This window comes from Synechococcus sp. 63AY4M2, assembly GCF_002760475.1.
Taxonomy (GTDB): Bacteria; Cyanobacteriota; Cyanobacteriia; order Thermostichales; family Thermostichaceae; genus Thermostichus.
In genome coordinates this window covers 2832525-2875450 of record NZ_AXUX01000001.1, presented here as the reverse complement: position 1 = coordinate 2875450, position 42926 = coordinate 2832525, and the positions used below count along the sequence as shown (strand labels likewise).

Below are 42926 nucleotides of genomic sequence, written 5' to 3'. Positions count from 1 at the left end.
ACCGGCAGGGCAAATCCTGGAATAACCTCTTCACCTTCTAGAAGATCAACCGATTTCAGGAGGCGGTCAGGCTCTTGAGAGCTGCGATACACCAGGACGTAGTGCTCGCTGGGGTGAACCAGCCAAACCAGGCGGCTGCCATTTTCAAAGTACTCCACCAGCTTGTCATGAATTTCTTCAACCGTATTGCGGGGGGAAAGCACTTCAACAGCCAGATCTGGAGCGCCTTCCAAAAATCCTGTGGGCAGTTCAGCCATGCCCTGCAAGCGTTCTTTAGCAAAAAAAGAGATGTCAGGGGAGCGCCAATTTCCACTCTTCATCTTAAAAGCAGTGCTGGAATCTAAAACGATCCCCAGCTTGTTGGACAAAACGTAGGGGGTCAAAGCTGCCAATAGGAGGCTGCAGACATAACCATGGAGTGCCCCCGCGCTTCCCATATCAATTGGCTTCCCATCAACAATCTCGTAGCGATGTCCCTCCCTGGACAACGCCATGAATTCTTCGGCTGTCCAAGCTCTTTTTCCCTGAGTTGGCACAGCTCCGACGGTCATCTGCAAACTCCTTGCTGCTCCTTCGACACCGCAAGCCAAGCCCGCAGGGATCCCCCAGCGGCTTTTCCTCGAGGGGGGACGCCAAAGGCTAAAATAGCCTAGCTCATCCTACTGTACCGACGGAAAAGGCACCTTGATCGAGCGCTACACTCTGCCCGAAATGGGCCAGATTTGGTCCACTGCCCACAAGCTCCAGACCTGGCTGCAGGTGGAGCTGGCTGTCTGTGAAGCGCAAGCGGAGCTGGGGCGGATCCCGCAAGAAGCCCTGCAGGAGATCAGAGCCAAAGCCGCCTTTGACCCGGCGCGGGTTTTGGAAATTGAGGCGGAAGTGAAGCACGATGTTATTGCCTTCTTAACCAACCTCAACGAGCACGTGGGCGAGGCAGGGCGCTACATCCACCTGGGCCTGACCAGCTCGGATGTGTTGGATACCGCTCTGGCCCTGCAGCTTGTGGCCTCGGTGGAGATCTTGCAAGCCCGCCTGGCCGACCTCATCGCTGCTATCCGCGACCAAGCTCGGCAGCACCGCTACACCCTCATGATCGGCCGCACCCACGGTGTTCACGCCGAGCCGATTACCTTTGGCTTTAAGCTGGCAGGGTGGCTGGCCGAGTGCCTGCGCCATCAGGAGCGGCTGGAACGCCTGCAAGAGGTGGTGGCAGTGGGCAAGATCTCGGGGGCAGTGGGCACCTACGCCAACGTGCCTCCCCAGGTGGAGCAGTTGGCCTGCGCCCGCTTGGGGCTCAAGCCGGATACGGTCTCAACCCAGGTGATCTCGCGGGATCGCCACGCCGAGTATGTGCAAACCTTGGCTTTGATTGGCTCTTCCCTAGAGCGCTTTGCTACTGAAATCCGCCACCTGCAGCGAACAGAGGTACTGGAGGCTGAGGAGTACTTTGCCCCCGGCCAAAAGGGATCCTCTGCTATGCCCCACAAGCGCAACCCCATCAAGGCGGAACAACTGACGGGGCTGGCCCGTCTCCTGCGCGGGTATGCCGTCTCGGCCCTAGAAAACATTCCCCTTTGGCATGAGCGGGACATCTCCCACAGCTCGGTGGAGCGGGTTATCCTGCCCGATGCCTCCATTCTCTGCCACTACCTGCTGGTGAACATGGCCGACCTGGTGCGCCACCTGCAGGTTCACACCGGCAACATGGAGCGCAACCTCAACATCTATGGCGGCGTCATCTTCAGCCAGCAGGTGCTGCTGGCTTTGGTGGAGAAGGGCCTTAGCCGCGAGGAAGCCTACCGCCTGGTGCAGGAAAATGCTCACCGCGCCTGGAACCAGCCGCAGGGAGACTTTCGCGCCAATCTGCTGGCGGATCCCCGGGTGATGGCCCACCTGAGCGAGGCAGAACTGCAGGACTGCTTTGATCCCCAGCGCCACCTAACCCATTTGGACGAGATCTTTGCCCGCTTGCGCATTTGAGGGATCCCCTATGGTTTGGCAGCGGCAGCACGTCTTGGGCTTGGCGGATTTTACTCCCGAAGAATACCAGATGGTTTTGCAGACCAGCGCCAGTTTCCAGGAGGTGTTGACGCGGCGGTTGCCCAAGGTGCCCACCCTGCAGGGGAAGGTGGTGGTGACGCTGTTCTTCGAGCCTTCCACCCGCACCCGTTCCAGTTTTGAGCTGGCGGCCAAGCGCCTTTCGGCCGATGTGCTTAACTTTTCCCCTGGCACTTCTTCCTTGGGCAAGGGGGAGACGCTCTTGGATACGGCCCGCACCTTTCTGGCCATGGGATCCGATCTCTTAATCGTTCGCCATGCCCAGGCAGGAGTGCCCCAACAATTAGCTGCCGAGATCGACCGCCGTGGATCCCCTGTGGGCGTTCTCAATGCCGGGGATGGACTGCACGAACATCCCACCCAAGGTTTGCTGGATTTGTTTACCCTCTGCAGCCATCTGGATCCCCGGCGTCCCCGTCTGGAGTTGCTGCAAGGGATCAAAATTGCCATTGTCGGCGATATTCTCCACTCGCGAGTGGCCCGCTCCGATATCTATGCCTTGGTGACTGCCGGAGCTGAGGTTCACTTAGCCGGCCCTCCCACCCTATTGCCCAAAGATTTTGCCCAGTTTGTACCCGGCCATACGCTCCCTGTCCATTGGCAGCTAGAGCCTGCCCTCGAAGGGTCGCGTTTTGTCATCACCTTGCGCCTGCAGCAGGAGCGCATGGGCGAGTTCCTTCTCCCCAGCCTGCAGGAGTACCATCACTTCTTCGGCCTCACGCGGCAACGACTGCGCCTGTGCCACCCGGATGTCAAGCTTCTGCACCCCGGCCCGGTCAATCGCGGTGTGGAACTCAGCTCCGAGGTGATGGAGGATCCCGGCTTGAACCTGATTGAGCAGCAGGTCACCCACGGCGTGGCGGTGCGCATGGCCCTGCTGTACCTCATGGGGGGCGGGCGGATCCCAGCTTAGAGCCCAGATCTTTCTCTGCTCGGGGAACATGTAGAGCTGCCTCACGTCTGGAGTGTTGAAGTCCATCTCCTAGCTAATTCTCTCTGTCAAAAGTCGGAAGAAGCTCTGGCCAGAGCTTTTACCGCCCTGCTGAAATCATGTCCAAGCTTGCCGAGAGGGGAGCAACATCTTTGTATCAAATTTTACACATCTTGGATCTGGATCCAGTTTTTTTGCAGCCGTCCCAGCTCAGCTCTTATTCAAGTTATGTTTGTTGGATTGGTTGTCAAATGAGTTGTCAAACGAGATAGAAGTTCAGCAGCATAAGCCTTTTCGCGGATCCTGGGCTCCAGGATCCTGATTTTGCTGAAATCCAAACTGGCCAAGACCACCAGATGGAAAATCGAGGTTTGGAAACGAGCCAGCACACTCAAAAATATCGATTTTTCTCTTGACTTAACCCAAAGTTAACCTTTAGATATCCTTCCGTTAACTTTGAGGTTATAGAGTTGAAGATGTTGATTTGCCACAGATATTACCTATGCGAACCCTGCTTTCTGCTTTCTCCCTCACCGCTCTAACAGTAGGATTTCTAACAGCGACCTCGGCTCAAGCCCAAACCGTGCAAATCTCCGGGGCGGGCGCGACCTTTGCGGCTCCTTTGCTGCAACGTTGGTTTGACGCCTACAACCGCACCGTAGACCCCACTGTGCAAGTCAGCTATCAGTCTGTCGGTAGTGGTGCTGGCCTAGAGCAGGTGATCAATGGCACTGTGGACTTCGGCGCTTCCGAGGCGCCTTTCTCCGGTGCTCGCCTGGAAAGCTTCCGAGCTAAATACGGCTATGATCCCCTACAGTTGCCTCTGGCGGGAGGGGCCATCGAGTTTGCCTATAACCTGCCCGGCATTGAAGACGGAGAGCTCATCCTGAAGCGGAAAACCTACTGCGGCATCGTGACCGGCGAGATCACTCGCTGGGACGACATTCGCATCAAGGCCGAGAACCCAGGTATAGCAAACAAGCTGCCACCCCTGGACATCACCTGGGTACACCGCTCTGATGGTTCTGGGACTACCTTTGTGTTCACCAACCACATCAGAACTGTCTGCCCTAATTGGACAGCCGGTGCTGGTACTTCTGTCGAGTGGCCTGTTGGCATTGGAGCCCAAGGGAATGAGGGCGTAGCCGCCACCATCAAGCAGGAGCCAGGGGCAATTGGCTACGTGAACCAGTCCTATGCCAAGCTGGAAAAGATGGCCACTGCTCGCTTGGAAAACAAAGCGGGCAACATTGTTGGGTTCTCGACTGAGGCAGCTACCTCGGCGCTGGATGCTCCCATTCCTGATGACTTTGCGCTGTTGGTGCCCGACCCTGAAGGGCCAAATGACTACCCAATCGTGGGCTTGTTCTGGGTGATGCTGTACCGCGAGTATCCCGATCAGCAGAAGCTGACCAAGCTGGTGGAGGCTCTGAAGTGGACCCAGGGGCCAGAGGGTCAAGCCATCACCAAGGAGCTGGACTACATCCCTATGCCTGAGGCGGCTATCCAGCGGATCTTTGCAGAGCTGGATGCCATCACCGTTAACCCCAAGGCGGTGCGATGACTGGGTTGCAGCCTGAACTCCACTAGAGTGGAGCTGGTGGCCGGCTGAGGAGGCAGGTGAGGCTTTCTCGGTCGGCTGCTGGGGTTACCTTGCACGGTGGGATTTTTAGGAAAGATTTTGAACCGAAGATGATCATGGGAGAGAGGCTATGACTTCAGCGGCTACGGGTTATGGTTCACCGCCAAACCCGGATATCGATGTTGACATTGAGAAAAAGGCGAGCCTGTCTCGGGCTGTTGATGTGGGCTTTGTCCGCCTGACGCTGGCCTTGGCAGGGTTTGCCGGCATTATCCTCATCTGGGTGATTCTTCAAACCACCGAAGCGGCTCTGCCGGCGATTCAGCAGTTTGGCTTGGGCTTCCTGGTTACTACCCGCTGGAACCCGGTGGAAAACATCTACGGGGTGCTACCACAGATTTATGGCAGTTTGGTAACCTCTCTGGTGGCTTTGATTTTTGCCATCCCTCTGGGCATTGGCACTGCCATCTTCCTGACGGAAGGTTTTGCCCCCAAGTGGGTAACGGAGCCGATTAGCTTTGCCATTGAGCTGATCGTGGCCACTCCCAGTGTGGTGCTGGGGCTGTGGGGGATCTTTGTGCTGATTCCAGCAGTGCGGCCCATCTTTCGAGCCATTAACCAGACGCTGGGTTGGATCCCTTTCTTGGGTGGCCCGGCTCCGCGGGGGCCCAGCTTGTTGATAGTGGCTGTGGTGCTGGGGATCATGATCTCTCCCATCATCATCTCCATTACCCGCAGTACCCTTGAATCTCTGCCACGCAGCCTAAAAGAGGGGGCTTTGGCTCTGGGGGCAACCCGCTGGGAGACCATCTTAACGGTGATGATCCCTGCCGGCCTGTCGGGTATCGTCAGCTCGATCATGCTGGCGCTGGGACGGGCTTTGGGAGAGACCATGGTAGCGGCCATGCTTTCCGGCAACGCCAACCGCATCAATATCTCCCTAATGCAGCCGGGATCCACCATTACCGCCTTGATTGCTTCTCAGTTTGGGGAGGCAGGACGCTTGCAGGTTTCGGCTCTCATGTATGCCGGCGTGGTGCTGATGGTGCTGACGTTATTGGTCAACATCGTTGCCGAGATCATCATCCGCAAGTTTCAAAACTTGGAGCAGTAACTTGGGAAGCAGAAAGAAGATGAAGGAGCACTGTTATCATGTCCGACTCAGCACAGCTTGCCCCTGAGAAGGTTGACATCGACATTACTCGTGCCGCCATTGCCCCTGTCCGCAATTACACAGGCATTGTCCTAACCCTGCTGAGTGGCCTCTCTGTGGCGGTGATCATAGCTTCCCTATCTTGGGTGCTGTGGGATGTGGGCAAGGAAGGCATCCAGCGGATAAATTGGGATGTCCTCACCCAGACCCGCTACCCTGCCCCTGGCCTGGCGGAAGGGGGCTTTGGTCACGCAATTGTCGGCAATTTAATGGTGCTGGCTACGGGGGCGGCTTTGAGCTTTCCCTTCGGCATCTTGGCGGCAGTGTACTTGTCTGAATTCGGTCGCGGCACCCGCTTGGCTTATCTGGTTAAGTTTTCCTGCAATGTGCTCACGGGGGTACCGGCCATTCTCTGCGGCCTGTTTGCCTATGCTGTGGTGGTGAGGGGATCCGGCTTTTCGGCTTTCTCGGGAGGGGTGGCTTTTGGCGTGCTGATGCTGCCGATTGTCATCCGCTCCACCGAGGAGGCGTTGCTGCTGGTTTCGCCCGACATGCGCTTGGCTTCCCTTGGCCTGGGCTCAAATCGCTTTCAGACCACAATGCGCGTTGTTTTGCCGGCAGCGGCACCGGCCATCGTAACCGGGCTAATCCTGGCTTTGGCCCGAGCGGCAGGCGAGGCTGCACCTCTGCTCTTTACCGCCTTTAACAACAATTTCTGGTCTACTGATCTCTTTGGCCCGGTGGCTACCTTGCCGGTGATGGTCTACTTTTTCTCCATCATTCCCTACAGGGTGCAGCAGCAGCTGGCTTGGGCGGGCGCTTTGGTTTTGTTAGCCATTGTTTTGGCGGCCAGCTTGACCGCTCGCTTTTTGGTGTACAAGACCAGGAAATAGCCTGAGGATTCTCAACAAAGTCTTGAATCGAACTCTTCGTCGAACTCTAGCTCTTTCTGTGAGTGCTGCCATGCAAACTCAATCTCTTAACCAGACCTCTTACGTTTTCAGGACCGAGAACCTGAATGTCTACTATGGCTCCAATCTGGCTGTAAAAAATGTTACTCTGGACATCCCAGCCCGACAGATTACTGCGTTTATCGGCCCTTCCGGCTGTGGCAAAAGCACGATCCTACGTTGCTTCAACCGCACCAACGATTTGATCCCCGGTGCTCGTGTAGAGGGCAAGCTCACCTACCACGGCAAGGATCTCTACGCCAAAGAGGTCGATCCGGTGGCGGTGCGGCGGCGTATCGGCATGGTCTTCCAAAAGCCCAATCCCTTCCCCAAAAGCATTTACGACAACGTGGCCTACGGCCCGCGGGTGCTGGGGATGAAGGTAGACTTGGACGAGGTGGTGGAAACCTCGCTGAAACGGGCTGCCCTCTGGGATGAAGTCAAAGACAAGTTGAAAGAAAATGGTCAGTCGCTGTCGGGAGGGCAGCAGCAGCGCTTGTGTATTGCCCGCGCTCTGGCGGTACAGCCGGATGTGATTTTGATGGATGAGCCCTGTTCGGCACTGGATCCCATTTCCACCCGCCGTATCGAAGAGCTGATGAAGGAGCTGGAGGAGGAATATACCATCATCATCGTCACCCACAACATGCAGCAGGCCAGCCGCGTCTCGGATATGACGGCTTTCTTCAGCGTGGAGCTGGTGGGATCCAACCGTGTGGGCGAGCTGATTGAATTTGACAGAACTGAAGTCATCTTCAACAGCCCCACCAAGCAAGCCACAAGAGATTATGTGGAGGGCCGCTTCGGCTAATCGACCTGGCCGGACAGGGATCCTTCCCATACTGTTCTCTGCAAACCCTTTTGCAGGCAATTTCTGCCGATGATGGAGTCTGAAGAACCGTTGCACCCAAATACGGATACCTATGATCGTTGCCGCTCCTGACAAGCTGCAGGCTTTGCGTTCTGACTTAGAGGGTATTGAGATCATCACTGATCCGGCTCAGGTGGCCAAGTTGTCGTTGGATTTTTACCACTACAGCCCCGTGCTGAGCCGACAACTGAGCGACAAGCGGGGAGATTTGGTGGTGCGCCCCGCCGATGAGGCCGAGGTGATGCGGGTGGCAGCGGCCTGTGCCAGGCTGCGGATCCCGGTTACGGTGCGCGGTGCCGGTACCGGTAATTACGGCCAATGTATCCCGCTGGCCGGGGGTGTGATCCTGGACATGGGCAAGCTCAACCAGGTGCTTTGGGCAAAGCCGGGCTTGGCGCGGGTGCAGGCGGGGGCCAAGTTGATGGCCATCGACAAACACACCCGCGAGCTGGGCTGGGAGATCCGTATGGCCCCTTCCACCTACCGTACGGCCACTATTGGGGGGTTCATTGCCGGGGGCAGCGGCGGCATTGGCTCTGTGACCTACGGCCAATTGCTGGATCGGGGCAACATCTTGGGGCTGCGGGTGATCACAGTCGAAGAGGAGCCGCGGGCCCTGGAGCTGCGGGGAGACGACGTGTTTAAAGTCAGCCATGCCTGGGGCCTCAACGGGATCATCACAGAAGTAGAGATCCCGCTGGCGCCGGCCTACCCATGGGCAGAGCTGGTGGTGGCCTTTCCCCCTGAGGTGGGGTTTATGCCCTGCGCCCACTTTGGGCAGGCCCTGGCCGAGGCAGATGGGATCCTCAAGAAACTCATCAGCCTGCACGCCTGGCCGATCCCTCGTTACTTCGTCCCCCTGCAGGACTACTTGCCCCAGGGATCCGCCGTGGCCCTGGTGATGGTGGCCGAGCCCAGCCTGGAGCCGTTGCTGGAGCTAATTCGGGAACATGGCGGCCAGGTGGTCTACAACAAAACGGCGCAGGAGGCGGCCAAGGGGATCTCGCTGGGGGAATTTTCCTGGAACCACACCACCCTGCACTGCCGCAGCGTGGATCCCAATTTGACCTATCTACAATCGATTTTTCCGCCCGACCGGGAGCTGAAGTTGGTGCAGCACCTGTACGAGCACTTTGGCGACGAAGTGCTGATGCACCTGGAATGGATTCGCATACGCGGCCAGGTTGCCCCGGTCGGCCTGCAAATTGTGCGCTTTACCACTGAAGAACGCCTCAACGAGATCATGCGCTATCACGAGGCGCAGGGAGTCTTCATCGCCAACCCTCACACCTACATCATCGAAGAGGGGGGTCGCAAGGTGATGGATCCGCGCCAGATCCGATTCAAGGAAGAAGTGGATCCCTACGGGTTGCTTAACCCCGGCAAGATGCGCAGTTGGCAAGGGCGGGCTTCTGCTTGACAGTGCCGAGAGGTCTCTATCCTTAGGCGATCTCTGAGTTTCCTCTTCCAAAAGGAGAGGGGCTTGGCAGCCAATCTTCTGCCAAGGCCAGCTCCAAAGCATAGGGACAAGTCTCCGGAAAGGCCGAGATATCCATACCGGTTTGCTGAGCTGCATGGCGGCGTGCCCGTTGATAGCTCTTTTCCAGTTGCTCGGCCAGATATCCTCTTAAGCTGGGGCTATCTTCGAGGGCCAATTCAATTTGGGTTCGCGCATCTGTGATGGAATCCAACCAGCTATCTGAGCGGCGCTGAGGTTGATATTGCCACTTGAGCAAATGCAGGAGAAGGCGAGTTAATTGGCTGGTCATCCCTCGCCGTTCGCTCTTACCCAAATCCTCAACCTCTTCAATTAAATGGATTAGATCAATTTCTTGCCAACGTCCCTCCCGCAAGAGCTGGGTTGTTTGGGCAATCCACAAGTTAAAATCTGCAAAGTATAGGTTGCTCACGGTTCTATCCTGCCGCCTGTATGTAGTCGTTTCAGCTCCAGCCGGGACAATGCCCTCCTGCCCAACTTCTCAATCTCAGAGATCCTGGCACTCTGAATATCTCAGCCTAATCGCCGCTGACCCTGCAGTTAAGCTATCGTTCGCTGCGGGGACTACCTATCCAAGATTTTAACTACAGTAGTAATTGATGGCCAAAGCCCCTACTAAAGTGAACTGAAAAGTCAGGAGCACCAAGTAGAAAATGGCGCGGGGCCTGAACAAAGTCAGCATCAAGCCAATGGCCTTCAGGTCCACCATCGGCCCAAACACCATAAAAGCCAACAGGGATCCCGGCGTGAAGGTGGCGGCAAAGGAGAGGGCAAAAAAGGCATCCACCGTCGAGCAGATGGAGATGATCCCGGCCAGCGCCATCATGATCAGGATCGAGACCAGCGCATCTTGGCCATAATCCAGCACAAACGAACGCGGGATCACCGTCTGCACGAAGGCCGCTACTGCCGAGCCCAGGATGAGCACGGATCCCAGCTCGCGAATCTCTCTAGCCCAGGTTTGCAGCAGCAGCAATCCCTTTTGCCGCCAAGAGAGAGCAGGGGCAGCGGCCAGCGCCGCCCGATACACCTCTTCAGCCCTCTGCAGAGTGGCCAGGGATCCGCCAGAGGCCCCTTGAGCAGGGCTCTGGGATCCAATCCAGAAGGTGCCCCCCTGCAACAACGGCGAGCGGGAGGTGCTTTTCAGAGCTGCCTCTTGGCAGCGGTTGCGCTGCAGCTCTCGCCAAACCGCCGGTTGCAACAAAGGCTCCAGATCTTTTTGCACGCTGAAGAGCAAGCCGATGGCCACCGCAATGCCAAAAGAAAAAAGAACCCGGTAGGCCACCAGCTCCGGCATGTTGCGAAAGGCAATCCACGTGGAAAAGATCACCACCGGGTTAAACACCGGCGCTGCCAACAAAAAAGCCACCGCCACATGGGGTGGGATCCCCTTGATCACCAGTTGCCGGGCCACCGGCAGGTTGCCGCACTCGCACACCGGAAAAAAGAACCCCAAAGCACCGCCAGCCACCGCGCTGCCGATTTTGCCTTTGGGCAGGAAGCGGGCCAACTGGGATCCCTCGACAAACACCGCCATCAGCCCCGAAAGGAACACCCCCAAGAGCAAAAAGGGCATGGCCTGCACCACGATGCTCAAAAAGAGGGTGAACCCATCGCGCCAGAGAGGAGAATCCAAAAGGCTCAACGCACCACCTCACACCAATTTGGGCTCTATTGAGTTGGGATCCCGGCCCAGCGCCCTGTCAAACCGCCCTCAACTCCGCTCCTCGATGGGGATGTAGCGCTGCTGGCGTTCACCTGTGTACACCTGGGTGGGTCGGAAAAGCCGATTATCGGACAACTGCTCCCGCCAATGGGCCAGCCAACCCGCCGCTCGGGCAATGGCAAACACCGGTGTAAACAAATCTTCTGGGATCCCCAGCTTGGCGTAGACCAACCCTGAGTAGAAGTCCACATTCGGGTAGATCCCCTTCGGCCCCAGCAACTCCTCGCACACCCGCTCCACTTCCAGGGCGATGTCGTAGTACTTGTCGTGGCCGTAGCGCTCGAACAGCTCCTCTGCCAGCCGCTGCAGGATGGTGGCCCGCGGATCCTTCACCTTATAAACCCGGTGACCCATGCCCATGATGCGCTCTTTTTTGGCCAGCTTCTCTTCGATAAACGAGCGCACATTTTCCACCGAGCCGATTTGTCGCAACAGCCTCATCACCTGTTGGTTGGCCCCGCCGTGCAACAGCCCCGAAAGGGTACCCACCGCCGTGGCCAGGCTGCTATAGGGGCTGGCCAGGGTAGAGGCGCTCACCAGCAGGGCAAAAGTAGAGGCATTGACTGTGTGTTCGGCGTGCAAGATCAGGCAGGTATCGAAGATGCGGGCCAGCCAGGGATCCGGCTTCTTGCCGGAGAGCATGTAGAGGAAATTGGCGGCATGATCCAGGCTGTCGTCGGGGGGGATGGGATCGTTGCCCTGGCGCATCTGGTGAAACATCGCCACCATCGTCGGCAGCTTGGCGAGCAGACGGGTAACCGTGCCGAACACGTAGTCGGGATCCGCCTCTCGCACCGGATAGAACATCCCCAGACTGGCAACACAGGTTTGCAGGGCATCCATGGGGTGGCCCGACTCGGGAAACGACTTGATCATGTCGCGGATGCGGTATTTCACCCGCCGATGGCTGCGGACGGCCTGATCGAAGTTGTCCAGCTCGGCTTGCGTCGGCAGCTTGCCGAAGATCAGCAGATAGGCCGTCTCCAGAAAGGTGCTCTGGGCCGTCAGTTCCTCGATGGGAATGCCCCGATACTCCAGGATCCCTGCCTGGCCATCGACAAAACTAATGTTAGAGCGCGTGGCCGGAACGCCTTCTAGCCCCGGCCTGTATTCGCCATCCGCCATAGTCGGATCCCTGAAATGAGCCCCCCAAGGAGAGAACAGGGGCGTCACTACATTCGCTACATTAAAGCAGATCTGGATCTCTGAAGCCAGATCCCGCCTTTGCCTACCCTGAGAAGGGCTTTGGCAACCCATATCAGCCAGGGTGAGAAAGACCCTGCTCCGGTATCAGGTTTGCCTCGGAGCACCTCGCCAGTTAATGTACGGGATCCCGACCGGAGAGTCGCCAGCGGTTGAGGCGAGAGAAGGTCTCCGGGTTCAAATAGAAATCAATGCCCCGCCTGCTCGGCAGCCGCTTGGGCTGGATGCGCCGGATCTGCTCTTGAGCCTGCTGCACTTCTGCCCACAGTTGTTCTGCCGAGAGCCATTCTGCGTTGTAGCCGCCGATCACCCACTGCTGGACGCGATCTGAGGTGGCCACCCGTACCCGATAAGCCTTTGCCTGCAACTGAGCACAGAGCCGTTCGATGCAGGCGTCGGCAGTTTCCCCGTAAGCAGTGTAGAAAATCTCGATGCCGGAGGGAGAACGCTCCTGTCGGGCAGGAGTGGGCTGGGTATAGGCGTCGTACACCACAGTCGCCCGGTAGCCGCGGAAAGCCACGTAGCTGGCCAAAGATTCCACCAAGCGCAGACGCGCCAAGTCCAGCAGGGAGCGACGTGCCAACTTCTTTAGGGTGGGCCAAGCTCCGATGATGTTGTAGCCGTCAACCAATAAAACTGTGGGGGAGGAAGCTGTCATGCATAGTGGTGGATCCCTTGCCCAGGATCGCACCAATTTGTATCAGTTTGCACCCTTATCCTAATCCTTATCAAAGAGCGCCGTAAAGACCCTTTTGAGGCTGGCCCACTCACAGTCTTGGGCTTGCAAGTGAACCAGGAGAGGAAGACTGCCTCAAAGACGCCCCCCAGGGGTTGCAAGTCCTCAAGGAAAGCAGTCGTAAGGGGTCTGCCTCAGGCCCAAAGCTTTTTTCTACGCGACTTCCCTTGAGCGGTTGGGTGTTACTTTTCGCCTGAGTTCGCCCGCAGGTTTGTCGAGAAGACCATTTTTACCGCACCCGAGCTAGCAAGTTAAGATGTGTTACGAGATCCGTCGGGACTTCTATGGGCGCAATACCGTCAACAGCAGCAGTAACCAAACCAGTGGCAACCCAGCCTCGACCGGCTTCGGCAGCGGCGGGGGCTGAGGTTACCCTGTCGCAGCCAGCCCTGCGCTACGATCCGGAGCAATTGGCCGAGCAATACCGGGGGCGCTGGGATCTGGTGCTGGGGCGTCTATTCCAGTTGATCACCCCCTTTTTGGGTCTGTTGGCCTGGGTGTTTTGGGATCGCTGGCGAGGGGTGGAGCTGAAAAATCGGCCCAAGCACGCGGCGCGGCTGCGGGAGATCCTCACGGAATTGGGGCCGACAGCTATCAAAATTGGCCAGGCTCTCTCCACCCGTCCTGACCTGGTCTCGCCTCTTTTTTTAGAAGAACTGGCCAAGCTTCAGGATGAGCTGCCCCCCTTCGACAATGCCACCGCCTTTGCCCTTATCCAGTCGGAGATCGGCCAATCGGTAGAGCAGATCTTTCGCGAGATCGGCCCGGAACCGGTTGCCGCTGCCAGCCTGGGGCAGGTTTACCAGGCCTATCTGCACACAGGGGAGAAAGTCGCCGTCAAGGTGCAGCGGCCCGATTTGATCGGGCGCATCTCCCTGGACATGTACATCATCCGCAGCCTGGCCGCCTGGGCCAAGCGCACCTTCCGCCGCATCCGCAGCGACTTGGTGGGCATTGTGGATGAGTTTGCCGGGCGGCTTTACGAGGAGATGGACTACACCCAAGAGGGCCGCAACGCTGAGCGCTTCCTGGAGCTGTACCGCCACCCCTCCATCTACGCCCCGAAAATCTATTGGCAGTACACCCGCACCAAGGTGCTGACGATGGAGTGGATCGACGGCATCAAGCTGACCCAACTCGACAAAATTGCCGCTGCAGGGCTAGATGGACGGCACCTGATCGAGATTGGGGTTAACTGCTCCCTTAAGCAGCTTTTGGAGCATGGCTTTTTCCATGCTGACCCCCATCCGGGCAACCTCTTGGCCATGCACGACGGGCGGCTGGCCTACATCGACTTTGGCATGATGAGCACCATCCAGCCCCACCAGCGCTACGGCCTGATCAAGGCCATCGTCCACTTGGTGAACCGGGATTTTGTTGCCTTGGCGCAGGACTACGTGGATCTGGAGTTCCTGGATCCCGATACGGATCTCACCCCCATCATTCCCGCTTTGGAAGCTGTCTTTGCCGAGGCCCTGGGCAGCTCCGTGGCCGAGCTGAACTTCAAAAGCATCACGGATAAGCTCTCGGGGGTGATGTACGATTTTCCCTTCCGCGTGCCTGCCTACTACGCCCTGATCATCCGCTCTTTGCTCACCCTGGAGGGGATCGCCATCAGTTTGGATCCCAATTTTAAGGTGTTGAGCGTGGCCTATCCCTATGTGGCCCAGCGGCTGCTCACCGACCCGGCTCCAGAGCTACGCGCCGCCCTGCGGGAGCTGCTGTTTAACCAGGGGCAATTCCGCTGGAACCGCCTGGAGAACCTGCTGCGCAACGCCGCCAACAGCGAAGACTTTGACCTGCAGGGATCCCTGGAAAAGGCCGTCGATTTTATCTTTTCCGAGCGGGGGGCTTTCTTGCGGGAGCGGCTGGTGGATGTGCTGTTCTCCAGCTCGGGGAACGGCACCTCAGACGGCTTGGCTCATTTGCAACGTCTGTGGGAACTCCTCAGCCGCAACCCGACCTTTCAGCCGCTGCAGCTTCTGCCCATCGTCGCCAAGATAGCCACCAAGCCGGAAGCCCAGCAACTGGGCCGGCAATTGGCCTCCCGCTGGTTGCAACGCTCGGCAGCCCGGCTTATCCGCGACCTATTGTTGTCGGAGGATGAGAAAAAGCCCGTAAACGGGCACAACGGGAGCCCTGGGCCGATGAAAGCTGCAAAACCTGCTGCTGCCTGACCTTCCCCTTGCGCTGAACAGACCAGAACCTTTCTGCTCTGCGGGGCAACAAGACCAGCCTCCGGGAAAAAGCTTTGGGTTGCCCCGCGAGTGTCGGCCACTAACTAAGAAGAGCAAGCCGGGAAAATCCCAACGACATCCTTATGTTGAGAGAAGCAGGCAGAAGGAACTTTCCCGGCTGAACCCAATGGCGCAGTCTCTTCAGCGTAGTTCAGGTCTGCCCCGACGAGAGTCTACCTCTCCTAGCTGGCGCTCTCGTCTTTGGGGCTGACGGCATTGAGGGCTAGCGTCATCCACTCAGAAAATTCATCGCGGCGGAAAACCTGGGGGCAGGAGCGCGGGCCAAAACGCAGCAGGCTGGGCATGCCGTACTCCTTGAGGCGGTTCTGCAGCCAGGTGCCAACGCCGGTTTTGCCGTCGTTGGGCATTTCGGTTTGGAAGTCGCTGTACATCAGCAACAACTGGCTGCGAGATTGGAGCACAGCATTCTCTTGGATCAACTTCGGCAGGGAGAGGCTGGCGGCTGGATTGGCCCCTTTGATCCCTTTGGCCGATTCACGGCGACGGCTGCGGGAACGGGAGTTGGCATTTTCGCGGTTCTTACGGGCTTTCGGTTCAATGGTCATAGAATCTCCTAGACGACTGAGTGGTTCCCCAAAAGGGGTAAAAGCCGGAACTCGCAGGCTGAGGACAGAGCCCGCCGCGGAAGGTAGCTCGATGAGTCCAATGTTGGGGCAATCGCTGAGAAGAGGAACACACGCTCTCAGTTAAGCGAAGGGAGAACTGCGCCAGCTTGCCACAAAAGCTCGAGGTTCCTTGCCTGCAGCAGCAATCTACAGCGCGTCGAGTTCCTGGCCGCCCATCCGAGACTTGTCTTCGTCTTTCCTGGCGGAGGTTAGTTTGGTTACCACAGATCCGCAGGGTAAAGAAGCCCGGATGCTACCTTTTATATTGGCCTAAAACTGAACCGATGAACACTCTCTGGTCGAGCACAAATTTAGGTCTGAAGGTTTTGTCGCCCGTTGCGGATCACCCGCAGAGACTCCAACAGCCGCAGCTCTAGGTCTTGCAAAACCTGATCCACGTAATGATGGGCCTCCCGTTGTAGGCGCTCCGACTCCTGCAGCGTCTGTCGCCGCACCTCCTCGCTCTGTTGGTAGGTTTGTCGCAGCAACTGTTCTGCCTGCGCTTGAGCCTGGCGTAGGATGGTCGATTCGCTGACGAGCTGCTCGGCGCGGCGCTGGGCCACGGCCACGATCTCCTGGGCGTAACGATGGGCCTCGGCCAAAATCTGATCCCGCTGGCGCAGCACCTCCTCGGCTTCCTCCAAGGCTGTGGGCAGGTTGAGGCGGATGAAGTCCAACTGCTCCAGGATCTTCTCTTCGTCGATAAGGGTGCGAGACCAGAACAGACGAGGACTGCTGAGAATGGCTGCCTCCAGTTGATCCAAAGCCTCCTGGACGCGCATCAGCGCCAGGGTCTGTTCCCCAAGCAGGTCACCGGCGCGATTGAGGGCATCGGGGGGCAATTCTCGCATCAGGCCAGAGAGTGGGTGGCTGGGCTGAGCTAAGCAGGCAGGATAACGCCTACCATATCAGGTTCTCGCGGTTCTGAGCCTGGGCGGCTTCCCCCTGGTTCCTATCCCTCTTCAGCCGGGGGGACAGAAACCGGTCTCTGTGGCAAACTGAGGGGAAGTTGTTGGATTGCGATCTGCCCATGCCACAGCCGCAGCCTCCTCGTCGACTGGAAGATCAATTTGTGGAGAATGTCTCCCGCTACCCTACCTACTTCATTACCGTCTTGCTGGGGGGGATCTGGGCTGGCTTACAGCCTTTTGTTAACCTGTACCGCAAAAGTCCGACCTCGGCAGCCCTGGTTGTGCTGGGATCCCTGCTGTTGCTGCTGTTTGTCTATTTCACCCTGCGAGGCATGACAGGGCACACTCTCCTGCCGGCGTGGATGTTGCGTTGAGGGCAGGGGGGATGGACGAAGCGATAGAGTGGACGCCAGAAGCAGAGGCGCGCCTTAAAGAAATCCCCTTCTTTGTGCGTCCGGCTGCCCGTAAGAAGATTGAACAGTTTGCCCGCGAAGCCGGGATCCAGAAGATCACAGTGGCAGTTTACGAGCAGGCCAAGCAAAAGTTTGGCTCTTGAGGGATCCCCCCTGCTGGCCATAGCAGGGAGATTGGGTTTGCCGCTAGCTTGGTAGAGGTGTTCTCCTCTGTTTTTTGCAACTCATGGCAGATTGGATCCTGTTGGCACTGGTGGGTTCTGCAACCTACCTGCTGCTGCAAAAAAGTGTGGCCCGCCTCTCCAAGGTGCCCTGGCGGATCCTGTGGCTGGTGATGATGATGCCCCCTTTGATCTGGGTGCTGGGGCGTCAGGTGTTTCAGTACGAAATGCCCCCCCTGCTCATGTTGGGGCTGTTTCTGGCTTCCTATTTTACCAGCATGACTTTGGTACGCCGGGGGCGCCTCCGACCTCCAACGGCAGGCTCTCAACCGGGGGCGGAAAACACCTCGCCGGTTGCGGGATCGGATCGCGAGTCTTTGCTTGAAGCAGAGGAAGAAAAGGAGGACAGTGCTGCAGATCTGGCCTCGGCGACTCTTGTCCACACCCCCATCTCGGAGGTGCCGCGAGAAAAGCTCAACCACTGCTTCCCCTGGAATGTTTTTTATTTGCAAAGCGTGGAGTACCGTCCCCAGGCCATCATCTGCCGCGGCAATTTGCGGGCGGATCCCACGGAAGCCTATGAGCGGGTGCAGCGCAATGTAGAAAACACTTTTGGCAAACGCTTCTTGGTGGTGCTGCAGGAGGGGTTTGCCGGCAAGCCTTTTTTTGCCTTGGTGCCCAACCCGGCGGCACGGCGCTCCCTAACCCGTCAGCAGGAGTGGCCTCTGCTGGCGCTGGGGCTGCTGCTGTTTACCTTTTGGACGACTCTCACTGCCGGGGCCCAGGCGGCTGGGGTCGGCCCTGACCGGCTGCTGCATCTCCCGTCTCTGCTGAAGGGGTTGCCCTACGCAGTTGGGATCCTGGCCATTCTGGGATCCCATGAAGGGATCCGCTACTGGGTGGCCCGCCGCCACGGCATCAAAACCTCGCTCCCCTATTTCATCCCGGTGCCCTTTGTGTTGGGAACTTTCGGGGCTTTCATCGAGCTGAAAGAGCCGGTGCCCAACCGCAAGGTGTTGTTTGATATTGCCATTGCCGGGCCGCTGGCGGGCAGCCTGGTTGCTTTGGCGATGTTGCTGCTGGGGCTGTCCTTTTCGGCGCCTGGGGATCCGCCGGCGGTGCCGGAGGGGCAGCCCACCCCAATTAGCTTCCATCGCATCGACCCACGCCTCTCGGTGCTGCTGGCGATCTTGGCGCGTATGGTGCTGGGGGATCAGTTGCAGCCGGGGCAGGTGATCGATCTGCACCCGCTGGCCTTTGCCGGCTGGCTGGGCCTGGTGGTGATCGCGTTTAACCTGGTGCCGGTGGGCCAACTGGATGGGGGGCACATTGTCCACGCGGTGTACGGGCAGCAGATGGGAGCCAATGTGGGCCGGGTAGCTCGCTGGCTGGTGCTGCTGTTGGCTTTGACGGTGCAGCCCTGGCTACTCTTGTGGGCGCTGCTGCTGTTTGTCATCTCCAGCGCCGACGAGCCGGCCCTCAACGACGTCACGGAGCTGGACGAGGGGCGGGATCTGCTGGGGCTGGGGATGCTGACGCTGCTGGTGCTGATCCTGCTGCCGGTGCCACCCTTTTTGCAAAGCTGGCTGGCCTTGGCCTAGTTCGGGATAGGATCCAAACCACGTCAACCAGCTCAGCCCAAGCCATGCAAGCGGGTTTAATTGTCCAAAAGTACGGCGGCACCTCCGTCGGCTCCATCGAGCGCATCCAAGCCGTGGCCCAGCGGGTGGCCCACACGGTGGATCGGGGGCAGCGGGTGGTGGTGGTGGTCTCGGCCATGGGGGACGAAACCGACCGCCTCGTGGAGCTGGGGGAGCAGATCTTGCAGGGATCCCCGACCACGCCGGCCGAGTGGCGGGAGTGGGACATGCTCCTTTCCACGGGCGAGCAGGTAAGCATTGCCCTGCTGGCCTTGGCGCTGCAGCGCTTGGGCTATCCTGCCGTTTCGCTGACGGCGGCTCAGGTAGGGATTGTTACCACCCGGGATCACGGGCGGGCCCGCATTCTGCACATCCACACCGACCGCCTTTGGCAACACCTAGAGCGGGGAGAGGTGGTGGTGGTGGCCGGCTTTCAGGGCATCACCAGCCTAACTGAGCTGGAGATCACCACCCTGGGGCGGGGGGGATCGGACACCACAGCGGTGGCCTTGGCAGTGGCCCTGGGAGCCGAGCTGTGTGAGATCTACACCGATGTGCCGGGGATCTTTACCACCGACCCGCGCAAGGTACCCGAGGCCAGGCTGTTGCCGGAGATTACCGCCGACGAGATGCTGGAGCTGGCCAGCCTGGGGGCGCAGGTGCTCCACCCCCGCTCGGTGGAGATTGCCCGCAACTACGGCGTCAAGCTGCGGGTGCGCTCCAGCCTGGAACCGTTGCAGGCGGGATCCGAGGGCACCCTCATTCTTGCTCCCCCTCCCCGTCCTCGCCCCGCCGACAGCAGCATTGAGCTGGGCCAGGCAGTGGATACGGTGGAGCTGGATCGGGATCAGGCCAAGTTGGTGCTGGTGGGAGTGCCGGATCGCCCGGGCATTGCCGCGCAACTGTTCCAGGAAATTGCGGCAGCCGGGATCAATGTCGATTTAATCCTGCAGTCGCTCCACCTCAGTGCAGCCGAGGGATCCCCTATCAACGACATTGCTTTTACCGTCAGCCGGGCGCAGGCGGCCCAGGCGGCAGCCGTGGCGCGGCAGGTGGGCCAGGAGCTGGGGTGTAGGGAAGTCATCGTCGATGAGGCGGTGGCCAAAGTCAGCATTGCCGGGGTGGGGATGATGGGCCGCCCGGGCATTGCCGCCCAGATGTTCCAGGTGCTGGCAGAAGCTGGGATCAATCTCCAAATGATCTCCATGTCGGAGATCAAGGTGAGCTGTGTGGTGGCTGACGAGCGGGCCGGGGAGGCCGCCCTGGCGCTGGGGGAAGCGTTCCAGGTGATCCCCCATTTGCATCGGGTCAAGGCAGCCCCTTGCGGGGATCCCCGCCCAAGCGACCACCCGGTGCGCGGCGTTGCCCTGGATTTGAAGCAGTCGCGGCTGGGCCTGCGCAAGGTGCCGGATCGGCCGGGGACGGCTGCCCATCTGTTTGGACGCCTGGCCGCTGCCGGTATCATCGTCGACACCATCATCCAAAGCCAGCGGGGCTACCACAACGGGATCCCCAGCACCGACATCGCCTTTACGGTGCCTCAGGATCAGGCCAGGGCGGCTGAGGCCGTGTGCCGGCAGGTGGCCGAGGAGCTGCAGGCGGCGGAGGTCGAGACCGACCACGACATTGCCAAAGTCAGCATCGTCGGTGCCGGGATGGAAACATATCCCGGCGTGGCTGCCCGTTTGTTCAAGGCTCTGGCCGACGCCGGGATCAACATTGAGATGATCGGCACCTCAGAGATTAAGGTGAGCTGCGTGGTGCGGCGGGAGCAGGGGGTGCGTGCCCTCCAGGCCGCCCACCGTGCCTTCGGGCTGGATCGACCCTAGTCCACCTTGGCCGCTAGCAAGAGAGGAAAGTGGTGGGCGTTGGGGGCGTGCATGGCCTGGATCCCCAGATTGGCGCGGTTGATCAAATCGGCGTAGGTGGGGATGAACCGGCCTTGGCTGTCCAGGAGGGACTGGTTAAAGTTAAAGCCATTGAGGTTAAAGGCCATGAGGCCGATGCCGATTGCCGCCGCCCAGATCCCTAAGGTAGGCAGGGCCGCCATCCAGAAGTGGACAGAGCGGCTGTTGCGCCAGCCAAGGCTGGGGATCCCCAACCGCCCCAAGAAGGCGTAGTGGCCGGCCAGGAAGTTGTAGGTGACCTCCTGCTGGCCAAAGCGGTAGCCGGCATTGACTGACTCCTCTTCTGAAGTCTCCCGGATCAGGCTAGAGGTTACCAGGGAGCCGTGGAGAGAAGCCAGTAGGGCGCCGCCGAACACCCCCGCCACTGCCAGTTGGTGCAGCGGGTGCATGAGGATGTTGTGTTCCGCCTGGAAGGCCAGCATGAAGTGGAAGGTGCCGGCAATGCCCAGCGGCAGCCCCTCCGAAAAGCTGCCCTGGCCGATGGGATAGACCAAGAGCACCGCCGTCGCAGCCGCCGCTGGGGCGGAGAAAGCCACCGCAATCCAGGGGCGCATGCCCAGCCGGTAGCTCAGCTCCCACTGCCGGCCCAAATAGCACCAGATGCCGATTAAAAAGTGGAGCACGATGAGCTGGTAGGGGCCGCCGTTGTAGAGCCACTCCTCCAAAGAGGCAGCTTCCCAGATGGGGTAGAAGTGCAAGGCGATGGCGGCTGAGGTGGGCACCACCGCCGCAGAAATGAGGTTATTGCCCCCCAACAAAGAGCCGATCACCGGCTCGCGGATCCCGTCCACATCCACCGGCGGAGCGGCAATAAAAGCGATAACAAAACAGAAGACCGCCGCCAACAACGTCGGGATCATCAATACGCCAAACCAGCCGATGTAAAGCCGATTTTCGGTGCTAGTGATCCATTGGCAAAAACTTTCCCAGCTCCATAGCCGCCGTGCGGCAGCGGAGCGCCGAACAACCACACTCATAGGCCAACTCCTAGAAAATTTGAGGAGAGCTTTCTCCCACTTGCTCTTAGCAAAGTGACCTCAGGAAGTTACTCAGCCTTGCCCTGAGGATTCTTCTCCTTCCACGCTAGACAGTCTCAAGAAAACTGCCAAGGATACCTAACGTCTGCAGCCAAAATGTGAAATAAATTGATTTATCGATACAAACATGCAGATTAGTATTGCAGTTTATATTCCACCCCTTTTCCCAGGCCTCAAGAGCCAGTTTTTGCAGTCGAGAACTTCAGGATTTCTTAAGGTGGAGGTCTTAAGGATTTCTTCAGAAAAGCAACCCCGGCAGGCTCCTATCGCCCAATTTCGGCGTGAAACTCCTGCAGGGACTTCACCCCCAGGGATCCTGACTGCAGAGCGCGGATGGCGGCGGCGGTAGCCCTGGCTCCAGCCAGAGTAGTGACCAAAGGGATCTTGTAGGCCAGGGCGGTGCGGCGGATCTTCTGCGCATCCTGTTGGGCTTCGCCGCCAGAAGGGGTGTTGACGATGAGCTGAATCTGGCGGTTTTTGATGGCGTCGATGACGTGGGGCCGGCCCTCGTGCAGCTTGAGCACCTTCTCGACCGGGATCCCGTGCTCGGCCAGCACTTTTTGGGTGCCGGCAGTGGCCAGCAGGCGAAAGCCCAGCTGGACAAACTCTTGGGCCACCGGGATCACCGCCTGCTTGTCGCGGTCGCTGACGCTGATGAACACCGTGCCCTCTAGGGGCAGGTCCTGGCCGGCAGCCAGTTGCGCTTTGGCAAAGGCGCGGCCAAAGTCGGTGTCAATGCCCATCACCTCCCCAGTAGAGCGCATCTCCGGCCCCAGCAGCGTGTCGGTGCCGGGGAACTTGTGAAACGGCAGCACCACTTCCTTAACAGCCACGTAGGGCGGGATCACCTCCTGGGTAAAGCCCAGCTCTGCCAGGGTTTTGCCGCTCATCACCTGGGCAGCGTAGGCGGCCAGGGGGTGGCCAATGGCTTTGCTGACAAACGGCACGGTGCGGGAAGCGCGCGGGTTGGCTTCCAGAACGTAAACCTGCTCTTTCTGGACGGCGTATTGGACGTTAATGAGCCCCACCACCTTGAGAGCTTGGGCCAACTTCACCGTCCAGTCGCGGATCACCTGCAGCACAGCAGGGCTGAGAGTGCGGCTGGGCAAGACACAGGCGGAGTCGCCCGAGTGGATCCCGGCCTGCTCGATGTGCTCCAGGATCCCGCCAATGGTTACAGCCCCGGTGTGGTCGGCAATGGCATCCACATCCACCTCCACCGCGTCTTCCAGAAACTGGTCCACCAGCACGGGACGGTCGGGATCCACCGCCACGGCTAGCTGCATGTAGCGCCGCAGGTCTTGATCCGAGTAGACAATCTCCATGGCCCGCCCCCCCAGCACATAGCTGGGCCGCACCACCACCGGGTAGCCGATGCGGCGGGCAATCTCCAGGCTTTCTTCCACGCTGCGGGCAATGCCGTGGGCCGGCTGGCGGATCCCCAATTCCTGGAGCAGGCGCCCAAAGCGGCCGCGATCCTCGGCTATGTCGATGGAGTCAGGAGAGGTGCCCCAGATGGGGGCCTGGGCTGCTGCCAGCCCCTGGGCCAGCTTCAGGGGGGTTTGGCCGCCAAACTGCACGATTAGGCCCAGCGGCTGCTCCGCTTCCACCAGGTTCATCACTTCCTCATGGGTCAGGGGCTCGAAGTAGAGGCGATCGGCGGTGTCGTAGTCGGTGGAAACGGTTTCTGGGTTGGAATTGACCATGAGGGTCTCATACCCCAGGCGGCTGAGGGCATAGGCGGCGTGGCAGCAGCAGTAGTCGAATTCGATCCCTTGGCCGATGCGGTTGGGGCCGCCCCCCAGAATCATCACCTTTGGCTTGGTGGTGGGAAAGATCTCGGATTCGCTCTCGTAGGTGGAGTACTGGTAGGGGGTAGCGGCCTCGAACTCGGCGGCGCAGGTGTCCACCGTCTTGTAGGTGGGGATCACCCCCAAGCTCTGGCGACGGGCCCGCACCTGGGCTTCCCTGGAGCCGGTCAGGTGGGCGATCTGCCGGTCGCTGAAGCCCATTTGCTTAAGGTGGCGCAGATCCTCAGCCGTCAGGGATCCCAATTCCCGCCCCTTGAGGACCTGCTCCACCTCCACCAGCTCCTGCAGCTTGTCGATAAACCAGGGATCGATGTGGGTAAGCTGAGCAATTTCCTGAACGGAAAAGCCCATGAGCAGAGCCGTGCGGATGGTCAAGAGGCGCAAGGGGTTGGGGGTGCGCAGGTTGGCCCGCACCTCCTCTGGGGTTGGGAAGACTTCCGGCCTGTCGCTGCCAAAGCCGGGGCGGTCGATCTCCAGGGATCGCAAGGCCTTCTGGATGGACTCCTGGAAGGTGCGGCCAATGGCCATCGCCTCCCCCACCGACTTCATCTGGGTTGTCAAAACGGGCTCTGCCCCAGGAAACTTTTCAAAGGCAAAGCGGGGGATCTTGGTGACCACATAGTCAAGGGTGGGCTCGAAGCTGGCCGGGGTTTTGCGGGTGATGTCGTTGGGGAGCTCCGGCAGCGTGTAGCCTACGGCCAGCTTGGCGGCGATCTTGGCAATGGGAAACCCAGTGGCCTTGCTGGCCAAAGCAGAAGAGCGGGAAACCCGCGGGTTCATCTCGATCACCCGCACCTCGCCGTTGGCGGGGTTGACGGCAAACTGCACGTTGGATCCCCCGGTTTCCACCCCAATCTCGCGCATGATGGCGATGGCGTAGTCGCGCAGCCGCTGGTACTCCTTGTCGGTGAGGGTCTGCGCCGGGGCCACGGTGATGGAGTCGCCAGTGTGAACCCCCATGGGGTCGATGTTTTCAATCGAGCAGATGATCACCACGTTGTCCGCCAGATCCCGCATCACCTCCAACTCAAACTCCTTCCAGCCGATCACCGACTCCTCCACCAGGATCTGAGAGACCGGGCTGGCCTCCAGGCCGGCGGCGCAGATCTCTTCAAATTCTTCTTGGTTGTAGGCCACCCCTCCCCCTGTGCCCCCCAGGGTATAGGCGGGGCGGATGATGAGGGGATAGCCGATCTCGTGAGCGATCTGCTTGGCTTCGGCCAGGCTGCGGGCCAGCCCCGAGCGCGGCACCGCCAGGCCAAGCCGCTGCATCGCCTGCTTAAACAGCTCCCGATCCTCGGCTTTTTCGATGGCCTCCCGCTTGGCCCCGATCAGCTCCACCCCGTACTGGTCCAAGATCCCGCGCCGGGCCAGCTCCACCGCTACATTGAGGGCCGTCTGTCCCCCCATGGTGGGCAGCAGGGCATCGGGGCGCTCCCGCTCGATGATCTGGGCCACGAAGTCCGCCGTCACCGGCTCGATGTAGACGCGATCCGCCATACTGGGATCCGTCATGATGGTGGCCGGGTTGGAGTTGACCAAGATCACCTCGTAGCCCTCTTCTCGCAGGGCTTTGCAGGCTTGGGTGCCGGAGTAGTCGAACTCGCAGGCTTGGCCAATGACGATCGGCCCCGCTCCGATGAGCAAGATCTTGTGAATGTCGGTACGGCGCGGCATAGGGATCCCAGGGGTGGCAGGGTCAGCCTTCTATTGTAGAGGTCGCCTGCAGGTCAAGTTGCTCAACGGACAGGGAAACGTCCTGCTGTCAACGCTATCTTTGCGGCAAAGCCATCCATGGATCTGCCGATCGAGGAGACGCTCTACGGCCACTCCAATTGTTCGCAACGTTGATGGGGCCATTGTCAAAGTTCTGAAAGAAAGGGCTAGGCCTGACGGTGGGAGTGCAGAAGCCGAACATCGCAAAATCCTCAAGCAAGTCTTACTCCAACTTGCAAAAAAGTCCTTTGCCAAGTGCTCGGATCGATCCCAAACATTGGTGAAGATTCGGACTTCGAGCGGATGCAAGAAGATAACACCGCCCACGATGTATTGGCTTGACACGAGCGTTATCAACCCGTTCGAGCCTTCATAACAAGCCGCGGTAGCGAATAAAAATTAAAATCGCCGCCCAGGATCCCAGCGCCACCTTGATGGCCACCAAAATGTTGAGGATTGGGATCCAGCCGCCGCTAAAAAGTGCCCCCAGCTCGCCCTTGGGTAGTTCCCAACCGGCCAGGGCGATTACAGCCACCCCGATAAACGTCACCACCGACAGCTTCTCCCACATCGCGGCTTGCCACCGCTTGTAGATGGCCTCCATCCAGGTCGAAGAGGCGGTGATCGCCACCAAGCCAATCGCCGTTCCTCCCGCCACGCCGGCAGCAAACCCCCCGCCCGGCGTCAGGTGACCCCGAATGGCCAGCTCCACCCCAATCAGAGCGGAGATGGTGGCCCCCACCCGCGCCAACACAATTGAGGGAATATCGGTAAACTGAGCTACATTGGCCGTCGGTCGCTCATCCGCCAGCAGGTACTGCGCGCCCAGAATGGCCGTAGAAAACACGACGACTTCAAAGACGGTGTCGTAAAGGCGGTTGCGCAGGATCAAGCCCGTCACCGTATTGGGCACGCCGCTTTCTCCGGCCAGAACCGCCACAGGCTCAAAGGCAGGAGAAACAGCTCCCGCGTCGGCAACCATGAGCTGCAAGGCTGCCAGCAGCGCCGCCACCCCGTACAACCACCTCATGGCAGGAGGACCTCAGAAAGCAGGGCTTGTTGCGTCAAGATGGCCTGCAGGCGGGGCACGCGCGTTACCAAGCGATACTCTGCCACCTCCTCATCGGGCTCAAGGGCAATGGTGTGCACCTCCCGGCTGTGAAGGGCAGCCAACAACGCCTCTGCACTTCCATAGACGGCCAACTCCAGACGCATGTGGTACTGCTGTAGCCCTTGGCGCATCTGCTGTAACAACTGCTGTGCTGCTGAGGTCCTGGCCGCCAACAGAGGACTGTCTTCGAGAACGCCCAAGCGCATACTCAACGAGGAACGCACCGCGATGGCATAGAGCGTAATGGACAGCATGGTGCCCACCAGCGCCTCAGTAAGCGCCACATCCGCCGCCCCAAACAAGGCATAGATCAGAGCAGCGATGGATCCCAGAATGCCGCGCATCACCAAGGCATGATAGGGATTGGTCTGGGTCACCACCAAGGCAGCCGTCAAGGGCAACAGCAGGGCGATCACCAGCAACAAAGTCTCTTCCATCCTGTCCTCCTATAGGGACTTGCGCTGCGAGCAAAAGGCCAGCACATAGCCCAAGATGGTGTTCCAAATGGCCAAGGAAATCAGGGCCAACACCAGCAGAGGCCACTCCCTTGGGATCCGCAGCAACAGCCCCAGCATGATGCTCATGGATCCCAGCGTGTCCGACACCGAAAGGCCGTGCAGCTTAAACAAAATCGAGCGATCCCCAAGGAGCGGCGCTGTTCCCCACAGCCAAAACAGCACCCCGATCCCAAACAGAAGATAGCTGAGAGCCTCCACCAAAACTTCCATGTTGATTCCCCTTAAAGCATTTCCAAGCGCTTGAGCACGTGGGCCAGCAGCATTAGGGCTGCATTGCCCACCGACAAAATCAAGACCCCCACAATCCCGATCATCCAGTCATCCCGCACCACAGATACCACCAAAACCAGGATGGCCGTCTTGGTCGATAAGCTGGCAAAAGCCAGCATCGTCTGCCAAATATCCTCCTTCAGCCAGGCGGCATACAGCGGCAGGCATAGGGTCAAAGTCAGCAGAAACAGCAGTAGATTCACGCCTCCTCCCGCGGCTTGAGCAGATGCACCTCGTAGGTGCCTTGGGCATCGCAATTGAGCACAATGGTTTTGGGCGTAAAAGTAATCAAAAAGATGTCGAGAAACACTAGTCCCGCCGAACGATTGGGGAGAGTTTGTTTGTATACAACCTCCTCTACGGTGTGGGGTCTGAGGATCATCTCAAAGGCCTCCCAGTAAGCTTTCGGAACGGCGAAAACGATCTCCCTGAGCACCCGCCCCCAATCCCGCCACCGCACCGGCGCAGAGGCCTGCCGAGGCAGCAGCAGCGTCGCCGCCACCCCGATGGCCACATTGTCCCAACTCAGATTACCCGTCAGCAAAAACCAAATCAAAAGCCGCAGGCCAATTTCCAGCAAGCCCAACTCAGGGTAGCGCCACATGGTTCACTCCACTTAGCAGAATCCAGGCCAGCACCAACACCACGCTCAAGCCGCCCACCACTGCCTCTAGCCCTTCATCCAGACGCCATCCCTTCACAGGAATTCGCTCCCAAAACCAGCCCAGCGGGATCCCGAGGCCCAAGCTAAGGAACGCCTTGATGAGATTATCGACGTCATAGGCCGCTGGCAGCCAGAACCAGAGCAAGCCCCCGCCCCAAAGGACTAGGGCCACCTTGTCTGGCCAACCGGCTGCCGGGGTAGTGTCCCCGTTTGTTTGAGAAGGAAAAGCTCGCAGCACCCGCACGGCTATGCAGGTGGTGCCGACAGTAACCCCCACCAGCAGCCACTCGTGCCAGGGATCCAGAGCTGACAAGCTAAGGGCCTTGGCTGCATAGCCCAAAGTGCCGGGCACCCCCGCCAGCGAGGCCGTCCCCAAGATCAGCAGCGACCAGCGCCAGCGATTGGTTATCGCAGCCCCGACAAACAACAAGGGCTTCGCCAGCCCATGGGCCAGGCCGTACAAACCCGCCCACTGGGGTGCAGCGATGACAAATCCCATCTGCGACACCGAGCTCCAGGCCAAAAGGCGCTGGGGCGTGCTGGCCATCAAAGCCAGAAGGATCCCAAAGACCGCCGCGCCTGCGCTGAAGTAGGGCAGCCCCTGCGCCAAGACGGGCGAGAACTCGCTGCAGCGCACAAGGGCCATGGCGCCTGCTTTTGTAGTAAAACCGCTGAGCACCGCCGCAATGACAGGATCGGCAGTGGCGTAGGTGAGGGGCAGCCACAGGCCGGCGACGAAGACTGCCCCCTTGGCCAGAAGGCCAACGGCAATCAAGGCAAGAGCCGTGGGGTCGGCCAGGGCCAAGCCGCTCATCGCCAGGGATCCGGTGCGCACATAGACCAGCATGGATCCCACCAGGTAGAGGAGCATGGCCACATTGCTCATGAACAGGTAGCGCAGCCCCACCCAGAGCTGACGGTCGCGAGAGCGGTGCGGGGCGCTTTCCCCCAGGATCGGCTGGGACTCTGCTCGGCGACTGTAGGTGAGCAGCAAAAACACGCCGATGCTGAGCACCTCCAGGGCCACATAGACGCTGATCAGGTCAGCGCTGATGACGACGGCGTTGGCGCTGCCGTGGACGATCAGCAACTGCATGGCCAGAAAGCGGCTGCCCACAAAGCGCCGATCCAAATACAGGGCCACCCCAAGGGTGACCAGGCCATGGGCCAGGAGCATGGCCGCGGCGTTGCCATCGATCCGCAACGTCACCCCGAAGTGATCCAGCAACTGGAGCTCCAACGGCGCAGCAGTTGCCCCTGGCAGGCCTCCCTGCTGCACTGCGTAGGCTATCGTCAGTCCAGCCATGATGACCAGGCTGGGACGGGTCAAAGCCGGCAGCAAGTAGGTGGCAAAGGCCAGCCAAAAGGGCAGTGCCACCCAGACCAACGTCAGTTCGGTCGTCAGCTCAGTCATCAGCTACCGCCTGCTCAATACTCTCCACTTCCAAGGTGGGATGATCGCGGGACAGCTTCATCACCCCCACCAACATCAGGGCTTGTACCGACAGGCCGATGACGATGGCCGTGAGGATGATTCCTTGCGGAACCGGGTCGGCATAGTCCACCTGGCGCCAGGGCTTGTAGATGGGAGTGAACACGCCGGTGCGGGCGGCCCAAATGACAAAAAAGGCGATGACCCCGGTGCTCATCACATCCATGGCCAAGATTTTCATGATCAGATTGCGCTTGACCACCACTCCCCAAAAGCCCAGCAGGATCGTAAGGATAATTGCAGCGTGTGCCATGGGTACCTTGCCGTTTGAGCCTCGATGGTGATTTTCCATTCAGCTAGAAGCCGCAGGAGCCCTGCTCCGTACCCCCCTATATCCCCCCCGTATACGGGGGGACTGGGGGGCCGGGGGCCGGGCCGGTCAGTGACGGGAGAAATGCGGTCTGTTGATGTACCATCACAGCATGACTCAAGTCCTGACCATCTCCTGCAAGCTCAAGGTATCTAATTCCCAAGCCGCCAAGCTGGATGCGACTCTGGACGCCTTTGTGCAGGCCTTGAACTGGGTCAACCAAAACACGCCGGAGAAGATCCTCAACGCCCTTAAGCTCCAATCTCTGGGTTACCGCGACATCCGTGCCCGCTTTGGCCTATCCAGCAACCTGGCACAACAGGTATGCAGATGGGTGGTATCTGCCCGCAAGACTGCCAGCCAGAAAAAACCGTCCGGTCAAAGCCTTCAAGGCGGGCTTCGTGACCTACGCTGCCCGCATCTTCTCCTTCCGAGCGAAAGACTGGACAGTATCGCTCACCACCGTTGAGGGGCGGGAACGGTTGGAGCTGTCCATCGGCAACTATCAACGAGGGATGCTGGCCGGCACCAATCCCCAATCGGCCACGGTGGTCAAACGCAAAGAGGGTTCTTACTCCATCCAGATTTGTGTGGAGCATGACCTGCCGGAGCCGCAAAACACCGCCAAGGTCATGGGGGTGGACTTGGGTAGAAAAGACATTGCACACACCTCAGAGGGGGATAACTGGCATGGACAGCCGTTGAACCAGGTCAGAGACCACTACTTCTGGTTGAGAGCGATCCTCCAACAAAAAGCCAGTCAGGGCAGACGCAGTTCACGGCGGAGATGTCGGGAACTGCTGCAACGGCTGTCTGGTCAGGAGAGACGCTTGCAAACCTGGGTCAATCCCTGCATCTCCAAGGCTATTGTTTCCAGGGCAAAGGCGACCGATAGCACGATTGCCTGGGCAGACCTCACTGGAATCAGAGAGCGTGTCAACTCACAGCCGCGCAACAAAACCGAGCGTCGGCGGTCCAATAGTTGGGCGTTCTATCAACTGAGGCAGTTTGTGTACTACAAGGCGCTGCGGGCTGGGGTGAAGGTTGTGGTGGGACGCAGACTACAACGGAGCGTTAGCATCAGCGAAGCGTAGCGCCTATGTCATTGCACTTTTGGGGGCTGCTGTAAACCAGCCGCCCTACATCCCCCCGTATACGGGGGGAAGGGGGGCGGTCGGAGTCGGGTAGTTTACTATCCAACTTCCGCAGCCGCAGCAGCCAGATGGCGACATCTCGTCCGAGGGATCCGCCCAGACGCAGCCGGGATCCCCAGGGCTGAGGCTCGAGGTCGCTGAAAATAAGCTGGAAACACACTGGGCCGTTTCCGGTCTTCGCCCCGCTTCCCTAAGCCCCCTCTGGATATGGAGAGAGCTCTTGTACGCTGCCTTGGGATGGAATAGCTTCATGGAGTTGGCGTAATGGCCGTCAATTTGCATTAGGACTATATTGCAGTCGGCTATCATGAAGCCAAAACTGTTCTTGTCGGATGGATTAGTCTCGTTCGACGATCTGCAGCGATGCCCAGTTCTGCTGAGTCTCTGTCCTCTCCGCTTCCCCAAGGCGAGGCCCTCAAGCCCTCGGTGGTGGCGGCGCGGGAGCCTTTTTTGGGGCTGCTGAGGGATCTGGCACGGGCTTACCAAGCCTTTGAAAATTACGCCGGCGCTCACATTCGGCAGATGGGGCTGACTGCCCCCCAATTTGACGTGTTGGTAACCCTCGGCAACACCCCCGGCCTGACGATGAATGTCCTGGCCCAGAAGACACTGGTTACCAAGGGGACGCTGACCGGGATCGTGGATCGCCTGGAGCAGAAGGGGTTGGTGCGCCGCGAGGTACCCCCAGAAAACCGCCGCTGCTTCAAGATCGTGCTTACCGAAGAGGGGGAAAAACTGTTTGAGCAGGTTTTCCCGGCCCATGTGGCCTACCTAAAGGAGCGCTTTCAGAAGTTGGATCCAGAAGAGATGGCCCAGATCCAGGCTTGCCTGAAAAAGCTGCAGTCTATTTTCCATCTCCCTCGGGGGCAGACCCAGGATTGTTGAGGAGGCCTCTTACCCCAAGACCCAGAGCATCAAGACGACGCCCAGGGTAACGGCGGCAAAGAGGGCGTAGCTAATCCGGCGCAGCGGCTGCAGTTGCATGGCATGTAGATCCTTAAGCCAGCCCAGCCCCAGCGATTCCACAAAGCGATCCAGCACGGCCTGCATGGGGTAGGCGTAAACGGATCCCTGTTCTTTGAAGTTCACCAGCAGGACCAGCAGCGTGGCGTAGCCCCAGAGGAGGCCCCAGAGCACAGCACTCAACCCGATCAAGATGGGCTCAAGCATCGAGCTTCCTTGGCCTTCGGTAGGCGTGACCCCCGCTTCCTCAGTGTGACGAAGTTTTGCAAGATGGAAGGGTTGGATCCCATTTTCAGGCTCTTTTCTGCTTGAAGCCACATCCAGGCCTGCTTTTTAGGACAGGGGAAGGAGGGTTGTCCAACGCAAAAGATGGCAGACTAGGGTTACCTGCCCCACCTCTTCTGGACGAGTCCCTATGAGCTCTCGCTACCTGCTGCTCCCCGCCGAGCCCAAATCGGTCGGTATTGCCTATCTCCTCTGGGCGCTGGGCATATTCGGCATCTGCGGTGTCCATCGCCTCTACTTGGGCAAGACTGTGACGGGCCTTCTCTGGCTTTTGACCTTTGGGCTCTTGGGCTTTGGCCAGTTGATCGACCTGTTTCTGATCCCAGGCATGGTGGACGACCACAACTTCAAGCTGGCCGTCTTGCAGGGGATCCGCCCCTCTCCGGCTCCCGCCAAGGGGGTCTCGGCGCCGCCTCAGCCTTTGAAGGGTCAGGCTTTGATGCGGGAGATCCTGCGGCTGGCGCAGCAGCGGCAGGGGATCCTCACCCTCTCGGAGATCGCCATCGAACTGCCTGCTGATTTTGACGAGATTGAAAAGGCGCTGCGAGAGCTGAGCCGCCGGGGCATCGCCTCCCCCGAGAACAACCTAACCACCGGCGCCGTGGAGTACCACTTCCCTCACCTGTTGCGCTCCCCTGGCGACCGACGCTCCCTCTGACAACGTCCTACTGGGATCCCAGGATGCCGCGCTGTTTGGCTAGCTGCATCGCCCGGCGAAAGGCCAGCAGCCCCAAGGCGAAGTAGAACACGCCGCTGGCCAGAGCCATGAGCAGCCGCAAGGGATCCAAACCCGCCTCCCGCACCATCACATCTCGCAGCAAGCCGGCCCCCGCCGTCATGGGCAGCATCTGTCCCAGCCACTTCAGGGATCCCGACCACTCTTCTGTGGGGGTGGCCAACAGAAACAGCAGGCCAAATTGGCTGAGGATCAACAGTTGTTGGATGCGCTTCCAAATCAAGGCGGCGGATCCCAGCAAAAACGAGAAGCCATAGGCCCCCAGCACCACGCTCGCCAACGGCAACAACAGGGTGGGGGGAAAGTGCAGCCGGCTGCCGGTAAGCAACAGGATGATCCCCAAGATAACGACAACGGTTGAAAAGCGCAGCACCAAGCTGGCGCAGGCCCGCGCCAAAAACAGGGTGGCCGCCGAAAAGGGCGAGAGCAACACCTGCTCCAAGGTGCCTGTCTGGGCTTCCACCTGCAGGTTGAGGGCAATGTCGTTGACCACAAAAATGACCAGCGTCCAGAGCACATAGCCAATCACCACCGCATCCAGCCGTTGTCCAAACTGCGAGGCCGGCCCCGCCACATACTGAGCGCCGGCAAAGAGGGCATAGAAGAAAAAAGTGGTGATCAGGATCCCGCCCAGGGCTTCTGCCGGATAGCGGATGTACTGGATCCAGGCCCGCTTCAGCTCGGCCCAAAATAGGTACAGCAGTGGCCTCATCCCTGCTCCCTTCTCCTTTTCAACAGCTTGAGGAAAATGTGGGTGAGATCCGCTTCCTCGCGCTTGATCCTGAGCAAGGGCAAGGGCTTGAGGATCTCCAGCACCTGATACAAAGTCTCCGAGGAGCCGCTGAAGCGCAGCTGATGGGATCCCAGGATCTCCACCCCTTGCTGGGCCAGGCGTTCCGCCCGGCTGGGATCCAGCTTCTGCTCCAACTCAATCCGGTAAGAGCCGGCGGCGCCGGCAAACTGCCGGATCATCTCCTGCGTGGGAGCTTGGGCAATAATTATCCCCCGCTCGATCACAGCCACTTGGTCTGAGAGCGCCTCGGCTATATCCAGTTGGTGGGTGGTGAGGAGAATGGCCCGACCTGAAGCGGCAATTTGGCGGATCAAGGATTTCACCGCTTGGGCGGCTTCTACATCCAACCCCAAGGTAGGCTCATCCAGCAACAGCAGAGCCGGCTGGTGCAGAAGGGCAACAGCAATGGCCACCTTCTGCTGCATACCCCGCGAAAGGGTTTGCACGGCAACATCCCGCTTCTCCCCCAGGCCAAAGGTCTCCAGCAGCTCTGCCCCCCGTTGGCGAGCCGTTCTGGGGGATAACCCCCGCAGCACGCCAAAGTACTCCAGGTTTTGCAAGGGGGTAAGCCGCCAGTAGAGGTTGCGATTGCCTTCCAGCACCGCTCCCACCTGGGCCAGCGCACCCGGATCGGCGTGGGGATCCCGCCCCAGGATGCGCACGCTGCCGGCATCGGGCTGGATCAGCCCGGCGATCATCTTGATGGTGGTGGTCTTGCCGGCCCCGTTGGGCCCCAGAAAAGCCAGGATCTCCCCTGCCGCAATCGCCAGGGAGACATCCACCACTGCCCGAACCTCCTTGCCCCCCTGCCGGTAGGTTTTCTGAAGGTGGTGGGCTTCTAGAACCTTCATGGGGCAAACACGAGGCAAAAGGGAGTGCAAAAGTTCCACCCGAGAAGGGCCGGCCATCCATCCCAGTTTCTCACGGCAGAGCCCAGCCCCCCCGCAGCCAGGACTAGGTGGCTGTTGGGATCCGGGCTTCCATCAGGGCCAAGCTCATTTTGTCCAGCCACTGCAAAAGGTTCTCCAGTTGCTGGGCCGCAGGCACCATTCCCAGGCCCCGCACCGTCACCTTGCCCGGCTGATAGACAAAGCGAGACTGCAAATGGGCCGGCAGGGCTTCCTTGAGGCGGTTCCAGGCCGGCTCCTCCATGGGGGTTTCCAAAAGCACATGCTCCTTGGCCGGCCTAATGCGGGAAAAGCCCAGCGTGCGGGCCAAAATCTTCAGCTCCATCACCCGCAGCAGCTCCTGGGTGGGCTTGGGCAAGGGGCCAAAGCGATCCTGCCATTCCTGGGCAATTTGCAACAGTTCGACCCGAGAGCCGGCAGCCGCCAATTGGCGATAGGCCTGCATCTTTTGATCTTCGTCAGGGATATAGCTCTGCGGGATCATGGCCGTTATATTGAGGTCAATTTGCGTGTCTTCCACCTGCGGGATCTCTTGGCCGCGAATTTCTCGAATCGCCTCTTGCAACATCTCCAAGTAGAGATCAAAGCCCACCGCGTTGAGTTGTCCGGATTGCTGAGTTCCCAAGAGGTTGCCAATGCCGCGAATTTCCATGTCCCGCAGCGCCAACTGATAGCCGGATCCCAGTTGGGTAAATTCCTGAATGGCCTGCAGGCGCTTGCGGGCCTCTTCGGTGAGGATGCCATCTTCTCGGTAGAACAGCCAAGCATGAGCTTGGATCCCGGCCCGGCCCACCCGTCCTCGCAATTGGTAAAGCTGAGCCAGACCAAACTCCTGGGCATTTTCGATCAAAATAGTGTTGACACGGGGAATATCTAAACCGGATTCAATAATGGTGGTGCAGACCAAGATATCGATTTCTCCGTTGTTAAAAGCCAGCATGGTCGCTTCCAGCTCCCCTTCCGGCATCTGCCCATGGGCAATGGCAATGCGGGCACCGGGCACCCATTCCCGCAATTTGGCGCTGGTCTCTTCGATCCCTTCAATGCGGTTGACCACATAAAAGACTTGCCCGCCGCGATCCAACTCTTGGCGGATAGCCGTGCGAATGACCTCAGGATTGTAGGGAGAAAGGTGAGTTTTAATCGGGCGCCGCGAGGGCGGGGGAGTCTGGATCAGGCTCATTTCCCTCAACCCCGACAAAGCCATGTACAGCGTGCGGGGAATGGGGGTAGCCGTAAGGGTGAGCACATCCACCTGGGTTTTGAGGAGTTTAATTTTCTCTTTTTGGTTGACGCCAAAGCGCTGTTCTTCGTCAATGACCAGAAGACCCAAATCGCGAAACTGCACATCCTTGCCCAAAAGTTGGTGGGTGCCCACAATGACATCGAGTTCGCCACTTTTGAGGCGGGCCAGGATCTCTTTTTTCTCTTCGGGAGTGCGGAAGCGGTTGAGCAGGCCCACTTGAATGGGGTAGGGGGCAAAGCGCTCTTTGAGGGTGTGGTAGTGCTGCTGAGTGAGAATGGTGGTTGGCGCCAAAAGGGCAACTTGTTTGCCGGCGGTTACGGCTTTGAAAATGGCGCGGATGGCCACTTCCGTTTTGCCAAAACCCACATCCCCGCACAGCAGCCGATCCATGGGGCGGGGAGACTCCATATCCCGCTTGATCTCCTGGACGGCGCGAATTTGATCCGGTGTTAGAGGATAGGGAAAAGACTCCTCAAACTCCTGTTGCCAAGGAGAATCGGGCGGGAAGGCATAGCCCTCCTGTTCGGCCCGTTTGGCGTAGAGCTGCAGCAGGTCAAGGGCCACTTTACGCAGGCTCTTTTTGACTTTTTGCTTGGTCTTTTCCCAGGTGCTGCCGGACATTTTGTGCAGTGCAGGGGGCCCATCTCCACTGGCCCGGTAGCGCGAGAGGGAGTTGACCTGGTCGGCAGCCACCCGCAACAAGCCATCGCTGTATTGAATGACCAGGTATTCTCGGGTTTCGCCGCCAATGGTGAGGCTTTCCAGCCGTAAGAACTGGCCGATGCCATGGGCCTTGTGGACAACAAAATCCCCCGGCTTGAGCAGGTTGGGATCCACCTGGCGGGAGCTGGCCTGGCGGCGCTTGCGCACATAGGTGGGGGTGGCCAGGCTGTGCTGGCCGAAAAACTCGCGGTCGGTGAGCACCACCCACCCCAGCGTGGGCAGGAGAAACCCCTCCAGATCTGCCAAGCCGGAGTACTTCAGGGCCACCGGCGTGTAGGACTGGAGCTGGCGCTCGATGGCGGGGAAGTCTTTGGGGTTGGGCACATACTGGGCCGGGCAGTCGTGTTCCTGCAGCAGGGCCACGGTGCGGGAGGGCTGGGCAGAGAGGATCCACACCTGCAACTGCTGCTTGCGGTACTCGCGCAGGGTTTTGGCCAGGGATCCAAACTGGTGGGGGATGGTAGGAACGGGCCGGCTTTTCAGGTCGATGGCGGCGGATTCGGCGGGGTCGGAGCTGGCAAAGGCGCGGGCCAACAGGCGGGGGAAGGGATCCCATTCAGGGGCCTCGAGATCGAAGGGGCGGTGGAAGGGGAGCAGAGCCGGCTCGGCAGCCTGGGCCAACTGCCACTGCTCTTGGGCGTGGTCTAGCCACTGCCGGCTGTGGGCCTGGCACTGCTCCGGCTCGTCGATCAGGATCAAAGTATCGGGATCCAAGTAGCTCAGCAGGTTGGCCGGAGGATCGTAGAGCAGGCCGAGAAAACGGCGCAGGCCTTCAGGGGGGGCGGATCCCTGCGCTAGCTGCTGCCGCAGGGCGGGGGAAAGCTGCTCCATCTTTTCCTGGAGCGCCGGCCAGAGGATGGGTCCATAGCCGGTGGGGGTCAGCCAGACAGAGGGGATCCCGTCTTGAGAGCGCTGGCTCACCGGGTCAAACTCCCGCAGCCGCTCCAGCTCGTTGCCAAACCACTCCAGGCGCACCGGCCACTCGCAGGCCACCGGGAAAATATCGAGAATATCGCCCCTCTGGCTCCACTGCCCCTCGCTTTCCACCAGGCTTACCCGCTGATAGCCCAGACGACTCAACTGCTGCCCCAACTGCTGCGGCGACAGCTCCGCGCCGGGTTCCAGCTTGAGGCAGAAGGACTGAAACACCTCTGGTGGGGGAAGGTGGGGTTGTAAGGCCCGCTCCGTAGCCACAATGGCCATGCCCTTTCTGCCCTGGAGACAGTCGGCCAGCACCTGCAATTGTCCCCACACCAGCTCCGGCTCCAGGTCAAACGGCTCGTAAGGGGAAGCCTCGGAGGTGGGATAAAGCTGCACGCTCTCCCAGCCCATGCCCTCCAGTTGCGCCGTCCAGCGGCCCGCCTCTTCCAAAGTGGCAGTCACCACCAGCAGGGATCTTCCCTCCTGCTGGGCCAAAGCCGAGGCAACTAGCCCCTTCGCGATCCGACCTGCCCCCTGAATGGCAGCCCGCCGCCGCGATCTCAAGCGGGCGGCCAACTCTTGCATCGAGCCCGATCGGGCGAGAAAGTGCACCAGCGGGACAAACGACATTTTCCTCCCACACTGCCAACTCAAGCCGGGATCCCAATTCTGGCAGGCTCTGCGGCCAGTTTGCATGACGTTACTCCCGCCTCTCCACCAGCCATTTCGGGAGCCCGGACGCGGATCCCTAGGCTGCCGAGTTTAGAACCCTGTTTATTCTGTAGTCTGCTTTACACGAAGAGAACCCCTCCTCTCAGGATCCTAAAGTTAACCTTTAGAATCGAGCAGCCCATCGATGGTCTTGGTCAAGATGCGATCTTAGAAGAAGGAACAAAGAGGATAGCCTTCCCGGCCTCATTCAAATGGGTAGGGATGTCTGCAGCTGAGAAGATATCCCCCCTACATAGGGATGTGCCTGCACAAGCTGTAGCAGAGATTGTCGGGAAAAGTCGAATTCGCCCATCCAAACTTGGTGCCAATCATGTTTCTAGATACCCTTGCACTTTCTCGTCTCCAGTTTGCCCTCACGGCCATTTTTCACATGCTGTGGCCGGTTTTAACCACAGGAATGTCTATTTATCTTGTGGTTATTGAGGGGCTCTGGCTGAAGACTCGCAACCTCGATTACTATCGCCACGCCCGTTTTTGGTCGAAGATCTATGTGTTGAACTTTGGCATTGGCGTGGCCTCAGGCTTGCCGATGGCCTTTCAATTTGGCATGAACTGGGCCCCTTTTTCGGAAGCAGTGGGAGACTTTTTTGGAACCGTCCTGGGGTTTGAGGGCACAATGGCCTTTATGCTGGAGGCCAGCTTCCTGGGGATCATGCTTTTTGGCTGGGAGCGCGTGCCGCCGATCATTCACTGGATCTCGACAATCTTAGTGGCCTTCGGTGCCAACCTCTCCACCTTTTGGATCCTGACGGCCAACTCTTGGCTGCAGACGCCGGCAGGTGGGGTATTTGTCGATGGAAAATTTGTGGTGCGCGACTACCTGCAGGCCATTTTTAATCCCTTTATGCTCAACAGCTTTCTCCACATGTTCTTTGCCACCCTGGAGACTTCTTTGTTTGTGGTTGGTGGCATCAGTGCCTGGTACATCCTCAAGGGGCGGCATGGCGAGTTTTTTTCCCGTTCCCTCAAAGTGGTCCTGGCGATGGCTCTGGTGGTGGCCCCCTTGCAGGTGTTTATCGGCCACTTGAGCGCGGAGCAAGTGTATCGTTATCAACCGGCCAAGCTGGCGGCCATGGAGGCGCAGTGGGAGACGATCCCCGCCGGCGAGCGGGCGGATTGGAGCCTGTTGGCCTTGCCCAACGACCGAGAGGAGCGCAACGAGTGGGAGGTGAAGATCCCTGGCGCGCTGGGCTATCTGCTGGAGTTTAAGCCCAGGCTGGATCGACCGGTTTATGGTTTGAAGGCTTGGGAGCCGCAAAATCGTCCTCACCTGATTGGCCTGATCTACTACTCCTTTAGGACGATGGTGGCCATTGGCCTCTTTCTGGCCGGGCTTATGGGGGTTACCTTAATCCAGTGGCTGAGGGGCAAGCTGTCGGCGGAGGCCCTCTCCCAGCAGAAGTGGCTGATGTGGGCCTGGGTCTTCGCTGGCCCGCTGGGCTACATTGCCGTGGAGACCGGTTGGATCGTCCGCTGTGTGGGCCGGCAGCCCTGGATTGTGTACGGGCAACTGCGCACCGCAGAAGCGGCTTCACCGCTGCCGCCAGGAGAGGTGCTGTTTTCTTTGGTCGGCCTGAGCGCCTTGTACACGGTGTTTTTCGTGGCCGCTCTTTACTTTGGCAGCCGCATCATCCGCAAAGGGCCTAATCTGGAGCTGCCTGCCCCCGTTCCGGCAACCCAGCCGGTGATCGTGATCGAGCCTGCCAGCCACGAGCCGGATCGCCGTCCGGCGGAAGCTCGGTAGCGCCGGTGCAGCTCCAACAGAACCCAGGCGACACAGCAGGCTCCTTATCCAAACAGCAGCCAAGCCGTTGGTTACGTCGATTTCCAATTCCCCTCTCCCAGAGGGCGAGGGGGGGTAATGTCTCGAACTGGTTGGAAATACCCAAAGCGGAGAGAAGGACGATGGAATCTTTCGAGCCTTTACAGCAGTTTTTGCCGCAAGTCTGGTTTTTTATCCTCGGTCTATTCCTATTCCTTTATGTCTTGCTGGATGGATTTGACTTGGGAGTGGGCATCCTCTCCCTGACGGCCTCCAGCGAAACGCGCCGCAGCATTCTCATGACCAGCCTGGGCAATGTTTGGGATGCCAACGAGACCTGGCTGGTGCTGATGGGGGGATCCCTGTTCGGGGCCTTCCCCCTCGCCTACGCCACCATTCTCAACGCCCTCTACCTGCCGCTGGTGATCATGGTGGTGGGCCTGATCTTGCGGGCCGTTTCCTTCGAGTTTCGGGAAAACGCCGACAACAAGCTGGTCTGGAACCTGGCCTTTGGGGTGGGTAGCTTTTTGGCGGCGCTGGGCCAGGGGTTTGCCTTGGGCAGCGTCTTCGAAGGGATCCGCGTTGATGAAGCCGGCCACTTTGCCGGCAGCCCCTGGGATTGGCTGACCTGGCGGACAGTGTTGGTGGCCCTCACCCTGATTCAGGGCTATGTCTTAGTTGGCTCGGCCTACTTAATTGTGAAGACCACGGGGGAACTCCAGAAAACCTACTACAAAACGGCAACCATCGCCACCTGGACAACGTTGCTGGGGGCAGTGTTTATCACCATCAGCACCCCCATCATGTCGGAGCAAGCGCGCTCCCAACTTTTCTCGCCTCCTCTTTTCTATATCTTTGCTGCCATCCCCGTTTTGGGGCTTTTGTTGGTGGCTCTGTTGCTGCGCAGCCTGCGCCGGCGAGAAGAAACTAGCGTGTTGGTTTATACCTTTCTCATCTTTGCCCTTTCTTTTATTGGCCTGGGGTTTATGGTTTTCCCCAACATTATTCCTCCCAGCGTCACCATCTACGAGGCAGCAGCTTCTCCCAGTTCGCTGGTGTTTATGCTTACCTTTATTGGCTTTTTGATCCCGGTTATCTTGTCCTACAACATCTACAACTACGTGGTGTTCCGCGGCAAAATTGTGGTGCAGGAAGCAGCAGCAGAAGAGGCCAAAGTTCCGGAAGCAGCTTAAAAGGTCTCAGCGCAATCCAATTGAAACCCCGCCGGACGTTTTGCCAGGCGGGGCAGGCTTTTATCTTGCAGCTCTGGGAAGCTAGACAGGGTTAACCGTCTCCAAGACTTCACTCCCGCTTAAGCCACTGCCGGATTTGCTCGGCAGCCACATCGCGACCTCCCAAGCCAAAAGCCAAGGCCACCGCGACGGCAATCGCGCCCAGCACCAAGCCAAAGGCCAGCACCACGATATCGGTGGCCACGCCCATCTGCTGCAAGGCCATGGCGCCGACAAAGACCAGGATGGCCGCCCGCGCCGCCTGGGCCAGCACCCCTGAGGAGGGGTTGCCCAAGCTCTTGATCATGGAATGGGCCAAATTGGCCAGGTAAAGGCCGATCCCGAACACCAGGGCGCCGATGAGCACCCGACCGGAAATCAGCAACAGCCCCTGGACGATGTCGGTCAAAGCGGCAAACTGCAGCAACTCCACCGCCGGCACCGCCCCGAACAAGACCACGCCCACCCAGACCACCAAGCCGGCAATCTCAGAGGGGGTGCGCCGCTTCGCCAACGCCGAGGGATCCCCTTCGGCGGCGGGAGCTTCAGGAGCAGGGGCCGAGGGCAAACCAAGGCCGGCAGCCAAGCGGTCGAAACCGATTGCCTGCAGCAACTGGGTCACCAAGCCAGCCAAAAACTGCCCCAGCCAGTAGAACACGGCCAGGATGAGAGCAGATCCTGCAATTCGGGGAATGGCCCGCAACACCTGCTCCAGCATCGCCACCGCTGGATCGGAGATGGCCCGGATTTCCAGGGCCTTGAGGGCGGCAATCACTGCCGGGATCAACACCAAGACGTAGGCCACTGTGCCCACCGTTTGGGCCAGCTGGGGAATGCCAAAGCGTGCCCCCAAGCGGTTGGCTCCCGTTGCGGCTAGCAAATTGGAGATGAGGCCGCGTACGATGCGGGCCAAAAACCAGCCCACCACACCGATGACCACCGCTCCCAAAATGCGCGGCACCATCGATAGGATTTGATCCAGCAGGTTTTGTACCGGCTGCAGCGGCCCCCGCAGGTTGAGCGTATCCAGGATGAGCGGCAAGAAGAACAGGAGAACCAACCAGTAGAGCGCGTCGCCCAAGGCTTCATTCAAGAGAAAAGGAGCGACCTCGTTAGCGCCCCCCTCTGGCTTAGCGGCCGTTCCCTCTGGAGCCCCCTCTGCTCCTGCTTCCGGTTGCAAGGGCTGAGCCAGCCGCTCGTCCAAGTTAAAGCGCCGCAGCCCTTGGATAACCGCCAGCCGGGCAACCGTGGCCACCGCCCAGCCCACCCCCAGCAGCACCAGGGTTCCACCCAGCCGCGGCAGATAGACGAAAATTTCTCCCAAAAACCTGTTGAGCGGCTCGGAGACGGCCTGAAGCTGTAGGGCATTCAGCACCGCCACCAACACAAAAGCCAGGATGATCCAGTAAACCGCAGCAGCCACCCAGCGCTCGGTTTGCGGCAGCTTCTCGCCGGGCCTTTGGCCCATAATCCAAGCGGCCAAGCGGTTATCGAGCTGCGTCCGCTTGAGCAGCCCCCGAACGCCAAAGGCCACCGCTCTGGCCACGATCCAACCCAGAATTAAGATGCCAATCGCCGCCAGGAGATTGGGCATAAAGTCGATACAGCCTTTTAATTTAAAATGGGGTACAGGTATTCAAGAGGAAGGAGAGAAAGGAATGCCGACTCATTCTTTGGATTTGCGGCAAAGAGTTGTAGCAGCCTACCAGGCAGGTAACACCTCCATCCGCCAGGTAGCTAAACGCTTCATGGTTACCAAAAGAACAGTACACCGCTGGGTGCGTCAGTACCAACAAACTCAAGATTTAGCCCCTAAGAAAGCAGGCACCAAGCGAGTGGGCATTTTGGAACAACATCGGCAGGAAGTGATGGCAATTATTACAGAACACCCAGACTTCTACCTGTGGCAGTATCAAGAACTGTTGCGCGAGCGCTTAGG

Annotated in this window: 38 protein-coding genes and 1 pseudogene; 18 read left to right on the top strand and 21 right to left on the bottom strand. The window is 59.3% G+C overall.

Translation table 11 applies throughout. The annotated features are described in order from the left end of the window. A partial coding sequence (locus tag SYN63AY4M2_RS12760; protein WP_099887513.1) for a Uma2 family endonuclease occupies positions 1–551 on the bottom strand: 551 nt, incomplete at its 3' end. A 133-nt stretch (positions 552–684) separates the two neighbouring features. On the opposite strand from SYN63AY4M2_RS12760, the gene purB reads away from it, so the two are divergent. The 7 genes from purB to SYN63AY4M2_RS12725 all read left to right on the top strand — a co-directional run bounded on the left by purB (position 685) and on the right by SYN63AY4M2_RS12725 (position 8965). Then, a complete protein-coding gene (gene purB / locus SYN63AY4M2_RS12755; RefSeq protein ID WP_099883882.1) occupies positions 685–1980 on the top strand; it encodes an adenylosuccinate lyase in 1296 nt (431 codons plus the stop codon). A gap of 10 nt (positions 1981–1990) precedes the next feature. Then, positions 1991–2971, top strand: a complete 981-nt coding sequence (locus SYN63AY4M2_RS12750) for an aspartate carbamoyltransferase catalytic subunit (protein ID WP_099887442.1) — start codon at positions 1991–1993, stop codon at positions 2969–2971. Positions 2972–3491: 520 nt separating this feature from the next. Beyond that, a complete protein-coding gene (gene pstS, locus SYN63AY4M2_RS12745) occupies positions 3492–4553 on the top strand; it encodes a phosphate ABC transporter substrate-binding protein PstS (RefSeq protein WP_099887441.1) in 1062 nt (353 codons plus the stop codon). A 148-nt stretch (positions 4554–4701) separates the two neighbouring features. After that, positions 4702–5685, top strand: a complete 984-nt coding sequence (pstC, locus tag SYN63AY4M2_RS12740) for a phosphate ABC transporter permease subunit PstC (protein WP_099887440.1) — start codon at positions 4702–4704, stop codon at positions 5683–5685. 38 nt (positions 5686–5723) lie between these two features. Next, positions 5724–6617, top strand: a complete 894-nt coding sequence (pstA, locus tag SYN63AY4M2_RS12735; RefSeq protein ID WP_099887439.1) for a phosphate ABC transporter permease PstA — start codon at positions 5724–5726, stop codon at positions 6615–6617. 70 nt (positions 6618–6687) lie between these two features. Beyond that, complete coding sequence (gene pstB, locus SYN63AY4M2_RS12730) at positions 6688–7485, top strand: phosphate ABC transporter ATP-binding protein PstB (protein WP_099883872.1); 798 nt, start codon at positions 6688–6690, stop codon at positions 7483–7485. 112 nt (positions 7486–7597) lie between these two features. Continuing rightward, complete coding sequence (locus tag SYN63AY4M2_RS12725; protein ID WP_099813136.1) at positions 7598–8965, top strand: FAD-binding oxidoreductase; 1368 nt, start codon at positions 7598–7600, stop codon at positions 8963–8965. A gap of 22 nt (positions 8966–8987) precedes the next feature. Here the strand turns inward: SYN63AY4M2_RS12725 and SYN63AY4M2_RS12720 are convergent, their stop codons facing one another. The 4 genes from SYN63AY4M2_RS12720 to SYN63AY4M2_RS12705 form a co-directional block, all read right to left on the bottom strand. After that, the gene (locus SYN63AY4M2_RS12720; protein WP_099813135.1) at positions 8988–9455 is read right to left on the bottom strand and encodes a DUF29 domain-containing protein; all 468 of its coding nucleotides are present in this window, start codon (positions 9453–9455) and stop codon (positions 8988–8990) included. 168 nt (positions 9456–9623) lie between these two features. Next, on the bottom strand, positions 9624–10688 hold the full coding sequence (locus tag SYN63AY4M2_RS12715; RefSeq protein WP_240530549.1) for a permease: 1065 nt from the start codon (positions 10686–10688) through the stop codon (positions 9624–9626). Between the two features lie 69 nt (positions 10689–10757). Then, positions 10758–11894: a citrate synthase gene (locus SYN63AY4M2_RS12710; RefSeq protein WP_099813134.1), complete on the bottom strand. Its 1137-nt coding sequence runs from the start codon at positions 11892–11894 to the stop codon at positions 10758–10760. A 193-nt stretch (positions 11895–12087) separates the two neighbouring features. Then, positions 12088–12630, bottom strand: a complete 543-nt coding sequence (locus tag SYN63AY4M2_RS12705) for an NYN domain-containing protein (RefSeq protein WP_011430571.1) — start codon at positions 12628–12630, stop codon at positions 12088–12090. Between the two features lie 401 nt (positions 12631–13031). Here SYN63AY4M2_RS12705 and SYN63AY4M2_RS12700 point away from each other — a divergent pair, with 401 nt between their 5' ends. Further along, a complete protein-coding gene (locus SYN63AY4M2_RS12700; RefSeq protein ID WP_011430572.1) occupies positions 13032–14885 on the top strand; it encodes an AarF/ABC1/UbiB kinase family protein in 1854 nt (617 codons plus the stop codon). A gap of 242 nt (positions 14886–15127) precedes the next feature. On the opposite strand, the gene SYN63AY4M2_RS12695 is transcribed toward SYN63AY4M2_RS12700, so the two are convergent. Further along, complete coding sequence (locus SYN63AY4M2_RS12695; RefSeq protein ID WP_011430573.1) at positions 15128–15511, bottom strand: hypothetical protein; 384 nt, start codon at positions 15509–15511, stop codon at positions 15128–15130. Positions 15512–15882: 371 nt separating this feature from the next. After that, positions 15883–16422, bottom strand: a complete 540-nt coding sequence (locus SYN63AY4M2_RS12690; RefSeq protein ID WP_228375231.1) for an ATP synthase F0 subunit B — start codon at positions 16420–16422, stop codon at positions 15883–15885. A 179-nt stretch (positions 16423–16601) separates the two neighbouring features. Between SYN63AY4M2_RS12690 and SYN63AY4M2_RS12685 the strand changes: the two genes are divergently transcribed. The 4 genes from SYN63AY4M2_RS12685 to SYN63AY4M2_RS12670 all read left to right on the top strand — a co-directional run bounded on the left by SYN63AY4M2_RS12685 (position 16602) and on the right by SYN63AY4M2_RS12670 (position 20525). Then, entirely contained in the window at positions 16602–16856 is a 255-nt protein-coding gene (locus SYN63AY4M2_RS12685) for a DUF751 family protein (protein ID WP_041439081.1), read from the top strand. 11 nt (positions 16857–16867) lie between these two features. Beyond that, a complete protein-coding gene (locus SYN63AY4M2_RS12680) occupies positions 16868–17038 on the top strand; it encodes a PCP reductase family protein (protein WP_011430576.1) in 171 nt (56 codons plus the stop codon). A gap of 83 nt (positions 17039–17121) precedes the next feature. Beyond that, positions 17122–18657 (top strand): site-2 protease family protein, encoded by a 1536-nt coding sequence (locus tag SYN63AY4M2_RS12675; protein WP_099887438.1) that lies wholly within the window; start codon positions 17122–17124, stop codon positions 18655–18657. 44 nt (positions 18658–18701) lie between these two features. Further along, positions 18702–20525, top strand: a complete 1824-nt coding sequence (locus SYN63AY4M2_RS12670) for an aspartate kinase (RefSeq protein WP_099887437.1) — start codon at positions 18702–18704, stop codon at positions 20523–20525. On the opposite strand, the gene psbA is transcribed toward SYN63AY4M2_RS12670, so the two are convergent. The 9 genes from psbA to SYN63AY4M2_RS12620 form a co-directional block, all read right to left on the bottom strand. Continuing rightward, positions 20522–21580: a photosystem II q(b) protein gene (psbA, locus tag SYN63AY4M2_RS12665; RefSeq protein ID WP_099887436.1), complete on the bottom strand. Its 1059-nt coding sequence runs from the start codon at positions 21578–21580 to the stop codon at positions 20522–20524. The genes SYN63AY4M2_RS12670 and psbA overlap by 4 nt on opposite strands. A 323-nt stretch (positions 21581–21903) precedes the next feature. Next, positions 21904–25128, bottom strand: a complete 3225-nt coding sequence (gene carB, locus SYN63AY4M2_RS12660; RefSeq protein WP_099813130.1) for a carbamoyl-phosphate synthase large subunit — start codon at positions 25126–25128, stop codon at positions 21904–21906. A 409-nt stretch (positions 25129–25537) separates the two neighbouring features. After that, positions 25538–26197 carry a Na(+)/H(+) antiporter subunit B gene (locus SYN63AY4M2_RS12650; protein ID WP_011430581.1) on the bottom strand — a complete coding sequence of 220 codons (660 nt, stop codon included), beginning with the start codon at positions 26195–26197 and terminating at the stop codon, positions 25538–25540. After that, positions 26194–26715, bottom strand: a complete 522-nt coding sequence (locus tag SYN63AY4M2_RS12645) for a DUF4040 domain-containing protein (protein WP_011430582.1) — start codon at positions 26713–26715, stop codon at positions 26194–26196. Before SYN63AY4M2_RS12645 ends, SYN63AY4M2_RS12650 begins: the two co-directional genes overlap by 4 nt. Positions 26716–26724: 9 nt before the next feature. After that, a complete protein-coding gene (locus SYN63AY4M2_RS12640; RefSeq protein WP_011430583.1) occupies positions 26725–27006 on the bottom strand; it encodes a monovalent cation/H(+) antiporter subunit G in 282 nt (93 codons plus the stop codon). 11 nt (positions 27007–27017) lie between these two features. After that, complete coding sequence (locus SYN63AY4M2_RS12635; RefSeq protein WP_011430584.1) at positions 27018–27269, bottom strand: hypothetical protein; 252 nt, start codon at positions 27267–27269, stop codon at positions 27018–27020. Continuing rightward, positions 27266–27670, bottom strand: coding sequence for a Na+/H+ antiporter subunit E (locus SYN63AY4M2_RS12630; protein ID WP_041438403.1), 405 nt, complete (start codon positions 27668–27670; stop codon positions 27266–27268). The genes SYN63AY4M2_RS12635 and SYN63AY4M2_RS12630 overlap by 4 nt, the downstream gene beginning before the upstream one ends. Continuing rightward, positions 27654–29144 carry a cation:proton antiporter gene (locus SYN63AY4M2_RS12625; protein ID WP_011430586.1) on the bottom strand — a complete coding sequence of 497 codons (1491 nt, stop codon included), beginning with the start codon at positions 29142–29144 and terminating at the stop codon, positions 27654–27656. The genes SYN63AY4M2_RS12630 and SYN63AY4M2_RS12625 overlap by 17 nt, the downstream gene beginning before the upstream one ends. After that, positions 29137–29475, bottom strand: coding sequence for a cation:proton antiporter subunit C (locus SYN63AY4M2_RS12620; RefSeq protein WP_011430587.1), 339 nt, complete (start codon positions 29473–29475; stop codon positions 29137–29139). Before SYN63AY4M2_RS12620 ends, SYN63AY4M2_RS12625 begins: the two co-directional genes overlap by 8 nt. A 169-nt stretch (positions 29476–29644) precedes the next feature. On the opposite strand from SYN63AY4M2_RS12620, the pseudogene SYN63AY4M2_RS12615 reads away from it, so the two are divergent. After that, positions 29645–30720 (top strand): annotated as a pseudogene (locus SYN63AY4M2_RS12615) (transposase). Positions 30721–31049: 329 nt separating this feature from the next. Then, positions 31050–31571: a MarR family transcriptional regulator gene (locus SYN63AY4M2_RS12610; protein WP_228375232.1), complete on the top strand. Its 522-nt coding sequence runs from the start codon at positions 31050–31052 to the stop codon at positions 31569–31571. A gap of 9 nt (positions 31572–31580) precedes the next feature. Here SYN63AY4M2_RS12610 and SYN63AY4M2_RS12605 read toward each other — a convergent pair whose 3' ends face one another. Continuing rightward, positions 31581–31856: a hypothetical protein gene (locus SYN63AY4M2_RS12605; protein WP_099813128.1), complete on the bottom strand. Its 276-nt coding sequence runs from the start codon at positions 31854–31856 to the stop codon at positions 31581–31583. Positions 31857–32064: 208 nt separating this feature from the next. On the opposite strand from SYN63AY4M2_RS12605, the gene SYN63AY4M2_RS12600 reads away from it, so the two are divergent. Continuing rightward, complete coding sequence (locus SYN63AY4M2_RS12600; RefSeq protein WP_099813127.1) at positions 32065–32592, top strand: NINE protein; 528 nt, start codon at positions 32065–32067, stop codon at positions 32590–32592. A gap of 7 nt (positions 32593–32599) precedes the next feature. Here the strand turns inward: SYN63AY4M2_RS12600 and SYN63AY4M2_RS12595 are convergent, their stop codons facing one another. Genes SYN63AY4M2_RS12595 through mfd form a run of 3 tightly spaced genes read right to left on the bottom strand, consistent with a single transcriptional unit; the run spans position 32600 to position 37846 of the window. Further along, positions 32600–33382 (bottom strand): ABC transporter permease, encoded by a 783-nt coding sequence (locus SYN63AY4M2_RS12595; protein ID WP_011430591.1) that lies wholly within the window; start codon positions 33380–33382, stop codon positions 32600–32602. Continuing rightward, entirely contained in the window at positions 33379–34371 is a 993-nt protein-coding gene (locus SYN63AY4M2_RS12590) for an ABC transporter ATP-binding protein (protein WP_228375236.1), read from the bottom strand. Before SYN63AY4M2_RS12590 ends, SYN63AY4M2_RS12595 begins: the two co-directional genes overlap by 4 nt. Positions 34372–34417: 46 nt before the next feature. Continuing rightward, a complete protein-coding gene (gene mfd, locus SYN63AY4M2_RS12585; protein WP_240530569.1) occupies positions 34418–37846 on the bottom strand; it encodes a transcription-repair coupling factor in 3429 nt (1142 codons plus the stop codon). 457 nt (positions 37847–38303) lie between these two features. On the opposite strand from mfd, the gene SYN63AY4M2_RS12580 reads away from it, so the two are divergent. Both SYN63AY4M2_RS12580 and cydB read left to right on the top strand, forming a co-directional pair. Beyond that, entirely contained in the window at positions 38304–39737 is a 1434-nt protein-coding gene (locus SYN63AY4M2_RS12580) for a cytochrome ubiquinol oxidase subunit I (RefSeq protein ID WP_099813125.1), read from the top strand. 161 nt (positions 39738–39898) lie between these two features. Further along, on the top strand, positions 39899–40948 hold the full coding sequence (cydB, locus tag SYN63AY4M2_RS12575; RefSeq protein WP_099813124.1) for a cytochrome d ubiquinol oxidase subunit II: 1050 nt from the start codon (positions 39899–39901) through the stop codon (positions 40946–40948). Between the two features lie 109 nt (positions 40949–41057). Here the strand turns inward: cydB and SYN63AY4M2_RS12570 are convergent, their stop codons facing one another. Further along, positions 41058–42581: a mechanosensitive ion channel gene (locus SYN63AY4M2_RS12570; RefSeq protein WP_240527861.1), complete on the bottom strand. Its 1524-nt coding sequence runs from the start codon at positions 42579–42581 to the stop codon at positions 41058–41060. A 64-nt stretch (positions 42582–42645) separates the two neighbouring features. On the opposite strand from SYN63AY4M2_RS12570, the gene SYN63AY4M2_RS12565 reads away from it, so the two are divergent. After that, positions 42646–42926: helix-turn-helix domain-containing protein (locus tag SYN63AY4M2_RS12565; protein ID WP_143597218.1), on the top strand; the 281-nt coding region annotated here is incomplete at its 3' end.

Coding starts and splice junctions, on each gene's coding strand:
- SYN63AY4M2_RS12580 (WP_099813125.1), top strand. CDS start 38,304: ATGTTTCTAGATACCCTTGCACTTTCTCGTCTCCAGTTTGCCCTCACG.
- SYN63AY4M2_RS12570 (WP_240527861.1), bottom strand. CDS start 42,581: ATGCCCAATCTCCTGGCGGCGATTGGCATCTTAATTCTGGGTTGGATC.
- pstA (WP_099887439.1), top strand. CDS start 5,724: ATGTCCGACTCAGCACAGCTTGCCCCTGAGAAGGTTGACATCGACATT.
- SYN63AY4M2_RS12605 (WP_099813128.1), bottom strand. CDS start 31,856: ATGCTTGAGCCCATCTTGATCGGGTTGAGTGCTGTGCTCTGGGGCCTC.
- pstS (WP_099887441.1), top strand. CDS start 3,492: ATGCGAACCCTGCTTTCTGCTTTCTCCCTCACCGCTCTAACAGTAGGA.
- SYN63AY4M2_RS12620 (WP_011430587.1), bottom strand. CDS start 29,475: ATGGCACACGCTGCAATTATCCTTACGATCCTGCTGGGCTTTTGGGGA.
- SYN63AY4M2_RS12630 (WP_041438403.1), bottom strand. CDS start 27,670: ATGTGGCGCTACCCTGAGTTGGGCTTGCTGGAAATTGGCCTGCGGCTT.
- SYN63AY4M2_RS12590 (WP_228375236.1), bottom strand. CDS start 34,371: ATGGCCGGCCCTTCTCGGGTGGAACTTTTGCACTCCCTTTTGCCTCGT.
- psbA (WP_099887436.1), bottom strand. CDS start 21,580: ATGAGTGTGGTTGTTCGGCGCTCCGCTGCCGCACGGCGGCTATGGAGC.
- SYN63AY4M2_RS12750 (WP_099887442.1), top strand. CDS start 1,991: ATGGTTTGGCAGCGGCAGCACGTCTTGGGCTTGGCGGATTTTACTCCC.
- pstB (WP_099883872.1), top strand. CDS start 6,688: ATGCAAACTCAATCTCTTAACCAGACCTCTTACGTTTTCAGGACCGAG.
- SYN63AY4M2_RS12600 (WP_099813127.1), top strand. CDS start 32,065: ATGAGCTCTCGCTACCTGCTGCTCCCCGCCGAGCCCAAATCGGTCGGT.
- SYN63AY4M2_RS12690 (WP_228375231.1), bottom strand. CDS start 16,422: ATGCGAGAATTGCCCCCCGATGCCCTCAATCGCGCCGGTGACCTGCTT.
- SYN63AY4M2_RS12610 (WP_228375232.1), top strand. CDS start 31,050: ATGCCCAGTTCTGCTGAGTCTCTGTCCTCTCCGCTTCCCCAAGGCGAG.
- SYN63AY4M2_RS12685 (WP_041439081.1), top strand. CDS start 16,602: ATGCCACAGCCGCAGCCTCCTCGTCGACTGGAAGATCAATTTGTGGAG.
- SYN63AY4M2_RS12670 (WP_099887437.1), top strand. CDS start 18,702: ATGCAAGCGGGTTTAATTGTCCAAAAGTACGGCGGCACCTCCGTCGGC.
- SYN63AY4M2_RS12680 (WP_011430576.1), top strand. CDS start 16,868: ATGGACGAAGCGATAGAGTGGACGCCAGAAGCAGAGGCGCGCCTTAAA.
- SYN63AY4M2_RS12650 (WP_011430581.1), bottom strand. CDS start 26,197: ATGAGGTGGTTGTACGGGGTGGCGGCGCTGCTGGCAGCCTTGCAGCTC.
- SYN63AY4M2_RS12595 (WP_011430591.1), bottom strand. CDS start 33,382: ATGAGGCCACTGCTGTACCTATTTTGGGCCGAGCTGAAGCGGGCCTGG.
- SYN63AY4M2_RS12705 (WP_011430571.1), bottom strand. CDS start 12,630: ATGACAGCTTCCTCCCCCACAGTTTTATTGGTTGACGGCTACAACATC.
- pstC (WP_099887440.1), top strand. CDS start 4,702: ATGACTTCAGCGGCTACGGGTTATGGTTCACCGCCAAACCCGGATATC.
- SYN63AY4M2_RS12640 (WP_011430583.1), bottom strand. CDS start 27,006: ATGGAAGTTTTGGTGGAGGCTCTCAGCTATCTTCTGTTTGGGATCGGG.
- SYN63AY4M2_RS12645 (WP_011430582.1), bottom strand. CDS start 26,715: ATGGAAGAGACTTTGTTGCTGGTGATCGCCCTGCTGTTGCCCTTGACG.
- SYN63AY4M2_RS12695 (WP_011430573.1), bottom strand. CDS start 15,511: ATGACCATTGAACCGAAAGCCCGTAAGAACCGCGAAAATGCCAACTCC.
- carB (WP_099813130.1), bottom strand. CDS start 25,128: ATGCCGCGCCGTACCGACATTCACAAGATCTTGCTCATCGGAGCGGGG.
- SYN63AY4M2_RS12710 (WP_099813134.1), bottom strand. CDS start 11,894: ATGGCGGATGGCGAATACAGGCCGGGGCTAGAAGGCGTTCCGGCCACG.
- SYN63AY4M2_RS12625 (WP_011430586.1), bottom strand. CDS start 29,144: ATGACTGAGCTGACGACCGAACTGACGTTGGTCTGGGTGGCACTGCCC.
- SYN63AY4M2_RS12675 (WP_099887438.1), top strand. CDS start 17,122: ATGGCAGATTGGATCCTGTTGGCACTGGTGGGTTCTGCAACCTACCTG.
- SYN63AY4M2_RS12725 (WP_099813136.1), top strand. CDS start 7,598: ATGATCGTTGCCGCTCCTGACAAGCTGCAGGCTTTGCGTTCTGACTTA.
- mfd (WP_240530569.1), bottom strand. CDS start 37,846: ATGCAAGAGTTGGCCGCCCGCTTGAGATCGCGGCGGCGGGCTGCCATT.
- cydB (WP_099813124.1), top strand. CDS start 39,899: ATGGAATCTTTCGAGCCTTTACAGCAGTTTTTGCCGCAAGTCTGGTTT.